A 57021-nucleotide genomic window follows, 5' to 3' on the forward strand; every position below is an offset into this window, starting at 1 on the left:
TTACGGCTTCAAAAAAATGAGGTCGACCAGAAATATCTGGTGACCTCATAATACGAACGGGACACGATAGCGTGGAGGTGTTTTAGATGAAGGTAAACCAGTTCGAACAATCCATCCTCATTCAAACTCCCATCGAAACAGTGTTTGCCTACTTAGTCGATTTTCAAAACCTGAAGCAACTCCAACCTTTTGTGACTCGGGTGAACACAACCCCTTCTGAACAAGAGAACGTTGTACGCCTGGAAGTGACAGAGCGAATCATGGTGTTTGGTTTCCTTCCTGTCAATACTACTTTTCCATCTATTGCTCATATCCTACCAAATGAATCTCGCATCCGCTTTGAAACAAAGGCTTTCCCCAAAATCCATATTCAAAACGAGTTTGTACTTCACAAAGACATTGGGCAAACACGGGTGGAGGAGAAGGCAACATTTATTTGTCCTTCCTATGTGGAGAAGTTTGCTTTTCAACAATTTACATTCGCTCACCACAAGATGTTCGCCCAGTTGAAGATGCAGTTGGAGAAGCGGTGAATTTCTACCGAATAATATATCGAGTGGATCTGCAGAAGTTTCTGGCTGAGCAATGAGCAGATCTCGTAAGGGGAATCCATGTCTTATTTGAAACTATGTAAAATAACAATCAACATCGAGCAGATGGCCGTGGCGATCTGCTCATTTTATTGAACTATTGGGCAGTAAAGTTACATAAGGAAATGAGGAAACAGGGTGAACATCGTTGATTAATGGGCTGTCTACTGGCAGAATTACACCGTTATTTAGCGCTTAAAATGACTCTGGAAGGAATATCCTTATTGTTAGGGAACTATAATAATTAGCTTACTTTGGACTTGTAGGAGGTGGTTCGGTGATTTGTCGTAAGCTCAAGGTTATTGAACGAATGTCCGAAGGAAATGGGCTACGAGTAGAGCATGAAGAAATTACGATTCAAGGAGTGTCCATTGATTCAAGAACAGTAAAGCCAGGTAACCTATTTGTCCCGATAATCAGACAATTAGATGGTCACGATTACGTTGAAGAAGCATTTTCAAAAGGGGCGGCAGGCTCGTTCTGGCAAAAGGATCATCCAAACCCGCCAGTTCATATCCCGTTAATCTACGTAGATGACTGTCTAAAAGCGCTGCAAACTCTTGCCGCTAATTATCGTAAGGAATTATCAGTCAAAGTAATCAGCGTTACTGGCAGTAATGGCAAGACTACAACAAAAGACATGATAAATTCAGTGTTGGGAACAACCTTCCGAGTGCATAAAACAATGGGGAATCTAAACAGCCAAATAGGAGTTCCCTTGACCATTTTAGAAATAGACAAGAGCGCTGAGGTCGCAGTTATAGAAATGGGGATGAGTGAGCGTGGTCAGATCGACCGCCTCTCCTGTATGGCTAAGCCAAACGTAGCCGTCATCACTATGATTGGTGTTTCCCATTTATCGACTCTTGGATCTCGTGAAGAAATCGCAGCCGCAAAGTTAGAAATTGTAAATGGTTTAGAGGATGATGGGGTGCTAATCTACAATGGAGATGAACCGCTCTTAACCGAAGGAATTAAAAGAATTAACATCGGGACACCGATAAATACCTGTAGCTTCGGCGAGTGCGAGACAAATGATTTTTATGTTGAGTCTATAGTAACGAACGATGAAGGGTCCTTTTTTACAGTCGGTGAAAATAAGTTTTACATGCCGCTTCTTGGTGCTCATAACGTTTTAAATGCACTTGCCACAATTGCCGTTGCATCAAAAATGGGCTTAGATCTATCTGAAGTGGATGAGGGTTTTCGTTCCTTGAAAGTAACTGGAATGAGGATGGAGAAGATTGCCTCTTCCTTGGGGTTTACTATCATTAATGATGCTTGGAATGCTAGTCCAGTATCGATGAACGCCGCAATAAAAACCTTTGAGGAATTGACAGGTTATTCTAAAAAGCATCTAGTCTTAGGAGACATGCTCGAACTTGGTGAACAAGAGCAAGAATTTCATCGAGACGTAGGACGTCGAATTGATCCGAGTAAGATTGATTTTGTTTATACAGTCGGCACTCTCAGTGAGCACATAGCACTTGAAGCAGAGAAGCGATTTCCGAATGGTAATGTCCTTGCGTTTCAAGACAAAAAGGAGTTAGCCCGTGTATTAAAAAATCAGGTGAAGCAACACGATATTATTTTGCTGAAGGGGTCAAGGGGCATTCAGTTGGAGGCACTTCTGCCGAGTTTGTTACAATAACAGAATGAAGCAGTCGACTATTGGCAGCGTGGATCAGATAATGGTACACGAGCACGGCGATGGAACTGATCCATCGCTTTTTCAATATACGCCGCGCTCAACTAACTGGCAGTAGTGTTGCACAAGAGGTGTTTTTACCGCATAAGTCGAACATGATTGAAACGAGTTGGTGGAGGTTTCCAAATGTGGCTTATAAAGAATTGATTCTCGATGTTGCAGGGGTGCTTGCTACCAATTTTTCTCCTCATTTTTGGCAAGAACTTTCGAAAGAGTCGAATATAGCTAATGAGATGCTTTTTCATTTTAGAAAGGAAATGCGTGAAGAGTTATGGACTGGAAAGATGCCAGAGGAGGAGTTCTGGAACCAGCTGTGCATGAAATTTCCTGTAATTAATATGGACAATGCAAAAGAAATCCTTATTTCAAATATTCGTCCATTACCAGCTATTGAGAAAGTACAGACATGGAGTAAATACGCAAACATCCATTTATTAAGCAACCATCGCATAGAGTGGATTCAGTCCATTCTAAAACCAATTGAACCCTATGTACGCAGTATAACAATATCCAGCCAAGTAGGTTATTGTAAGCCTAATCCTGAAATATACGCTCTTGTTCATGAACGATTAAGTCACCAGAGAGACATATGGTTTGTTGATGACCAAGATAAAAATTTTAATGAAGCAAAATTGCTCGGGTGGAATACCATTTTAGCCGACGAAAACGGGGGCTGGATTCACAAAATCACTTCACTATTGTCAACTGCTGAATCTTAATTCAATGCAATAATAGGTCGACCACTATTGAACTAACGAAGAACAATAGCTCAATGAACACCAGAAAACGGCAGCCGACTTAGTTGATCAGCTGCCGTTTTCTCACTAACAATACAGGTATAGCTCATAGTTTACCAAATATTTAAATTTTTGATGAGACATTATTTTCTATTCGTTACAATTTTCTGGTCTGTAGATCGAGCCAAAAATCAGTCTCGGGATGGTTAAAGAACATTTCTAGTCGAAGTAAGATGAGATATAACAATAAGTTAGAAAGGTGATGTGAAAATGTCTCATCCAATGATCTCTTCGAATGAAGCGAGTTTATTTACACAATCCACAGTAAGATCAAGTGATGGTACTCGGATTGGATACCAAAGTATCGGAACGGGACCTGGAATTATTATGGTTCATGGCGCCTTGAGGGATTCCAATGATTATACGCGCTTAGCAATTGCTCTTTCGCCTTCATTTACCGTTCACATAATAGATCGAAGGGGTCGTGGCATGAGTGGACCCCAAGGTCCGGACTATGATATCAGTAAAGAGTGTGAAGACGTTCGAGCTGTCCGGGAGGCAACGGGTGCCAATTATTTGTTCGGGCATAGTTATGGTGGACTTGTTTCGTTGGAAGCGGCTAGAAAGGAATCCCTCATCACAAAATTAGCACTGTACGAACCCGGGGTACTGATTCAGCCAATGGACGATTCTTGGATGATCGAATACGAGAAGGCCTTGCAGAGGAACGATTTCAGGGGGGCTTTTACCAATTTTGTGAGAGGAATGAGCGATACCCCATTAACACGTCTTCCCAATTGGTATGCGAAATTCATTTTGAGGATTATGGTACGCGGAGACCAATGGAACAAGATTGCCCAATTATTACCGCAAAACTTAATTGAACACCAGGAAGTGATGCGCCATGCTTCTTCCTATCCGAATTACAGAATAATTGATGCAGACGTTTTGTTGATCTCGGGAGACAAGAGTCCCAACTCCACAAAGGAAATGATTAAGGAATTGAACCTCACTATATTCCGTTCCAAAATAGAAATTCTCCCCAAACAGGACCATTTTGGTCCAGAGAATGAAGGCGGACCGGACAAAGTGGCGCAGGTTCTCAAAAGCTTTTTTCTCGATTCTTAAGAAACTGAATCATGCCACGATTATTAAATAAAACTTTAGATACGATAGTCCAAGAAAACCAGATTGCAGCCTGTTCCGTTAACACAGAACGATAGCATCATGACCATAGGCTGACGAAATCATCGTCGGCCTATTGAAGTAACGGGCAGTAGAGCGTGGTAATTCCAATTTGAAATTAAGGATTTAATAGGTCGTGTTACGAAATTTTCTGTAGTATGTTCAGCTAAGTAGAACGATTGCTACATAAAGACAGAACAAAAAAGCAGGCGTGAGGCGACCTGCTTTCTTAATCAAGATTGAATATAGTTGAGTAAGAGTAAGGAAATTTATAGTATGTATTTCCAAAGAATCCAAGAAATAAATGCTGATATCCAAGATATGAATCCGAATACCATCACTATTTTATTCTCGCTCCAGCCATACTTCAAACTAAAGTGATAATGAATAGGTGCCATTCGGAATATTCTCAATTTGGTTTTCTTGTAATACCAAACTTGCAAAATGACAGATAGTTGCTCTGCTAGATAAACAAAAAATAATATCGGAATCAAAATTTCAACCTTTTCAATTACAGCCAAGAAAGCAAGAGAACCACCTATTGCAAGAGACCCAGTATCACCCATAAACGCTTTTGCTGGATAAATATTATATATAAATAAACCTAACAAGCAACCAATCATTACTAATGAGAAAGTCTGTACTTCAATTTTTTCCGAAATCACAAAAAAGAAAAAGAATGTTGGTATTGCAACGTTTATTAGAAGTCCATCCAGGCCATCAGTAAAATTTATTGCATTGGCTGAACCCACAATAAATAACATCATTAATATCAGATATGCGAAAATTGGTAAGTGGAGGTTAAACCCTTTAAATAGGGTGATTTCTGAACTCAAATTGAACTGATAAAGTAACACAAATAACAATGCGATAGTAAAAGCGAATTGAAAAATCAGTTTTGTTTTTCCTGAGATTCCAGAGGGGTCTTGAAAAGCAGCCTTTTTAAAATCATCCATGAACCCCAATATGCCAAATAAAACAAAAGTTGCTCCAAGGAAAAGTACCAGTGGCTTAGGATGGAAGTATGCTGATGTAATTACCCCTATAAGTAGAATAATGCCTGCCATCAGCGGAGTACCACGTTTTACTTGATGGTCCGGTGGCAACTCTACCCTGATAGGTTGAGTTAGGTTTAAACTACGCAACGCCCATATTAAAATAGGTGTTAACATAGCAACAAGCAGAAACGAAATACTTATAGCACTAAATAATGAACTCTCCATTGGATTGGTTCTCCCCTAACGATATCTTTCAGTTTTATTATACGTCTAGTATGTTGACAAATATTCCTTTGCTTTATTTAAGGAGATAAACACCTTCTCTTAAATGGAACATTATTCCAATATTTTACTCGACATTAATTATATCAACAATCTGCACTTGGTGGAATATCTTATCAGGCCATTGCACTAACGGATACTTTAGCTCAATGAAGGCATGACGCAGCAGGACATTACGAACGATCCTTGCAAGCCTCCTCGGTTGCGAACAATTTCTGATACTGAATTAAACTCATCGGTTCTTGCTAAGCCATTCGAATCACATTCAGAACATTCGTTTGCGTCAAGAATACCAAACAAATGTTCTTGTTGGGAGTTGTTTCTGAGTTAACGGGATGATAAGATTTCAAATAGAGATGGAACAGTAGTATAAATCAACCCCCAAAGGGAGGGAAGCTAATGCAGCATCCTCTTCATGATTTTGTTAGTCATTGGATCAAGCGTACGTCTCGCGAGTTGGATCGGTTATGCGACCGGAGGCTGGAAGCGTATGGATTGACGGCATCCCAAGTTAATGTATTGGAACAGTTATGGAGTTACGGAGATGGAATGACGCAGAAGGAGTTGCACGAAAAGTTGGGCATACGTCCCGCGTCACTCACGAATTTGCTCGATGCGCTCGTTACAGGCGGTTGGGTCGTGCGAGTGCCTGATTCGCGAGATGCGCGCGTCAAAAGGATCATTCTCACGGAGGCGGGACAAGCCCAAAGAGATGTTTGCTTGGGCATTATGCAAGAGCTCGAAGACATGACTCGGCAACGTTTGACGGAGGAAGAAGTGTCTACGATGCTTGAGCTGCTAAGAAGAACGCATGGCCATTTGCCTACGGAGAAAAATAAGGGCGAATAGCCTTTTTTTTAATTATATATTTAGCTTGACTAAAATTATGTTTGGCTAAATAATAAGTGTAACAAATATTCTAAAAAGTGAGGATAATACTATGAAATTCAAGGAAATCATGAAAGATGTTTACTTGCTGCCATTAGGAAACGTGAATGCTTATTTAGTCAAAGAAGGAAACGAACTGATTCTCATCGATACCGGTGCGGTAGGCAATGCGTCCAACATCACGGCCGCGATAAAGTCAATCGGTTGTCAGCCCCGCGATCTGAAGGCGATTCTGCTCACGCATTGTCACCCCGATCATGCCGGTAGCGCGGCCGCCCTGAAGCGAGAAGCTCCTCAGGCGACGATCTACGCTGGAGTACAGGATGCTCCCATCTTAGAGCAAGGGCTCAATCAGAGAACGATGACGGCTTCTCCGGGTATCATGAACAAGCTGTTATTTCGCATATTCGTCTCGGACAATGCAGTCGAAGCGGTTGCTATCGATATCAAGCTGAGCGATCAAGACATCATTCAGTTGGCGGGCGGAATTAAGGCCGTTGCCATTCCGGGCCACTGCCAGGGCCAGCTTGCTTACTTGCTGCCATCGCACGGAGGTGTTTTGTTCGCTGCCGATGCCGCGTCGAACATAATGGGACTCGGTTTTAGTATCGGGCATGAAGACATTGAGGTGGCGAAACAAAGCCTTCGTAAACTAGGGGAGATGGAATATAACATCGCATGCTTCGGACATGGCAAGCCGATCATGAAGCATGCATCAAGGAAGTTTCGGAAGAAATGGGGAAGTCGGTAAGAGACGGGACAGGATCGTTAGCTCAAGGGGCTGTCCCACAAGGTCAGTACCACACGCTCTCAATAACGATTCACAGACCAAACATTGCATCATCGACGATCATATGATCAAGCGAGTCATCCAGCTCAAATAATCTAAAGGAGTGTCCAACTACACAAATGTTCCTACATTAATTGGTGAGTAAGAAGCTTGAGAAATCAGGCTTTTATTTTTTTATGTAGGAAAATTTGTGTCGCGGCAAAACGCACAAAAGTTCCTACATTGTCGTTGAACGACACAAATCTGCTTACATTGTAGCGAACCCAATATAATCGTAGAGCTTGATTGACCGATGAGTACGAGATAACCGGTTTCATTTTTATTAGATCACAAGCTTAGTACATTCAACACAATGAGGCTGCGGCTAATTGATCTGTAGCCTTGCTACGGGCAGTTTAGTATGGAAAAGCCTGCAGTATTTTTTTGTTGTAAATACAACAAAAATGATGTACTATTTTTTTACGGCGTTTGAAAAATACAGTATTAGTGGAGTTGCAATTATGAAGGAAATTCTACGTGAGGTTGGAATGATTGCTAGGGCACTGGATTCTATAAGTAATATAGAATTTAAAAAATATGACCTTACAAAAGGACAGTACTTGTACCTCGTGCGAATATGTGAAAATCCAGGAATTATTCAAGAAAAGTTAGCTGAAATGATAAAGGTAGATCGAACAACAGCTGCTCGTGCTATAAAGAAACTGGAGATTAATGGATTTATTGAAAAGAATGATGATCAATATAACCAAAAAATTAAAAAACTATTCCCTACAGAAAAAGGGAAATCTGTTTACCCTTTTATAAAAAGGGAAAACGATTATTCCAATATGGTCGCACTATCTGGATTTTCCGAAAGTGAAGTAGAAACGATTTTTAACCTGCTGCAAAGAGTCAGAAAAAATGTAGAAAAAGACTGGGAGTTTGTAAAAAAGGGAAACATGAGAAATTATTGATTTAGTAAAAGGAGGACAAATAAAATGACTATACATATAAAAAAGTGCACATTTGAAGATCTAGGATTACTTCAAGAGATTAGTGTTGAAACATTTAATGAGACATTTAAGAATCAAAATTCACCTGAAAATATGAAAGCCTACTTGGAAAAAGCATTTAACTTAAAGCAATTAGAAAAAGAATTATCAAATATCTCTTCGGAATTCTATTTTATTTATTCTAATGAGGAAATTGCCGGGTATTTAAAACTAAACACCAATGATGCTCAAACTGAAATAATGGGCAATGATTCGCTTGAAATCGAGAGGATTTATATAAGGAAAAAACTTCATAAACAGGGGCTTGGTAAATATCTAATAAATAAAGCCATAGAAATAGCGATAGAACGGAATAAAGAGAAGATCTGGCTAGGGGTTTGGGAAAAAAATGAGAGCGCAATTACCTTTTATAAAAAAATGGACTTTGTACAAACAGGAGCCCACTCTTTCTATATGGGTGATGAAGAACAAATAGATTTTATAATGACCAAAACACTCATATAAGAGCAAACAAGGAGGAGAAAAACCATGTATATTCCGTTAAGTCAAAACCATTCCGTACAAAGGCAAGAACTTGTCATTAATCAATTGGAACGGATTCAGAATGGAGACGAACAAAAGATTGCCTCTCTTATGAAAGCAAATTAGGATCTATATTTTTAGCTTTAGCTGACAGTATTTGGGGTGGTATGTACGTTGTTGTTAAAATCATAGTTTCGGTCATAAACGTGATTTCTTAATAATCATAGCTATTGGAGTCATTGGTAATACCATTTCGATTGTTACTCAGGAAATAGGTACATTCAGCCCGTGGTTGGGACATTACTTGGATGGCTTTTCCTAGGAGAGAACATTGGTGTAACGTTTTGGATGGGCTCCATCCTAATTGAACGGACGGAACACGATAGTGGAGGAGCTTGCTTCGGGCAGCTCCTCTATTGTTTTATTGAAGTAACGGACAGCATAGAATAATAAGAAGTGCCTAGGAACTAAAGGATTAAAGTAATCTTTGGAGGAATCGGAGTTTATGGTAATAGGTCGTTTTCCTGAGCGTATTGTAGTTATTGGGGCAGGGATGGCGGGCTTGGTATGCACTTTGGAGCTTATGAAACAAGGATATAACGTGCGTTTATTAGAGGCAAATAGTCAACCGGGTGGTCGCATATACACGATGCGGGATCAATTTGCCGATGGATTGTTTTGCGAAATCGGGGCTGCCTTCATTGGAGCGCATCATTTTCTCACATTGAGTTATGCTCAGCAAGCCGGGGTTCAATTAATAAATTTACCAGTCCCCAATAGAAGCTTGTCATATATCGACGGGAGATTAATAATAGATTCTCCGGCTGAACCTGCACTATGGCCTGTTTCACTTACAGCCGAGGAAAGAATTTTAGGATATGCGGGAATGTTGGAAAAGTATCTCAAGCCGGGGCTTAAAGCGACGGGAAATCCTTTTTTGCCGGGCTGGCCAACAAAACAAGCGGCACAGCTCGATTCAATGACAATGGAAGAATATCTTAAAGGTCAAGGAGCATCTTCGGGTGCGATTAAGCTGTTTGAAATCGGATATATGCAGATGCTAGGTGATGGTATTCGCAAAGTATCTGCATTACAGCGACTGCTTGACCTAAAAATGGCCAGTTCCGAAAGTAGTGCAAAGACTATAGTAGGTGGAATGGATCAACTACCGAAAAAGCTAGCCCTTACAATTGGCTCTAATATCAGTTATGGATGTGCTGTGACGCATATTGAACATAGTAATAAAGGAGTAACTATCCAATTTAATAATTCCGGCGAAGTTTTCACTATCTGCTGTGATCGGGTCATTGTGGCCATTCCCTCTACAGTCTTGCGTACAATTCATTTTTCTCCGCCACTTAGCAAAGAAAAAAATGATGTCATTCAAAATCAACTTTCAACTTCCGTTACGCGTACCGTCATACAAAGCAGAACTAGATTCTGGAACAACTTAAGTTCCTTTACTACAGTAAATACGGATCTGAAAATTGGATGGTTGCTTGATGCTACATTCACTCAAACGAAATCAAAGAGGGGGTTAATTTGTTCATACTCCTCCGGTGAATCGGCGCGAGAAATATCTAGAGCTGGTAATTTTAATTCAGCTGTATCAGAAATCAAACAGGTGCTTCCTGAATTGTCGTATCATTATGAAGGTGGGACGGTCTTTTCTTGGGATCATAATCCTTACTCTCGAGGTGCGTATGCTTGGTATAAGCCGAAACAGATGATTCGAATGCTCCCAACACTGTCTGCCGAACAAGGTAGAATTTACTTTGCTGGCGATCATACAAGTCTTTTTCCCGGTTGGATTGAAGGTGCGATTTCTTCTGCGTTACGAACTGTAAATCAAATTATTGCCGGAAACAGCATATAGTACGGTAATGTATGTATTAATAACTAGTACGAGACAATACCCTAAGCCATGAGGTTGCCGTGGGATATATTAGAGCTTCACAATAGTAAAAGAACGATCGGCAGCCTTGCTACGCAAACGGGCAGTTTAGTTCCAATATGTGGTAATACTGGCTGCATTGGTTTAATTCTTATAATCTCTACTATTATTACAAGCAGCGCACTGATATCAGGTGACCGCCAACGAGCTAATGATAATTCAGAAACCAACAATGATAAAAAACAAAGGGACAGTATCTCTATAGCATGTTTTCTTGCAGCTATCCCGATTTTACTTCTTTGGGGATATCTTAAATATTTCAAGTGAACAAACGATTGAGCTAACGGAGACTACAGTTTAAACATGACAAAGCTGCCAGCTCGATTGGCAGCCTTGTTGCACAACTGGCAGTATAGTTGAACGGAATAAGTAAGGTAAAGTTATCGAAACAAGAACGAATCTGTATGAATTATCGAACAGAATTATACTCTTTTCTTAAAAAAGCACTAATCTGTATGAATTTTCACACAGAATTATGGAATTTGCTGTTTAAAAGGTATTTATGTATGAATTATCGAACATATCCTTCGTTCAAACCATGATTCCGCTACGGATACGATAGTTTAATACTTTACGTCAGTTGGCCAAGACGATCGGAACTTCAAGGTCCTTTGTCCGTTAATACATAGACCTTTCTTCAGGCATCTTCCGTTTCGACAGGTTTAATCAATTCATGCTTCATTAAATTTAAACCGCACCGTATAAAGTTCCAGCAGCAATCCGCACGTCACCGCCACTCATTTCCTCCTCTGCATAATGGCATAGCCGTGTGCAGGCTCTTGCAATGCCAGCATTATGTAACTTATTGTTTCGGTTAATGGCAATAATTTATGTCTATTCATCTTATTCCACCTCACCATATCGTCAAACTGTATAGTTGTCGGGGCAACCGTGATGCTGCTATTTCTCCCAAAAAAACGCCCCGTGCCTTGACCGCATCATGCCGGTGTGATTCCGTCATGAACGCGTTCATAACACGGGGAAGCTTCAATAAAAGCGATGGTCAGAGTATCGGCAAGGTTAAAACTGCTACTTTCTAATTTCAAACGTAATCTCTTTTTTCAGCGGGATCGGGTTGAAGTCGCGCAGCATAGTAATTTCGTAAGAGTCTTGCTTGGACGTTCTAATGCCGGCTTCGAAATAGTCATCCTCCGGCCGCTCGGAACGCGTCACCCCGTCGATTACCGCAACGCCGGGACGCGGATCGTACAATTCCTTCAATTCCGGTGTATTGTTTATTTTCTCTTGATAAGCTTTCTTGAGGTCCTCAGGAATGCCGAACTGGATGCCCAAGCGGACGTCTTCCGGACGATCCTTCTTGATTTTGAGCCACAGGTAACCATTTTTATAAAAGCTATCGAGGATCGTAAATTGTTTATCCTTAAAGCGTACCGTTTTCGGAAGCTTTTCGCCGGACGAGAGCGTAAATGAGGCGCTCGGCGTCTTTTCCGTAAGATGGATGCCGTTTAGGTGCAAGGTTAGCCGTTTCACGGATGGGTCGAAATACGGCGAAGACATGAACTCCATTTTGTTGCCATCCCAATCGCCAGGCCGAGCAAGGCTATCATATTGTTTCTGCGGTTTATCCGCCAAAAGCGGGTATTTGTTCCCCTTGTCATCGGTAAGATATGGGTCAAACTCCTGCGAATTATTGCCAAACCAAGCAAAGTTCAAATAATGGGTTGCGCCCTGCCCAATTTTCACATCAAGGTGCGTATTCGTAGGCGTGATCTTGAGCTGATCCAAGGTAAACGATGGAAGATCGGGGTCTCCGGCCACCTCGACCTGTTGATGAAGCGGAACAATAAGGTCTTCGCGCCATTGCGACTTATCGAACGGCACACTGATATCGAACAAGAACTTTGAGCTTTTTCCAGGAGAATGCTCGTATACCTTAAACCGCAGTTCCTTCGGGTTCTTGTTTATAAAATCCTTGACTTGTTGCGGCGTCAGGAACAATTCGGAAGTTTCGACTTGGATTGGCTCCTGGGTTCCGTCATCGGACTCGACGGTGCCCCCGCCGCCTTGACCGATAGCTTCCTCGAAGTCATAGCTATTGATGTTATAATTCGTGATTTTTCTCTGGTCTACATCCAAAACGCCGTTTTCCCGTTTGAACGCGTTTTTCTTAATCTCGTCGGACTTGACGAACGTTTTGTAGGAAAGCTTATCGCCGGTCAAATAGACGTCGCTGATGCCGATGGTGACGTCGCCGAACTGCTTCACGACAGGAGCGGTCGGTTCATAGCCATAGGAGCGCGCATTGCGGACGCCGTCATAGCCCCGTACTTCATCCAGCCAGTTTAACACGCCGGAGAAGCCTGGAATGCCTTTTACCATATTGGCGAACGTCGGGGAAACCTGAGCGCCGCCGACCGAAGCGACTACGGCTAAAGCACAGGCCGCGGCAATGGTGAAGCGCGCCTTCCTGATGCGCCGCCGGATTGGCCTACGGGCCGGGATAGCAGGCATCGATTCTGCCATGTCCGGGACGTCCTTAGCGAATTGAAGCAGCGATGGCGGGGCTGGAAGCTCTTGAAGCGATTGCGCGAGCTCTTCTTTGACTTGTTTATCACGTACCGATTTCAACATTCCATCACCTGCTTTGGGTTAGGTTGCATCATTTTTTCGTTCAATTTCAAGCGGGCGGCGTGCAGCCGCGATTTGATCGTGCCCTTCTTCACGCTAAGCACATCGGCGATTTCATCCAGCGACAGCTCCTGGTAATAGTACAAAATGACGACTATCCGGTGGTTGACGTCCAGCGACATCACCGATCCCAGCAGCTCGTGGCCCGCTTCCTTGCGGATGAGCGCGTCGATCGGGGAGGCTTGCTCATCCGGCACTTCAATCTCCTCCAGATCGCCGGTCCGGCTGGCCAATTTCGAACGCTGTCTGGCCAGATCGAGCGCGCGGCAGGCGGTCAAATGATTGAACCAGTTCTTAAAATTGCGGATATTTTTGCCGTTCATTATGGCTTGATACGCTTCGAGCAACGCATTCTGCACCGCATCCTCCGCCAGATGCGAGGAACGCAGTATCGCGGCCGACGTGCTGTAGACGCGGCCTAGCAACGGCTCGACCAGCTTGAAAAAAGCTTCTTTATCTCCGTTCCTGCACTGCTTGATATATAGCTTCTCCTGATCCATTTACGTCACCTTCCTGACTTCCTCTACCTTATAGGCGAACGAAACGGGGCTCCGGTTCATTGATTCCGCAAAAAAATTTCTTCATGATACTTGCATATCGCCGCGATCAAGGCGTCGGCCGTCATGTACGGCTCGCCTGCATTGATCCGGTACACCAACCGGTCCGCAGCGGTATTGATGCCATCCCGGATCGTAAACAGCAGCCCGATGCCTGCGTCCTCCGCCGCTTGAAGCGTCTCTTCATTGTACGCCCTGTACGGAAAAGCAAGCAACCTCGAATGATTGCCAAGCTCGGCGCGGAGCCGCTCGTTCATAAATGTCAAGTCGCTGCGAATCCGCCTGCGGTACTCTTCGCCCGACTCGGTCCGCTTCCGCTGGGTCAGATAGGCGGGATGGGTCATCGCGTCCGCGATCGGCCCGAAGGTTGCACAAGTATTGAGAACGATTCAGCCTGTAGGCAAAGGACTGTAGCAAAAAAACAACCCGCGTGGAACGTAACTCCTCGCGAGTTGCTATCGTTATTGCGGAAGATGAACCTTCATCTCCAGCTCCTTCAGGAACGTCACAGGCGTCATGCGCTTGGTTAGCACCTTAAGCTGTGCTGTCGAGTCCACGGCCGGAAATTCAAGCTCGTATTGGTAGACGCCGTCCTCTATGCCAACCAGTTTCGTGCGGATCGCATCAAGCTGCTTCCCGTTGTGTACAAGCCAAGTGCCCGTCTTCTGAACGGATGCCGTTTCTCCGGCGATCGCCAGTTTCAGAACGGTTTTATCCTTGCCGAAGTCCACGCCGATTACCGACACGCTGCCGATTTTACCTTGATCGAGCGTCAGCGGATATTGACCGGTTAATGGCGCGGTCACATTTGCTTTATCCGAGAACATCGTGCTTGTATCGTCGTACCAGCCTCCTACATACGGCCTGATGGTCAGCTCCTTGGGCTTCCCCTGCAAAGGCTTCACATTTTCGGTATATTGGGGCACGAAAGAGCCATCCGGCTGCTCCTGTCCTTTCTCACTAGCCTTTTGGTATTCGTAAATCCATTCGTTGTCGTCCGTGACCAAATAACGCATTTTCATGAGCTGTTCATCGACATCTTTCGCAATCCCATCCGGGACGTGACGGGCCAAGACAAATTCGGTCGTCTCCGGAGAGGCAGTCAGCGACTTCAACGTGAATGTGGCCCCGCCGTACTGCTTTTGGATGTCCGGGTTCAAATTGAAGGTTTTTGTGTCATGAGTGACAACCGGCACTGCGGCGGTTTGGTTTGCGGTAACGGCGGTTGCATCGGCCCGAACGGCCAGCGGTGCAAGTCCTCCAAATAATACGGCTGCGCTTAATACGGCAATGGTAGTTTTTTTCATTGTGGTTTGCTCCTCCTCTTTTTGGGTCGTACACCTTATAGGCGAACGAAACGGCGACTCGGTTCATGGATGAACCGAATTCGATTTTAATTCGCCTTAAGATAAGGAGGTGTTTTCGTCCGGCCAAGCGGCGATGATTCGAGGCGAAAAATCAGCACCTCCACAATCCCTTATATGGAGAAAATGGAGGATATGATGATGTTGAACAAACGAAAATGGTTGTCCGCAGGACTAGGTTTTGCATTGCTTACCATGGCGCTGCCTCTTTATGGAGCGTCAGCTGCCCCGGCAGAAATCGGAGCCGGCGTACTAACCCTTGAACAGGTCGCCAAGGAAATCGAAGGGAAGCAGTCGCTCCCGTTTTACGTGGAGCGGAAGGAGACGACCACCTTTGAAAATGGAACGAGCAAAGTTGTGTCATTCAAGGAATGGCAGGATGTTCCGAATGCCCGGTACCGATCGGAGATCAACTATGACGGAAGCGGCAAAACGATGAGCACCTCGATCATCAACGGAGATGACGGAGTTTTCATCACGGAAGGGAAAACAAGCCGAATAAAGCTGAACGGGATGGAATGGTACAGCTATTCCAACATATCCAAGCAAAAGCTTAAGTTGCTGTTAGAAGATAACGAAGCTCCGGTTTTTAAAGGAGAAGAAACGCTCCTTGGCCGGGCCGCCTATCACCTGTCGGGTGCAAGCAAGCAATTGAATCGAAAATTCACGGATGCCGAAGGGATCGAGAGAGTGGAAAACGGGGGCGTCCCGGCCAGAGAGCAATGGTTCGACAAAGAAACCGGTATATTGCTGAAAGAAACCACAACCGATCCGCGTGGCGGCGGCAGCGAAAGTATCGTAACGTCGGTTGATTTCACGTTGGTCTTCGGCAGCGATACCTTCAGTTTCGAAGCGTCCAAAGGCGGCACCGACGCCATTAAGGTAACCATTGACGGTACCGCGCAAAGCTTCGAGCAGCCGCCGGTTATAATCGAAGGCAGCACGCTTGTGCCGCTAAGGGCTATTTTTGAGAAGCTGGGCGCCACGATCGACTGGAACGAAAAGGAACAATCCGTGACAGCCAAGAAAGGAACGACGATGGTGTATTTGAAAATCGGCGATAAAAATGTCACGGTCGGCGGTTCGGCCAAAACGCTAGAAGTGCCGGCGCAGATCGTGAACGGCCATACGATGGTCCCGGTCCGCTTCATCGGCGAGGCACTGGGGGCAGAAGTGAAGTGGGAGCCTTCGTCCCAAACGGTTATTATTACGAATAAATAACGGGATAAAATAAATTAAACCTTGGTTTGGGTCGCGGCTGGTCGTGCCCGAATTAAGGTTTTTTCACATCCGTTAGTTTCTTTCTGGGTCATTGGAGCGGCCAACGAGATAATCTAGACTAACGTCGAAATTATCTGCAAGAGCAAGAAGACCATCATAATCTGGCCGTCTGTTACCCGACCCATAGTGGCTGATTGAACGAACGGAAACCCCGAGGACTTGGGCGAGTTCCTCTCGTTTGACCTGATTTTGCTCGCGTAGCTCGTTTAATCGTTCGGCGATGGTAGGCATAAGGCTCACCGCGAATAAACTTAAATTAAGCGTATAAGAAAACGTTCGTCGGGAAAGAATCAAGTTCTTTAGTTGAGTAATGAAACAAGAACAGGCGCCGCGGCGACTTGCTCTTGTTCGTTGAAGTAACTGGCAGCATAGTTCAATAAGTGAACCTTTACAACCGAACATACATTCGATATTATGAATATGGGTTATTATTCCAGATGTATCTTATTGCCGAATATTCTCAATAAAATGGAGGCTTCAATATGATTAGCTTAGACGAAAGCACGATTCTTCGGTATAAAGGATTTATAGAGTGGACGGACACCTTACATGATGTGCACGAAAGCATTTGGTTACAACCGATTGATGAAGGAAAAGCATCAGTAGGAGAAATTATTTCGCATCTTAAAAATTGGGATACTTATCTTATCTCTACGATCATTCCAGCAATTAAAGATGGGGAAGGAATGACATTTCCAGATTTCGATTCGTTTAACAAAATCGCTTATGAATACGCCAGATCGGGAATTTCTAAAAATCGTCTGCTTGATGAATTTAAGAAAACCCGTCTTCAGTTAGTTGAAATACTATTAGCTGAGCATGACGTTGTTGCTAAGCATGTTACTGCGAACGGAGTAGAAACTTGCCCACACACTGGAACCCCCTATTCTCTGCTTTACATCATTCACGAATTTAACGATCACGACAATCATCATAAAAATCAAATCTTAACGGTAATATAACTCTTTCCGCTAACGGAAAACGAGAGCTCAGCGCGGTTCATCGCTTTTAATACGTTCTGCCATCCTCCAAACAAAGGATAATTGAATAGATTCAAGAAAGATGGGAGCTATTAATGGCTTCCAAATCCGCTTTACGGGATTCGAGGTCTTTGTAATGTTGCTTGATGACCTTGATTTTTTCAGCCTGTTCGGGCGTAATGAGTCCGTCAATCGCAAGCTCCAGTTCGGGAAGTTTGCTTCCTCGCTGTTAGCAATTAAATCACCTGTCAATACTGGAAATTAAAAGATCAGTAGATGAGAGGTGTTTTCATATGTTTGCAGTAAACAAATAGAAAGCACTCCTCAAGAGTGCGTAATAGATTATTTTATCACGTAAAAGATTTTAACTTCCCGTATTGAATTACCACGACAAAGCCCGCAATACCTAAGAAAGTAGCCGCCACTGCCAAGCAGAACGAGTTGCGGGAGCCGATCCATACATCATGAGCGGGGGCTTGAAGGAATCCGGCCGTAACGGCGGTGAACAAGGAAATTCCGACGTTTTGTGCAAGTCTTTGTACAGCACCAATTGTCGCTTGATGCGCGGTGCCGACAGTTTGCATGATAGCCACCATGTTGGACGGTTGGAACAGACCGGCGCCCGATCCATAAACAAAAAGCATGAAGCAAACTACGGATAGGTGCCAGTTCGGGGGCAGCAAAGCAAGAATCAGAAGTGGAACTAACATACAGCAAAGTCCGACTGTCATTAATCGGAAAGTGCCCCAGCTCCCCATCAGCCGGCCGGCTATATTGGAAGTCAATACAAGCCCCAAGGGCAGCAACAAATTCACCAAGCCGAGCTGCCAAGGGGCATACCCGCGTCCTTGCTCCAAATAATAGGGGACGACAACCATACAAAGACGTGTAACCCCCCCATAAGAAAAAATCGCATATAAAGAGACTGTGAAGAAACCGTTCCGAAATAACGATAATGCAACAATGGGATTGGCAGTCCTTTTTTCTCTTTGGATAAACAGGAGCATAAGGATTGCGAAAATCAGAATGTAGACGTAGGTGCCGGAATGATGAGCTCCTAGCTGAGAGCATCCATAAACAAGAGAAAATACTGAGGCCGATAGCAGCAGACTGCCTGAGAAATTTAACGGCTGGTGCTTGCTAATTGGGGCTTCTTTACCTTTTAAGACATATCGGCAGGCAAGTAAGCAAAGGAGGCAAATAGGGATATTTATTAAAAAGAGCCATTCCCAGCCTACCGTGGATAAAATGATTCCACCCGCCAACGGTCCGAGGACATGTCCTAAACCGAAGAAGGCGGCTAGAGCCCCAAGTGCCTCGCTCTTTTTGGCTGGGGATACTAGGGTTGTAATTAGGGCGGCTGAAGTCGCCTGAAGCATGGCGGCCCCAATCCCTTGTAAAATTCGAAATGCAATCAGCTGTATCACGGATTCCGAAAAACCGCAAAGCAGGGAGGCAAGCGCAAATAACGCCAATCCTACGGAGTAAATGGTGAGACGTCCATAGCGGTCGCCCAGCCTGCCGAAGACGACAATACAGCCGCATATGACAATCGTATAAAGGGAGATGGTCCAAGCTACCGTCGTTACAGTCGAATGAAACTTTTGAATAAGGGAAGAAATCGCAACGTTGAGCACTCCTGAGTCTAGAGTCGTAAGGAACATACCTATCCCGGCTACAAGTACGATGGAGAGATAGGCCTCATTAGTAACCGAGCGTTGATCAGCAGCAACCTTCATGCTTGTACCCCCAATCGAATGGATGCCAATAATGGATCTAACGTTACCTGTATTCTAAGACATAAGATGCTATTGTTCCAATATATAAATTGTATTATCATAATAGGCAGTAACTATAACTGGTTCTGTGTAACCTCAGAGTCTACAATGAAGAAGAAGTTGAATCATGAGGGGGAAATTAATTTGAAGTATGTGATGGATTGCGCTGAGGGACGGATACGATAGTTCAACAAAGCACCGTGGCAGCCGACCAAAACGATCGGCTGCCTTTTCCATGCTGAAGGGCAGTTTTGTTGAACGAGTTGTAAATATAACATTTTAAAGTAAGAGCATTTCTTTGTAATGAGAAATGCTTTTTATATTTGTCAAAATAAAAACGATATTTCAATAACAATAATAATATAATAAAAAACAATATTAATTTATTGTAAAACGATAAATCATATGATAAAATCATGTTGTCATTAATAAGTGAGGTGTTGTAAATGAATGCTAAACGAGGTTCAACCACTTTCTTAAAGGTAATTATTTTTCTGGCTGGAATCCCAGTTCTTGCATTTTGCATATTTTTGGTGCCTAAGATCGGGAATTTTGCTGGAGAATTGTATCCGGATATTGCTTCTATGAAATCTCTCGTTTTAATCGATATGTACGCGGCAGCGATACCTTTTTACTTTGCTCTGTATCAAGCTTTTAAACTTTTAAGCTATATTGATAAGAACCAAGCGTTCTCGGAATTATCGGTAAAGGCTTTAAAGAACATAAAATACTGTGCCATCACGATCAGTACCTTGTACCTGCTAGGTATGCCACTTTACTATCTCATGGCGAAAAGAGTTGACCCTCCAGGTATCATGCCAATCGGATTAGTCATTATTTTCGCCTCTATGGTGATCGCCGCTTTTGCTGCTGTTCTCCAAAGACTTTTACAAGAAGCTATTCATATAAAATCAGAAAATGATTTAACGATCTGAGGTGAACATCATGGCGATTATCATCAATGTTGATGTGATGTTGGCAAAAAGGAAAATGAGCGTAACCGAACTTTCGGAGAGGGTTGGAATTACTATGGCGAATCTTTCCATTCTGAAAAATGGGAAAGCAAAAGCGGTTCGTTTTTCAACATTAGAAGCGATATGTAAGACTTTGGATTGTCAGCCAGGTGATATTTTGGAGTACAAAAGCGACGAAGACACTCAATAAAAACAGACAACTAATTTATTTAACCAACGGAGACTGTAGCATCATAACAGACAAACAAAGCAGGCGCTGCGGCGACCTGCTTTGTTCATTGATGTAACGGGCAGTTTTGTTCAGGAGAAGGACAATAAACGCCAATATGAAATTTATTTACTTAGGATTTCGTACCAATAAGGAGTGAGTTCGTTATGAACAAAGATGAACTTGGAAAATTATATCCAATAACAGTTGTTCCTTACGATGGAAATTGGACTGTATTGTTTAAAAATGAAAAACAATTTTTAAACAATCTTCTTGGCTCAGAAATAGCGCTAAGAATAGAACATATCGGAAGCAGCGCTGTACCAAATTTATCATCCAAGCCAACAATTGATATTTTAGTGGAGATTCCAAATGAAAGTGGAATTTGTGAATTGATAATGAGCAAGATGAATGAAAATAACTATATACACTTGAAAGAGCAGAAAAATCATATGATGTTTATTAAAGGTTATTCCCCGACAGGATTAGAATAGGAATCCTTCCATATTCATATGGGGTCAAAAGATTTGGACTTACTATGGGATAGAGTGTATTTTAGGGACTACTTACGTGAGAACCCTACTGTTGCCAAACAGTATGAAGAACTAAAGCTTAAATTAGCGGAAACTTATAAGTATGATAGGGAAGCCTACACTGAAAATAAAACGGAATTCATTAGACTAATAACCAGATTAGCAAAAGAGAGGCAATAAATCTTGTATTCATTGAACTATCGGAGAACGGGTTGAATAACACGATTAATAGGCAGGTGCCGCGGTGCCTACTTGTTTTTTGAACTAATGGACAGTTTATCGCCGTGCCATCTGGATAATTGTGGTAAAATGAAAATGGCTATCTTACATAATTTTTAAGGAGCGATTATGAATAATAACGTTAGTAAAATTCTAGGTACGATCTTTATGTTAATGAGTGGCCTGTTTTATACTACTGAAAGAATAGTTGCCAAAATTGCAGCAGCAATTGTAGCAGCTGGGTACGCATCTACTGGTACAGGAACAGATAGCTCCGCAAGATACCCAGAGTTCTTTGAGAATTTTTTTGTTTGGTTTTTCCTCTTGATAGGATTTGTATTATTAGTTTATGGATTTCGGAAGATAAGTGAGTAATTTTTACCACAAATAAAATCATGAATCGTGAAAGACCTATTCTATACGTAACACATGACGAGGACGATGGAATGTGGCAATTTCTCGATGGTGGAGAAGTAAAAGAGGAAGACGTACGCATACTGTCGTTAAAGCAAATAGTTAACATTGACCCGAGCTTGATCCAATAATCCGATCTCCCACTAGGCTGGGTTGCATGGAGAGATAAAAGAGATAGCCAGTGGATCAGAGAAAAAAGATAGGCACTCATCATTAAAGGAAAACGATAGTGGAGGAGCCTGCATAACGGCAGCTCCTTTTTTTGTTCATTCAAGTAACGGGAGTTATGCAGGAAGTGGTATGGGCGAGTTTGGTATGAAAGGAAGAAGATATTTCCGAAAAGGCGGAGTTAATCGCACGCATCAAGTGCATGTGTTTCAAGGGGGATAATTTAAAAGAAAGCCTCGCCAAACAGTTCCCAAAGGATATTGAACCTTATATTGGCGGTAAAGATGCATTTGTTAAAGAGCTAGAAAGAAGAGCGCTAAGTTGGTACAAAATGGGCAAGAAACGATAGTTCAATCAATAAAGCATCACCGGAATTGAGAATGCTATATAATGACTCCCTTTCACTTACCGCCGTACTCCTTTGTAGTATCATTTTGGATACTTAGTATTAAATATTTGCGTACTTTTTGTGCGTTACTAATTATAATACAATGAAATGGCTGAGAACAATTCAAATAAAAAAGGATGATGAATATGAGTAAAAGTCAAAAAATGATGCGAGGTGTTGGGTATTATCAGTTTTATCCGATCAATCACCCTGAAAGTCTATCCTGCAGAATCGGATTGTCCGCTGGTTAGACATAAAAAGTAGCATATATATTTTTTTCTCGAATATTTCGATACTTGTAAAAATATAAAATCAATTTAGAATACTAGGAGGATAAAATATATGAATGAATCAATATCAGTGAACAAACTATCCAATCAGAATGTCAATACAACGGTTCGTATGACTGCTAGGCAGATCATGCTTATCATTATTCTTCTTGGTGCACAGTTCATGCTTGCGGTTGACTTTTCTATCGTTACCGTTGCCATTCCAAAAATCGGCGACGAGCTTGGCCTTAGCCTAAACAATTTACAGTTCCTGATTTCGGCTTTTGTTCTTCCGTCAGCTGGGTTCTTGCTGTTGTTCGGACGAATTGGAGATATATTCGGTCGAAAAAAACTTTTTCTTATTGGCATGGCGCTTCTGACGATCTCATCATTGATTGGGGGGCTAGCCAGCTTGTTTGAGACGATTCTCATCGCTCGTATTGTGCAGGGGCTTGCTACTGCGCTCGTTATTCCTTCTGGCATGTCATTGATTACTACAAGTTTTGAAGAAGGACCGTTACGGACTAAGGCTCTTAGTCTTAATGGTGCCATACTATCTCTGGGATTCACTTCTGGAGCGATCCTTGGGGGAATTCTAACAGATCTCCTGTCCTGGCGATGGGACTTCTTTATCAACGTTCCTGTTGGAGCAGTTATATTCTTTGGTGGTATTTTCTTCATTAAAGAATCGGTCGCTGATGTACGTCTGAAACTTGATACACTTGGTGGAATAACCGTTACCATTGGTTTACTGTCGTTTGTGTTAGGCATTACTAATTCTGAACATAGCGGTTGGAGTGCCCCTGAAACATGGGGTAGTATTCTTTTTTCTGCCATCTCGTTTGTAATATTTTACTTCGTTGAGCTTAGAGCAACTAATCCGCTTGCTCCAGTTCAGATTTTAAAATTAAATACGGTTAAATGGGGGAATTTAGGGGGCTTGTTCGTATTCTCTATGGAAAGCGCCATCGTATTTTTACTGACATTGTATCTCCAGGGTGTTCTGCACTTGACTCCATTTCAGACAGGACTGATGTTCGGATTCCTTGGCCTAGGTTGTTTTCTCGGAGGGATATTTGCCTCTAAAATCATTGCTCGAATTGGATCTAAAGCAGGTCTAGTCTGGGGCCTATTGATCCAAGGTGTTACGGCGTGTAGCCTGTTCTGGCTAGGAGAAAACAAAGTATTGGCTATTTCAGCCATTCTGATCATGACATTCATTGGGGGAATGGGACACGTTTTAGCCATCGTTTCATATACAGTAACCGCCACCTCAGGTATAAATAATACTGAGCAAGGTTTAGCAGCAGGATTGGCTACACTTACGCAGCAGATCGGAATTACCGTAGGAACTCCAATAATGTCAGTTATTGCTGCTTCGCATTATGGTGGCTCTACTTCAGAACTAAGTATTCTTCATGGTACTACTTTTGGCATATTAATAGACGGCGCGATTGCCTTGGGCGGTGCCTTCTTGATCGCTACATTTCTTCGCACTAGCAGGCGTACACTTACAAAAAGCAAAAATTATGGAGGTACAAACCAGTGAAAATAGCAAATGGCGTAGAAATGCTTGAATTGAGAATGGGAAGTATGATCATTCATCCAGTAGTGATCCGGGATGAGCATGAAGTGATTTTGGTGGACACTGGTTCACCTGGACAACTTCCAGCAATTAAAAAAGCGATGGAGAAAGCAGGTATCTCTTTTCATAAACTGAGCAAGGTGATTTTGACACATCAAGATTTGGATCACACTGGGAGTCTACCTCAAATACTAGATGCCATAGATCATCCGATCGAGGTGTTCGCGCATGAGATGGAAAAACCGCACATCGAAGGTGACAAGCCACTTCTTAAGATGGCACCAGACAGGTGGCTAAATGTGAAAGTCGATAAAACCATTGATGATGGGGAAGTGCTGCCATACTGCGGGGGAATCACTGTGATCTTTACACCTGGGCACACGCCAGGGCATATTAGTTTGTACTTGAATGAGAGTAAAACATTGATCACAGGCGACGCGCTTACAGGGACAAACGAGATGTTACAAGGCCCAATGGCTCCGCCGCTTTTTGCACTAGATATAGACATGGCGCTGAAATCGCTGAGGAAGTTCGCGAAGTATGATATTGAAACCGTAATTTGTTATCATGGCGGGATATTTAGAGACAAAGTGAGCGAGCAGTTGAGGGAATTGGCACAACAAGGTGAAAAATCTGTCAATAATAAATAATGAAATGAAAGGAAAACAGTCGCAGAGTACCGGCGGTCATGCCGGTGCCCTGCGACTGTTTGGCGTGCATCGGATCGAGAAACTTAGTTCATTAGGCTTTCTCGTCGGCAGAGGGACCGTAGATGCCCGGCACCGGAGTATCGAGAAGCCGCAAATATACCCCTAGCTGCGCCCGGTGGTGGACCATGTGGCTTAATCCGAAGGTGCGGAGCGCGATCGCCCGCGGCTCGCGGAGGATGATATGGTCGCCGTGACGCAGCGTCCATTCCTCGCCGAGCGTTTTCTCGTCGCATTCAGCGAGCAACTTTTCAAGCTTGCCGACGTTCGCGTCGAACTCTTCCAGAACGTCAGCGCGTTTTTCCAAGGACTCCCGCCGCAGGGGCACGGTCGAAAGATCGAACTCCGGGTGTTGAAAGATCGCGATTTGCCAGTTCAGCAGGTTGATCAGGTGCGTGGCCAGACCGCCAAGCGTCATCGATTTCTCGTGCGGCTTCCACGACATATGCTCCTCGGGCAAGCGTTCCAGAATGCGGCGCGTAGTGGCCAGTTCATGCGTTGCGTCGCCAATAATCAGTTGTTTGACCATAAATTCATCTCCTCCCATATGGTTTAGCATACTATAAATTCCAGTTGAGTGGAAATCTCTCTGGTTAACCGACTATGATTTTTCTGGCGATTTATATGAACCTACGACTCTTGCAATTGCCCTGATTCCCTTGCCTTCGGCTCATGAATACTATGGACAAGCCGATAGCAGCAAAATAAAGCACAAAAACAGAGCGATGATCTTAACGGATTTCAATCTGAATCATACCCGTCTATAAAGACACAAGAATATGGCCAAAGCGTGTCGCCGTCCGAATTGGCACCGTATTCGGATACGTTGCGGTTATATAGCTTTGTACCTTTTGTTTCGTGTCGGCTTGAATAGGGATACGAAAACCGGGCAGCAATTGCATGATGTATTCTAGCGCCTGCTCAGGCGCCATCGTATCCTCCCGCTTTTCTTCGAACACGCGAAAGTCGAATTGATATTGACGGGCATAGAGGAGATTCAACATGTAGACGATATCCAAACGCATGGCTGGCTGTTCCCCGCCGATCAAGAGCGGCCACAACTGGCGGATGAGGTTGTGCTCTCGTTTTCCGGCAAATGTGCTCAGAAAGCAATACTTTCGGGCGCACTGCAACGCTTTTTCGAGATATTGCCAGCTGCTTATGGCTGGGCACATGGAGGCGAATACAAGATCAAATGCTTGGTTCCAGCCTTCGTGATCGACATTGATGTCTTCCCATAATGCCTCGATGACCTCGATGGCAACGCCGTGACTTTGCGCATGCTGCTGCAGCAATCCGATCATGGAGGAAGACGGTTCAAGAGCCGTCACCTGTGCGGAACGCAGGGCAAATGGAATGGTAAAAGCTCCCGGACCGGAACCGATGTCCAGTACCGTGGCGCCCTCAAAACTTACGCCGAGCTGCTCCAGCCACCCAATGACATGCTCCGTCCGTCTTTTACCCGCGTTTCCGAGTGCATTCCCGGCAAAAGATTGCGCTCGAGTGTCCCACATGGAGATCGCTTGGTCCCCGTGCAGCTTTTGCGTTTGTTGCCAGGCTTGATCCCACGCGGAGCAATCCTTAATGTTGACTGTTGTCATTATTGCCGAACCTTTCCGTAGTTCAGTACCGCCGTCATATGCTCGATCGTGATCGCCCAATGCGAGGCGGTCCAGTACTTCTCTTTATTTGTGACGTAGATGACTTGCGGTGATTGGTGATTGACGCCAAGATCTTCGGCGATTTGGTTCGAGACAGGACGAGATTCGATTACCTTCACGAGTATGTAATCGACATCACAATTTGGAGTGTCTTGCAAATAATGATTATATTCTTTCAGTGCATTGGCACTAACCGGGCAAGCCGTGCTATGTTTCAGCACCACTTGTCCGCGTTCGGCGGAACGTTCCAATACGGATTTCCACTCTTCGATGGTTTCAATTTCTTTCCAATCCATTTAAATCAATCTCCTCTCAATTAAGCGTGAATAGGCTCCACGGCTTCAAGATATTTCTCGCAATCGAGCGCCGCCATACAGCCGCTGCCCGCTGCGGTAATCGCCTGACGGTATTTGCGATCCTGCACGTCACCGCAAGCGAATACACCAGGAATGCTCGTCTCGGACGTACCCGGTTTAACGATCAGGTAGCCGAGCTCGTCGGTTTCGAGCTGTCCGCCGAGGAAATCGGTGTTCGGCTTATGGCCGATCGCAACGAAAATGCCGTCGGTTTCGAGAATTTCTTCGACGCCCGTTGCGTTATCCTTGACTTTCAGGCCGGTTACGCCAATATTGCCGGCAACGACTTCAAGCGGAGTTTTGTTAAGACTCCATTTGATTTTTTCGTTGGCACGGACACGATTTTGCATGATCTTGGAGGCACGCAGCTCGCCCCTGCGATGCACAAGGCGCACTTCGGAGCCAAAACGCGTCAGGAAATTCGCTTCTTCCATCGCGGAGTCGCCGCCGCCAACTACAATGATCCTCTTGTTCCGGAAGAAGAAGCCGTCGCATGTCGCGCAAGCGCTGACGCCGCGTCCGAGGTTTTCCTTCTCGTGCGGGATGCCCATATATTTGGCCGAAGCGCCAGTCGAAATGATCAGCGTTTCCGCCGTCAATTCGCCGATGCCTTCTACGATCAGCTTGAACGGACGCTGCGACAGGTCAACGGAGTTGACCCAGCCGGTGCGGAATTCGGTGCCGAAACGCTCGGCCTGCTTTCTCATATTATCCATCAGTTCCGGGCCCATGATGCCTTCCGGAAACCCGGGAAAATTCTCTACGTCGGTTGTTGTCGTCAGTTGCCCGCCCGGTTCCGGCCCTTCGATAACGAGCGGCTCCAGATTCGCGCGCGCCAAGTAAATGGCAGCCGTCAGTCCGGCTGGCCCCGTGCCGATTACGATGGATTTGTATGTCTTCATTGTGCTTCCTCCTTAATTTTTTAACCTACGACTCTTGCAATTGCCCTGACTCCCGGCGCCTCCGGCTCATGAATACCAAGGACAATGCAATGACCGTGAGGATAATCCCAAGTATTCGAAATCCCCCGAAGCTAAACTTACCTCCCATTACAATGCCTATGAGCAATGAAGAGAGAATGGTCCCCAGGTATCTCGATGTCAAAAACAATCCGGATGCTACACCGATTATTTCTTTTGGAGAACTTTGAAACAAGGCCGCTTGCATACCGACATTATTGAACCCGTTGCTAATACCGAATGCAGCTAACGCCAAACATACGCTGATAACCGGTGAAGTTTGATTCAATGTCACGATCCATACTGCCCCAAGTGTCATCAGGATTCCGGATACTAGCAATGCTGGTCGAGGCCCTGATTTATCGATCCATCGTCCTGCCATTGGAGAAGCAACGAGCGAGCATAAGCCTAAGGTTAGCATGAGAATCCCTGTATGGAACTCACTGATATGACGTACCATTTGCAAGTAGGACGGAAGCCCGAAAAAGAGCGAGTAATAAAGTACGTTAACGAGTATGAATTCGACATTGACCCAAGTCATCGCAGGATATTTGGCGAATGTGCGCAAAGGAATAAAGGGTGACGTCGCTTTTAACTCATGTCGTATGAAAGTCCCCAGTGTCACGAGGCCTAGTAACCCGACAACGATGTACCAAAATGAGACATGTCCGGATGATTTTGCTGAAAGTAATCCAACGAGCAGGGCAACCAGACCCACAGTGAAGAGCAGGATCCCTGAAACATCAATCAAATCCAACCATTTACGAAAGGACATGCCCCGTTGGGCGGATGTTGGCGGTTCGTCCTTGGGAATTGTCCTCCAAGCTAGTAGAAAGCTAGTTACCACGAAAGGAATATTGACGAAAAAGATAGCATGCCAATCCCACCAGTGAATCAAGACCCCACCAATAAAAGGTCCAATTGCTGCCGCTCCTGATAGGAATATGGACAAAACGGACAGCGCAGTCGCTTGTTTCTCCGTAATATGAATTCGAATAATTGCCATTCCAACTGAAATCATCATGCTTGTTCCGATGGATTGCACAATGCGGAATACGATGAGCCAACCAAAGTTTGGCGATAGTGGGGCTAATACTGAGGCAACGAAGGCTACAACAAGCCCGGCAAGAAATATCTTCTTGCGACCGAATAAATCGCTGGCCTTTCCCACGACAGGGTTAGAGATCGCACTTGCAATGTAGAAGGTGAAAATAATCCAGGAAATTACGGTAAAGTCAAGTTGGAACGCATTTTGCAGCCTGGGAATAGCAACAGCAACCATCGAAGAATTTAATGGGTTGAGCAGCATCCCAAGTCCAACGGAAATCATCAACCACCAACTGCGAGCATTCATTTTTGAGTTCCCCCTAAAGTTTATTGATGTCATCTTACTTGAAATCAATTATTTATTCCAACGCATTTTATGTTATGATTTCATTGATTTGAGGGAATGAATGGAGGGTGCGAAATGGAACTTCTTCAACTGCAATATTTTCTCGCGGTAGCTCGATTGGAACATGTGACCGAAGCTGCACAAAGTCTGCACGTTACTCAATCGTCGCTAAGCAAAACGATTCAGCGTCTGGAGGAGGATCTAGGGGTCCCTCTATTCGATCGAACAGGGAGGAAGCTGCGACTGAATGAGTTCGGAAGCAGATTCCTTCGCCGAGCGGAAAGGGCATTGTTTGAATTGGAGCAGGGGAAGCAGGAGATTAGTGATTTGTCCAGCCCGGAACAGGGCACACTCGAGCTAGCGGTGACCACCGCAAGTACGTTACCAAATATCCTCCGGGAGTTTCGGAAAAAGCGGCCTAATATCCAATTTCATGTGCAAATGCTTAGCACGCAAAAAATGGTTACGCTTCTTCATAGAGGAGAGGTCGATTTTTGCTTATCTTCACCTCCTATACAAGAGGATGACATTGAATGTCAAATCGTGTTCATTGACCCAATCCTCGTAGCGGTTCCAAAGCGGCATCGACTGGCAAACCGAAGCAGCGTATCTTTGATAGAACTAAGAAATGAATGGTTTGTCGGTGTAAAGAAAGGCTACGGTGCTCGTGACTTCGTGGACTCTTTATGCCAAGCGGTTGGCTTTGTACCTAAGTATGTGTATGAGGGTGATGAACCTGCAAGGCTAAGTGATCTTGTAGAAGCCGAAATTGGAATAGCCTTCATACCAAGCACGGCAAGGAATTCGAGGGAACATATCCAATATCTCCAAGTAGAGAATCACGAATTGGCACGGGAGATCGCATTATTATGGAACAAGAATCGGTACATTTCACGGGCGGCTTTGGAATTCCGTGAAGTCGTTATAGAATATTTTCAGACGATATCCAAACAGTCAATTTAAGCATGCTGTACCTCTAATTGGGTATAAAAAAAGTAGTATGACAACTGTCTGTCATACTACTTCATAAAGTTTGAGTGTATTTTGAAGCTAATAATTTATTGCCCTTACATGCAACTTCTGCTAAGATGATCTATACTTATTAAAATGATTTAATAAGTGTCATCACTATTTTGATGAAAGGCTTTGATCTACATGACAAATGTGTTTAAAACGCCGAAAGAGATAAAGGAACCGTTAATTTATCGCATCCGCGCGGGACTCATCATGATGGGAAGCGCCACGAAAGCGGAGCTCAGTCAGCGATTGGGGATAAGCTTTCCGACGATTAGCAAGTTTATGGCCAAGATGGAGAAGGACGGAGAAATCAGCTATACAGGCGATGATGTTTCCAGTGGAGGTAGGAGGGCAAAGCGGTATACCTATGATCCGGAATACATGTTGGGATTAGCCATTTTTATCGAGAAGAGCGAGACAAATTATTCGATATTTAACTGTATTGGGGAGGTCAAAGAGCAGGGAACAATGCCAAGCGTATTACAGCAAGATGCGCAGCTACTGGCGGACCTTATTGAAACGCTCATCGAGAAATATCCACGGCTTCGCTCCATCGCTATCGGAGTGCCTGGAGCCGTTAACAATGGGAAAATCATCTTTATCCCACCATATCAGCAATTCCTGGACTATGATTTGAAAAGGGAATTTGAATCCCGATTCCAAATACCGGTCGTGGTCGAAAATGATATGAATGCATCGGTACTTGGATATGCGTCAAACTTCGAAATTGAGAATGAATCGCTGGTTTATCTGTATTTTGGTCAGAACGGGCCGGGTTCTGGAATTATGATCAATGGCGATGTCGTGCGAGGTAGCACGTTTTTCTCGGGTGAGATTTCTTTCGTACCTCAGTACGATAATCAATCTTTCCTGCAAGCGCTGCAGATGGAAGAAGGCAATCGTCGGATTGTATTGGCTAGAGACAGCCAGATTGATGCCGTCGCCCGTTTAATCGCCACATTCGCAGCCATCGTCAACCCTCGGGCACTCGTTTTTTCCGATGATGAAGTAGACGAAGCGCTTTTGGCTAGGATCGCAGCTAGAAGTTCGGTTTATATCCCGCAAGAACATTTGCCAATGCTCATAATGAGCAATTGGAGACAGGATTATTTGACCGGCTTGCAGCATTTAGCGCTTAATCTGATGATTACGGATTGTTGCTAGAAATTAGACTTATGCAAACAATAATAATCCTCTCTAGAAGGAGTGCATTATGGCTACCATGTTTTTAGTTATTATCTATCTGGCATTTATTAGCCTAGGAATTCCAGATTCTCTGCTTGGATCGGCATGGCCTGTGATACGGCCCGACATGGGTGCTTCATTTGGCTTCGCGGGAATCTTGTCCATGATTGTGGCTGGAGGAACTATTGTATCCAGTCTAGGAAGCGGGAGCTTGGTTAAGCGAGTGGGGACAGGTAAAATTACTCTGATCAGTTGTTGCCTTACTGCAGGGGCGTTGCTTGGATTCTCAATGGCACCCTCGATGATCTGGCTTGTCTTTTTGGCCGTTCCTCTTGGTCTAGGCGGAGGTGCCATTGATTCGGCACTAAATCATTATGTAGCTGAAAATTATAAGGCCCATCACATGAACTGGCTGCACTGTTTTTGGGGTGTAGGGGCAACTATGGGACCAATTATTATGTCTTTTTTTATTGCTGAACATAACTCATGGAGAGACGGTTATACAGCGGTATCAATGATACAGTTCGCACTTGCGATTATTTTGTTTGTCTCGCTCCCCTTATGGAAACGTATCACTGCGCTTAGGGAGGCTGAGCGTCTAAACAGTAAGATTCCACAAGACCAAATCGGATCTGACTTGATTCAACCTACAGGTAGTTCCAAGGCTAACGTGCTCCAAATAAAAGGTGTTAAACATACACTTATCGCTTTTTTGTTCTATTGTGGGGTTGAATCCACGGTAGGATTATGGGGAGCCAGCTATCTGACAGGTGCAAGCAATATGACGGCGGAGACAGCTGCCGGGTGGATATCTTTATACTATGCTGGAATAACTATTGGAAGGCTTATTACAGGATTTATTACTTTGAAAGTATCCAATCGTGTATTAATCCGATGCGGTCAGATCATTGCCATTGCGGGTGGGTTAATGCTGTTACTCCCTGACCCTTCGTTTATTCTTGTTGGACTTATTCTTATAGGACTTGGGCTTGCCCCTATCTACCCCGGACTACTTCATGAAACGCCTTCACGCTTTGGACGGGAAAATGCCGCAAAGCTAATGGGATATCAGATGGCAGTCGCGTATACGGGCACCACATTTCTCCCTCCGCTCTTTGGAATGCTCGCTGCACAAACCAGTATAGCCTTATTTCCTTTTATTGCGCTTGCTTTCATTTTATTGATGATGATGAGTGCAGAGAAACTAAACCATATTTTGAACAATCAAGCGGAATCTAAAGGTGTGTATTTATAAAACCGCTACTTTGCTATATTTAAGCTTCGGCATTATCATGCTGAGGCTCTTTTTATTATGTAGTCAGGGAGCTTAAAGTGTTGTTGACTGGACACTGAATGGTGTCATATAATATCTAATAAGACACTAAAAGGTGTCCAATTAGGAGGGGATAAAATGGGTAAGATAATCGGTACAGAAACAAACGCCAAGGCACAAACCCTGCTCAGAGGAAGAGTTATCACTTATTGGGTTATAACAGCACTGCTTGCATTTGTTGTAGGCGCAGGAGGGATAGGGGAGCTAACACATCAATGGGGGACACTCGAGACGGTGGAAATAGTGGGTTACCCAGTGTACTTTCTGACCATACTTGGGGTTTGGAAGGTGCTTGGGACGATCGCCATCCTCATGCCAGGCTTTCCACGGCTCAAAGAATGGGCGTACGCCGGTATTTTCTTCGGAATGACGGGAGCAGCGGCCTCACATGCATTCGTGGGTGATTACGGGGCTTATGCGTACCACCTATTCAGCCCCCTTAGTTTTGCAATTCTCGCCCTCGTTTCATGGGCGCTGCGTCCGAAGCGCCGTACGCTCAAAGAGGTGGTAAATTAGCGACGGCCCTTTCGTACACCAAAAGTTTTCTAATACGGAGAATGAAATTAGGAGAGGGTGTTGTGAGCGAGAACAACCAGTTGCGGGATGTGTTTGACGCGATTGCAGATCCAACCAGGCATCGATTGATTCGCCTTTTAGCAGAGGCAGGGGAGATGCCGCTTCATGAATTAACGGCACAGTTTCCAATGGGCCGTACAGCGGTTTCCAAGCATTTGACAATCCTTAAAGAGGCCGGACTAGTAATTGACCAAAAAGTTGGCAGGGAAACGCGATTTAGGCTGAATGCCGCTCCACTCAGAGAAATTCAAGATTGGGTGGCCTACTACAACAAGTTTTGGAGTACGAATATGCTGCGTTTGAAGCAACTATTAGAGGAGGAAGAAGAATGAGTTCAATAGTATCCCTGGATTTTCAGTACAAGAGATAATGCGCATTGTCATCAAATTCAATAATTGAACTGCGGCAATCAAGGACGTTACTTTCTCGTCCAAGGCTGTCAATATGTATTTCTTATCACCGGTGCATTGTTGCTGGTGAAAGCGGTATGGGTTTATTTTAACGTGTATAAAAAGCTCAGCATAAAGGAAAAGCTTACAATGTAAAAATTAGAAGAAATGGAGAGTAATAAATGATTAATAAAGTCGGTCAAATTATGTTATATGTGAATGACCAAGATGAGTCATTGAAATTTTGGACAGAAAAAGCAGGGTTTAGCTTAGTTGCTGAGGAAAATAACGGACATATGAGATGGATTGAAATTGCCCCAACAAACGAAGCACAAACAAGTATTGTGCTCCACAATAAGGAATTGATTGCTAAAATGCAGCCTGAATTAAATCTCAATACACCTTCGTTATTGTTTTTCTCGGAAGAACTCGATAGCTTATATAAAGACTTTAAGGATAAGAAGATCACAGTCGGAGAACTTGTAAATATGCCTTCTGGGAGAGTATTCAACTTTGCGGATGATGAAGGAAATTACTTTGCGGTTATGGAAAAAAAGTAATCACAAAATGAAACCTTAAAAAACTGAAGGCTGCCGGTTATCCCGGCAGCCTTTGCTGCGTTAATACTGAAATTCCCAGCAGTATTTTCATCCGGTCTTTAATTGGCCGAGCCACCATTTCGTTAGAGATAAAGACCTGTAGTGTAAAGAGATGTGATTGTATTAGCAATCTCTTCAACAGAACGCTGATGTTCGTTTCGAACAATTTCCCAAAGATACATTTCATTTGTGAAAAACCAACCTCGTGCTACAATCTCATGGTTTAAATGAGCTCTAGCTAGCCCATTTTGCTGTGAATAGGCAATGTCCATCGATATTCGCTGAATAAATTGTTCACGAATGGCTTTCCACTTATCCGAAATAACAGAGGATACCCCGATGGCCTGCTCGAAGATTTGCATCATATTACGTTCGGCCTCTGCCATTTTTAAAAAAGCATAGGTTTGTTTTTTAATGATATGCTCTGCTTCGTTTTTCGATTTGGGGAAGAAGGAGATCTCGGCAATTTCATAAAATTGCGCCATCACATTCTCCATTAACACGCAAAGCAGATCTTCTTTACCTTCAAAATGAACATAGGCTGTTCCGTATCCGATGTTTGCTTTTTTGATCATTTGAGAAATCGTTGCTTTTTGAAAACCTTCTTCCAGAAATACTTCCTTTGCAGCTTCCAATAACTTCTGACGTGTTACGGCTGAGCGCAAATGTCGTTTATCCCCTATTTTATCAGTTTTCATTCCAATTCCTCCCCTATTAATTATCTTCTAGGATATAAGGATTTCTATGAAAATGAAAGATTTGTTTAGATAGAATTGTCTGAACAATAATATTGACATCATGTCATATTCGTTGATATGATGTCCCTAGAAAGAGTAACTTTAATAAAAAAAGGGGTTGATACGGTGCTTTCAAATTTGTTCCAACCTACATTAGATTACGCAAAACAATTGGACCAAGAGGATAACCTTTCGCGGTTTCGGGAAGAATTTTATTTACAGCTTGATTCCATTTATATGGATGGGAATTCATTGGGGCTGCTTTCGAGAAGAGCTGAACGCACACTCTTGGAATCTTTAGCCGATTGGAAAGAACAAGGCATCGATGGATGGACACAAGGGAAACATCCGTGGTTTACCTTATCGGAGAAATTAGGTGAGATGAGCGCACCGTTAATAGGAGCATCTCCCGCTGAAGTTATTGTAACCGGTTCCACGACCGTTAATTTGCATCAGCTTGTAGCTACTTTTTATAAGCCCCAAGGGACACGCACCAAAATTTTGGCAGATGAACTAACGTTTCCATCAGATATTTATGCCCTTCAAAGCCAGCTTCGCACGCATGGATACGATCCGGATACTCATCTCATCCGTGTGAAAAGCCGGGATGGCCGTTTTCTAGAAGAAGATGATATTGTCGAGGCTATGACGGATGACATCGCTTTAATCATCTTGCCTACTGTTCTGTACCGCAGCGGTCAAATATTGGACATGAAGCGATTAACGGCGGAAGCTCATAGACGAGGCATTTTAATCGGATTTGACGGATGTCATTCGATCGGGGCGATCCCGCATTCGTTTAGCGAATGGGATGTTGACTTTGCGTATTGGTGCAACTACAAACATTTAAACGGCGGACCTGGCGGTGTTGGCGGTTTATTTGTGAATCGTAAGCATTTTGGAACGAACCCAGGATTGGCCGGATGGTTTGGCTCGAGAAAAGATAAACAATTCGACATGGAACATACGTTAACACCGGCCGAATCAGCGGGAGCCTATCAAATTGGCACGCCCCACGTATTAAGTCTTGCACCTTTAATTGGATCTTTAGAAATTTTTGCTGAAGCAGGCATTGAGAATATTCGCCAAAAGTCTCTTCAAATCAATCAATATTTAATGAACTTAATTGAACATGAGTTAGCGGATTTTGGGTTCTTCATTGGGAGTCCCAGAGAAGACGTACGCCGCGGAGGTCACGTGAGTCTTGAGCATGAGGAAGCTGCGCGCATTTGCAAAGCATTGAAAAATAACGGCGTGATTCCGGATTTTCGAGCGCCAAACATCATCCGTCTTGCTCCGGTAGCGCTGTATACTTCCTACGCAGAAGTTTGGGAAGTCATCCAGATTCTCAAAAAAATCATGGCGGAAGAACAATATAAAAAATTCCCGAATGAACGTGAAATCGTTGCATAGATAGCCTTTTGATGAAAAAAGGGGATGAAACATGATAAACAACAATACGCAATCGAATAATGGACATGAAACAGACAATGGGTTAAAGCGTGATTTAAAAACAAACCAGCTTACGATGATTGCCATGGGGTGTGCCATCGGGACGGGATTGTTCCTAGGCAGCGGTCTAGCCATTAAAACAGCAGGTCCCAGTGTATTGTTGAGTTATGGAATAGGTGCATTTATCGTATTGTTATTAATGGGATGTTTAGCGGAAATGACGGTTGCTCATCCGACTTCGGGATCCTTTGGAACGATTTCTGAAAAATACATCAATCCCATGGCGGGCTTTCTAGTTCGTTATTCGTATTGGATAGCCAATGTTCTTGCTATTGGAGTTGAAGTAAGTGCAGTAGCCGTGTATATGAAATATTGGTTTCCGACGGTGCCGGAAATCATATGGATTTTATTGTTTGCCGCTTTGCTCATTTATATAAATGCCAATAGTGTTCATATATTTGGTACAGTTGAGTATTGGTTCTCTATGATCAAAATAAGTGCAATTGTTGGTTTCATTCTTCTTGGATCTTATATTCTATTCGGAACCTCAGGACATTCTAATATCGGACCTGAAAACTTAGTGAATGACGGAGGGTTTTTACCTTTTGGCTGGTGGGGCATGTGGGTTGCTATTTTTATTTCTTTATTCAGCTTTTTGGGAACAGAGATGATAGCGGTTACAGCAGGGGAATCCAAAGACCCCGATGTAGCTGTACCTAAAGCGTTGAGATCAACGGTATTCCGTTTGTCTACTTTCTATGTTTTGACTATAGGCATCATGCTGATGATTGTTCCATGGAAATCGGCGGGGATTGATAAAAGCCCATTCGTAAAAGTAATGGAAATCTTGAATATTCCAGGAGCATCTGGAATTATGAATTTTATTATTTTGATGGCTGCTTTATCGGCCATGAACAGTCAACTTTATGCTTCAACACGCATGATGTTTTCATTATCCCGCGGCAAGCATGCCCCTGCCTTCTTAGGGAAAACGAATAACAAAGGGGTTCCTGTCAGTGCCCTTGCAGTATCTACACTTGGGATATTTATTGCCGCGGCAATTAATGCGGTACTCCCGGATTCATCCTATTCATTGATGATGGGAATTTCCATGTTCGGGGCTATATTCACTTGGTTTATGGTGTTCATTTCTCATTTATTTTTCAGAAGAAAATGGACGAAAATGGGAGGGCGTCAATTGCCGGTGAGAATGCCTGGGTTCCCCTATTTAACAGTTTTGGGAGCGGTTCTTCTGCTTAGTTTAATGATTTCAACATGGTTTACAGGATTTAAGATTATGCTTCAATTCGGGATTCCATGGTTACTGCTTTTGTCCGCTGCTTATTTCGTTTGGAAAAAGAGGAGAGGTGCGTCACAGGATGAATAACAACGAACCAAACATAAATATGGAACTAGAGAAAGAAATTCAAACAGATTTTCGAAAAGCGATGTCTTACGGGGATTATCTCCATCTTGATAAGATTTTATCTAGTCAACATCGCTGTTCGGATCATCATGATGAGATGCTTTTTATCATTATCCATCAAGCGAGTGAGCTGTGGATGAAACTTATTCTACATGAGATTAAGGCAGCAACGCAGTGTATTCGTCAGAACGATTTGGAACCGTCATTTAAAATGTTGTCGCGCGTTTCGAGAATTCAGCAGCAATTGATTCAGTCATGGAATGTCCTCTCCACGTTGACCCCGGCTGAATACATGGAATTTAGGGATAAATTGGGCCAATCTTCCGGGTTCCAATCTTATCAGAATCGCATGATTGAATTTGCGCTAGGAAACAAGAATGTCCATACGTTATCCGTTTATCAACATCAGAGCGATCTATATGAGCTTATGCAGCAGTCTCTTCACGAGCCAAGTATTTATGACGCGGCAATCAATGCTCTTGCGGTGCGTGGATTACCGATTGATCAAGAAGCGCTTCATAGAGATTGGTCGCAAAACTATCAACCAAATGCGAGTGTAGAAGAGGCATGGCTGACCGTTTACCGCAATGTCGATCAATATTGGGATTTATATGAGTTGGCTGAGAAACTTGTGGACATTGGAAGCCAGCAGCAATTATGGCGTTTTAATCACATGACTACAGTGGAAAGAATTATTGGTCATAAACAAGGAACAGGCGGCTCATCAGGCGTTACTTATTTAAAAAGAGCTCTGGACCAACACTTCTTTCCGGAACTGTGGAACCTAAGAACAAAGCTGTGAGATAAAATCGGAAGAAACGGAGGCAAGATGCTTGGGGACATGGATTGATATTTCGCAACCTTTAGACAACAAGGTCGCAGTCTGGCCTGGGGACACACCATTCTCATACAAAGTTAATTGGAGTAAAGAACAGAGCGGATCTGTCAATGTAGGCCAAATCACCATGAGTATACACACCGGTACTCATATTGATGCCCCTTTTCATTTCGATAATGAGGGAAAGAAAGTTATTGAACTGGACCTCGATTTATATATGGGAAGTGCCCGTCTCATCCATTTGCCAAACCATGCAAGTATCGGAGTCAATGATATATCCGGAATAGATCTAAAAGGGGTTACCCGTCTTTTAATTCGTACGGATGCTTGGAAGGATCGTCGTGTGTTTCCACAAACAATTCCTCACATCCAACCAGGATTAGCGACTTATCTTTCAGAACTCGGCGTTCGTCTTATTGGTCTTGATTTGCCGTCCGTAGATCCATTGGACAGCAAAGAACTATTAGCCCATCATGAACTTGCCAATCATGGAATTCACATCTTGGAAGGGCTTGTCTTAGACGATGTTTTACCAGGAGATTATGAATTGGCAGCACTTCCGCTGCCACTTGTTGAAGCGGATGGAAGTCCGGTACGTGCTGTGTTGAAAAGAAAATAACTAATACCAAAAGTGCCTCTCTCCATGTAATCACATGGGAGGGGCACTGATTTTTTATTAATAGTGTGAAATGGGGAGGAACTGCTCGACCAGTTTCTCGGCCCAACGTTGATTTGCTTGCACAGTTCGTCCAGCGTTATGTGGGGTATGAACGACATTGTGCCTTCCTAATAGTGAATCTGTCAATGGTAAGGGCTCAATATCAAATACATCCGCTGCAAGGCTAATCTCATCTTTAAGAACGCGCTCTCGAATCGCCTGCATATCACAAATATCTGCTCTCGTTACCAGCACCACTAAACATCCTTTAGGCAGTGAATGAATATGCTCCGCTGTAATTAGTCCTCTTGTTTTCTCTGTTAATGGTACCATGGGTACGAAAATCTCAGCATCTTGGATGAGTTGATCTAAGTGCCATTGTTTTCTAGCTCCTGAGCGGTGAAAGGAAGGTTCAGTAGCGAAGGGGTCCCATGCTGCAACGTCTGCCCCAAGCATGCTGACAAAGCTTGCATAACGAGAAGCTATATTGCCTGCCCCCACAATACGGACACGTTTTCCTTCAACGGTTCCATTCGTAAAGTTGGGATCGTCGCCAAACTGTTCTCCTCTTTTTCCCGGAGTGCCTACACCATTTTCAGGTCCGTAATTCCAAGGCTGCAAGTTTGTAATGATATCATGATGCGTTTGAGGAATTCTACGTAAACCACATAGGGTTAGCGCCAGACCGAATTCGGACACAGATTGTCCCCAGTAACCTTCGCTTGGATGAGTGTACACTTTCACTCCTGCATCTTTCAATATACCCATTTGTTCTTCCGCTAATGGACTCCCATAGGAGCTGGTTGTAAAAACGGCTTCTTTTAAGCTGCTGAAAGCACGTAAGCCATCAGATGTTACAGCTACATTTAAGGAAATCAAACGGGTAACGCTGCCGGGTTCGTGAACAAGCTCTCCAAGCGATTTTAACTCATCAGGAGCCAATCGAATAAAATCAGTTGATCCTTGGGCTTTCCAAAGTGTATGAAAGTGGTCCGCGGTCCATGGCCAGGTCGCATCGAAACTAGGATGGACGATAATAACACTTCTCATAATAGGATTCACTCCTTGTTCATTCAAGTCTATAGCCTGACTTTAGACTAAATAACCCAAGAAGTCGATGTGATTATTTACTTTTGAAAATGAGTTTTTTCACCTGTTATTCACGCCAATAAATGGCATAATATAAAATGTATGAATAGGGAAGGCGAAAAAGGGGGATTTGCTAATGAGTTTATTCACATCAGAATATAACGAATGTTTAACCATAACGACTCCACAGCAAAAGCAGGTCGCTCTATTAATTGAAACTTCGAATGGGTACGCTCGCGGACTTCTTAGCGGGATAAACGTCTATTTGCGTGAAAACCGCCCATGGTCGATATTTCTCAGTGAATATAGCCGAAATAATACCGATTTGACTTGGCTGCGTAAGTGGCAGGGGGATGGCATTATCGCACGTATAGAAAACGAGCAAACCGCTCGTTTTATTAAAGACGCGGGTCTTCCGACAGTAGACCTTAGTGCATCAAGAATGATTCCGAGCCTTCCTTGTGTAGAAACCAATGATCAATCCATCGCCCAAATGGCTGCTGAGCATTTTCTCGAGCGAGGCTTTAAACATATCGGATTTTACGGGGACGCTCGTTTTCATTGGTCTAAATTACGAAGTACCTATTTGGTCGCATATCTTGCGGAGAGAGGTTATCATTGCCATACTTTTGAACCCTCTACAAATTTATCAGATGAAACACCATGGAATACAGAAAGAGACAGGCTTGTCCAATGGTTGTATGACCTACCTAAGCCGGTAGGGATAATGGCGTGCTATGACATTTGCGGTCAACAGCTTCTCGAAGCTTGTCGGCTTGCCCGGATTGCCGTTCCAGATGAAGTGGCTGTCCTGGGCGTGGATAACGATGAGCTCTTGTGCGAATTATCCAATCCCTCTTTATCCAGCATCAAAACGAATGCAGTCAAGACAGGCTACCAAGCAGCGGAGTTACTCGAGCGTATGATGTCAGGCGAAGTAATCGGTGGACAAATGCATTTGGTTGAACCCATAAATATTCAGGTCCGATTGTCAACGGATGTTCTTGCTGTAGAGGACAAAATAGTATCCGATGCAGTACGTTTTATCCGTAATCATGTTTATGACGACATTCAAGTTCAAGATATTCTCGAACAACTTAAAGTTTCGCGTCGCATATTAGAAAACCGATTTCAGAAAGCATTAGGTCGCACACCACACGATGAAATCCTAAATGTAAAACTAAAGTTAGTGAAAAAACTGCTTCTCGAGACAAAACTTTCCTTGGCAGTCATCGCCGAACGCATCGGATTTAAGCATACCGAATATATGAGCGTGGTCTTTAAGAGAGCGACTGGGATCAGGCCAGGGCAGTTTCGGAAGCAGAATAAACATCGAATTGTAGATTTGTAGCGTACTTTTCACAATTCAAAACCCGCAGCCTAGATGTATTAGCCACTAATTGAGATTCATACGCCGGGTATAAAAAACATGATACTTTTTACAATACGGTGGCGAATAGATTTATGCCTGTCCCTGTAATAAGATTTATGTAGGAAGCTGATAAAATAAAGAATGGCGTCATAAGAAGAGGGAGTTCATTATTTGGAAGCGCTTTACAAAAAGGCTTGGGAGGTTGATCCATGATTAAAGTCAAAAACTTGGTTAAATCATTCGGTTCAGTGAATGTGTTAAAGGGCATTGATTTAACCGTCCAAGAGAAGGAGGTTGTCGTTTTACTGGGCGCAAGCGGCTCAGGCAAGAGCACGCTGTTAAGATGCCTCAATTTCCTGGAGATCTATGATGAAGGGACCATTTATATCCGTGGAGACCAATGCGAGCCTCATAAAACCAACTTGAATCAAATTCGGCAAGAGGTAGGCATGGTGTTTCAACACTTTAATTTATTTCCCCATAAAACGGTTTTGGAGAATATTATTGAAGCCCCGGTGCATGTAAAGAAAATGAAGAAGAAAGACGCGATCGAAATTGCTTACGATCTACTCGATAAGGTGGGGTTAAAGGATAAAGCGCATGTGTACCCGGGCATGTTATCGGGCGGGCAAAAACAGCGTGTGGCGATTGCCAGGGCATTAGCGATGGCGCCGAAAATCATGCTATTCGATGAGCCGACTTCCTCGCTGGATCCCGAGCTTGTCGGAGAGGTTCTGCAGGTCATGAAACGTTTGGCTAGTGAAGGAATGACGATGATTGTCGTCACGCATGAGATGGGTTTTGCGCGCGAGGTGGCAGACCGGGTTGTTTTCATGAGCGATGGCAAGATATTGGAGGACGCGCATCCTGACCAATTTTTTGTTAATCCGACAACGGAAAGAGCACAGCAATTTTTAAGCAATCAACTATAATCAAAATTGGAGGCGTTTACATGAAGAAATGGTCCGTTGCTTTGCTTTCTGTGGTTGTAGGGGCTGTTTTACTGGCCGGATGTGGTTCTACCGATACGAAGAAGACTGCCGTTACTGGTGACAGCAGCAATAAAACAGCGCCAAAAAAAGAATTTCATTTTGCCATGAGCGGGTTGTACAAGCCTTTCAACTTTAAGGAAAATGGGGAACTTGTAGGCTTTGACGTTGAAATCGGAACTGCTTTAGCAATGAAAATGGATATGAAGCCGGTTCCTGTTACAAATCCCTGGGAAACGATCATTCAAGGCCTGCTCTCAAGCAAGTACGATGCGATATTGGGAAGTATGGCCATAACACCGGAACGGGAGAAGACGGTCAGCTTCACTAAGCCGTACTACAATTCCGGCGCGCAAGTGTTTATAGCCGCTAAAAATAATGAAATTAAATCGGCTCAGGAATTAAAAGGGAAAAAAATCGGTGTTCTTAAGGCAAGTCTATTCAAAGGATTGGCGACAAATCTGACGGACAGCAGTAAACTTACCGAATATGATAGCGATTTAACGGCGCTAATGGATCTTCCGACAGGCCGGGTGGATGCTGTGATTACAGATGATCTAGTGGGTTTGCGAATGATGAAGGAGAATGCCGCTGAGATTAAATTGGTAGGCGAGCCTCTTACTTCATCGAAAGCGGGAATTGCAGTCCGAAAAGAGGACAAGGAGCTGCTGGATAAGCTCAATGCCGCATTGGACGAAATCATTAAGGATGGCACTTACGGGAAGATTAGCGAGAAATGGTTCGGAACAAACATTCTTAAATAAATGCTGCAAACAAATAAAAGGATGTGAACACAGCATCCTTTTATTTGCAGCTATAACCTATTATGAGGTGACATCATGCTAGATATTTTTGCAGCAAGTTACGGGATTTTTCTGAAAGCATCACTGCTTACAATAAAAATCACCCTATTTTCTCTACTTATAGGAAGTGCAATCGGTCTTGTTTTTGCCTTTTTCCGTCTTTCCAAAAGTAAAATATTGCGTTTTATTGCTACTGTATATATTACTGTCGTTCGCGGCACGCCGCTCATTGTCCAAATCGCCGTTCTTTATTTTGGGATATCCAATTTCGTTTTGCTATCGCAGTTCTGGGCGGGGGTATTGGCGCTGGCTGTTCATGGCGGCGCTTATATCGCGGAAATTTTCCGCGGTTCGATCCAATCTATTGATCGCGGTCAGATGGAGGCTGCTCGTTCTTTGGGAATGACGTATCCGCTTGCAATGAGACGGATCATTTTGCCTCAGGCATTCAAAAGCGCCCTTCCTCCGCTTGGAAATCAATTTATCAATGGGCTGAAGGAGTCTTCGCTAGTCGCTTATATCGGCATGTCGGACCTGTGGGGATCGGCTTTAAGCGAGGCAGCTTCGAATTTTAAACAATTGCAAACTTACCTGGTGGTCGGGGTGTACTATCTTGTTCTTGTGATGATCTTTACTTATCTTGTAAACAAATTGGAAGTGAAGCTTGATGTTCATTCCAAAAGTACGCAAATATTAAAATCCGGGAGGAAAAATAAATGAGTACGAATAAATTTCTGTTTGCCGAAATGACTTGGCCAGAGATCAAACAAGTGATTCAAGAAGATCGGGTAGCTGTTGTGCCGGTAGCGATGATTGAGGAACATGGGCATCATTTGCCTGTGGACACGGATCTGGTTTTGGCGAATGAAGTGTGCGTTCGGGCAGGCGCAAAGATTCCGGATCAGATGGTGGTCATTCCGCCGATCAATCATGGCTACGCTCCGCATCAGATGGATTTCCCCGGCGTGATATCGATAAGCGCTGAAACCTTTATCCGATACGTTGTCGATGTTTGTTCAAGTCTTGCGCATCAAGGATTCAAAAGAATTCTTCTCATGAACGGACATGGAAGCAACGTATCCTTGCTGCAGGTCGCAGCCCGCCAAACGATTCTGGCCTATCCGGACGTCATGTGCGCTTCTATCTCTCATTGGGATTTGGAACCATTGATCGAGTGTGTAGGAAAGGTAAGGGAATCGGAAAGTCCCGGGGGGATGAACCACGCTTGCGAATTGGAAACTTCGATGTATCTTGCCATTAAAGAGGATTTGGTTCAAATGGATAAAGCTGTGCGGGATTTGGACAAATTCACCGCATCCAAATACTTTTGGTTGGATCTTATCGGGCCGGGCGAAGGAAAGCCGGTGATTATGATGCCTTATTGGAGCGCGATATCCGAGACGGGAACACTCGGCGACCCCACTAAAGCGACGAAAGAAAAAGGAGAGCTCTTGCTGGAAGCGGCAGTAGACGGGCTAGTGGAATTTATACATCTATTCAAAAATAGGGAGCATCACCCCAGAGTCAGCCATTTGTAAATCGGGCAGTGAAAGCAAGTCATGCCGATCTTCCAGCCTTCCGAAGAAGGCTGGCTTGCCGGACATCAGCTATTGTTCCGCGATCAGTTTATAGGCCATAATGGCCAAAAGCAAATGAAAACGATGCTCTGGAGACTGCAGATTGTATCCGGTTTTTTTTTCAATCTGGTTTAGCCGATACTTCAACGTATGGCGATGAATATACAAGTCCGACGCTGTATGATGAATGTTCTGGTTATTATGCAAGTAAGCTTCCAAGGTAAGAATCATGTCAGCACTTTGCCGTTTATTATGAATTAATGCGCCCAAATGGGTTTCCGAGTACTCCCGGAAATTCATGCCTAAATCCTGCATTTGGATCAGGAAATGATAAAGGCCCAAATCATCATAATGGGTTACCGTTGTAGGCTTATATAGCAACTTGGAGAATGTCAGAGCATAATTAGCTTCTTGCGCGCTTTTGGGTAAACGTGAAAGGTCATTGTAGCTTCTGCCGATACCAATCCGAAGCGGGAATTTGGGATAAATAGGCTTCCAGGCTTCTTCAATTTGCCGCAATACGGCCAATGCGCATTCTTTTGAAGAGAATTGAGCGCTTTCATTCGTTTCCATGAGGACCATGCATCCGTCTAACCGGTTGCGTAAAAAAAACGGGCAATTTTTGTTTTTCATCATCTGGCGCACAAGTTGATAAAGTTGCTCCAACATCTCATTTAAGGCAGCACGTTCGAAATGAGGCGGCATGTTTTCGATTTTAATTTGTAAAATGGCCGGGTTCATAGTCAGGTCGAATCCGAGTTTTTTACCGCGCTCCATCATTTCTGCAGGGTTAGTAAAATTAGTGTGGATGATCTGATCCAGAAAGTCGCCCTGCAGGCGATTCTCGGTATCTTCTATCGCTTTATGTCTCAGAAACTCGATGGCATAGACCGTTGCCGCATGTTCAATCGCTATTTGATCAATCTCTTGCCAAGTATGCTTCTCTTTAACGGTTACAATCCATCCGTAATTAATATGATTGGCGATTACGGGATAAAGAGACAAGGCGAAGGGATTATTTGTGCTGACCGATTGGATTGTCTCGTGAGCCGAAGGCAAGTGGATTCGTTCGGAATGAATGAAGAGCGTATCATTGTCTGTTATTTTTATATCTTCATGTATCAAATGATCGCTGAGAAGCAACCTGTTTGGATTGAATAAAATTACACTTCCACCGATAAGCCGGGAAAGAGTTTTGGTAATCGCTTGTATGCCTTGATTCCCCAGTACAAGTTGGGTGAATTCCTTATGGATATTAATAGAATGTTCGAACATGCGGAATTGTTTATTTACGATTTGCTCCAAAATTGCTTTCGTAATCATGGAAAAGTTAATATTAGTCGGGATTTCGATCAACGGAAGCGCGGAAGCGTTAGCCACATCAATAAATGATTGCGGAATCTCGCTGATATAAAATCCGGTATACAGCGCTACTCCCGATAATTTCTTATCTGCCAGTAGCAGAAGGAATTGCTTCCGCTTTTCTTCGCTTTCCATCAGTCCGAAGCCTGTTGTAATCAGGAACTCGCCTTCCTGCAGCCGGTCGATATCTTCAATCACTTCGACAATCGTAACCCATTTAATCATATTGTTCATACCGTCCAATCCCGCCACCATTTTCGTTTGCGACATGACGGGAAGCTGAAGGGCTTCATAAATGCTAATACCCATAGATGTGTTCTCCTTTGGATACGTAGTTGTTTGTGTCATTTATAACATGGAAAACTGCTTAGAGCAATATTGGATTTTATACATGATGTACAAATATAATCTTATTTTTTGGATGCATCCGGCGAATGGTTGAGAGATGGCAACTGCATTAAGATAGAGGTGTAGACGCTTTCAATACGAGCACTTTTTCCATAGCCGCTTGAATCCGCAAAAGCTGGAGGGTCAAACAAGATGGTGACAAAAACCGTGGAGAGAAAATCAGAGAATATGAATGTTTTTGATCGGACTCAGCAAGTCATTAAAAAGGCGTTAGAACACATGGGATATGAAGAACCATTTTACGAGCTTTTGAAGGAACCGCTTCGTTTATTAACGGTTCGGATTCCGCTCAGGATGGACGATGGGTCAATTAAGATTTATACCGGTTATCGCGCGCACCACAATGACGCAGTAGGACCGACCAAAGGCGGTATTCGGTTTCATCCGGAAGTCACCGAGGAAGAAGTAAAAGCATTGTCGATGTGGATGAGTATCAAATGCGGCTTGACCGATCTGCCATACGGCGGAGGCAAGGGAGGCATTCGGTGCGATCCGCGAGCCATGTCCGAAAGGGAATTAGAGCGCTTAAGCCGCGGATATGTGCGGGCGATTAGCCAAGTTGTAGGTCCGACTAAAGACATTCCGGCTCCGGATGTATATACCAATACGCAAATTATGGCATGGATGATGGATGAATATAGTCAAATCCGCGAGTTTGATTCACCGGGATTTATTACAGGCAAGCCGCTTGTATTAGGAGGGTCAGTAGGCAGGGATTCCTCTACGGCCAAAGGTGTCACCATCGTCCTGCGCGAAGCGCTGCGAGTGGCAAAAATACAGTTGGCCGGTGCCAAGGTGATTATTCAAGGGTTTGGCAATGCGGGCAGCTTCCTTGCCAAATTCCTGCATGACGCGGGTGCTAAAGTGGTGGGCATTTCCGATGCAAATGGGGCCTTGTACCAGCCGGATGGTTTGGATATCGATTATTTGCTGGACAAAAGGGATTCGTTCGGTACGGTAACTCACTTGTTTGGAAGCATGATCTCCAATCAGGAACTCCTAATTCAAGACTGTGACATTCTGATTCCCGCAGCGATTGAAAATCAAATTACTCAAGAGAACGCCGGGCAGATTAAAGCGAAAATATTAATAGAGGCCGCGAATGGGCCGACTACGATGAAGGCAACGGAAATTTTAACGGAAAAAGGCTTGCTGATTGTTCCGGATGTTCTGGCCAGTGCGGGTGGAGTCGTAGTTTCTTACTTTGAATGGGTTCAAAACAATCAAGGCTATTATTGGTCCGAAGAAGAGGTCAATGAAAAACTGGAAAAAATCCTTAGCAAATCTTTTCGCAATGTCTATCAAATCTCTCAGGATACAAAGGTGGATATGAGACTGGCTGCTTATATGGCGGGGCTGAGAAAATTAACGGAAGCGGCAAGATGGAGAGGCTGGGTTTAATTCAATTGTAAAGAGAGGGACTGAAATGGAGCGCACACATCTTATTAAACCTGTTCTGTCTGCAAACTATCCCGCGGTTGCCTACGGGAAGGGGATTTACCTCTACGATACGGACGGAAAGGAATACATCGACGGTTCTTCCGGCGCCGTTACTGCAAGCATCGGCCATGGTGTTCCGGAAATTGCCGAAGCGATGATGGCCCAGGCGAGTAAGGTTTCTTTTGTCTATCGATCACAGTTCACCAATGAGCCTGCAGAACAACTGGCCATGAAATTAAGTGAATTGTCGCCGGGAGATTTGAATTGGTCGTTTTTTGTCAGCAGCGGTTCGGAAGCTACGGAAACTGCTATGAAAGTCGCCATCCAATATTGGCAGGAGAAAGGCGAGGCGCGTAAAAATCGCTTTATCTCCCGCTGGATGAGCTATCACGGCATAACCATGGGCGCTTTATCTATGTCCGGCAATGTACAGCGCCGAAAACGATTTGTCCCGCTGCTGGAAGATTATCCTTCCGTCTCTGCGCCTTATTGCTATCGTTGTCCTTTAAAAGACACGTACCCGGGATGCAATCTGATGTGTGCCAAAGAGCTCGAAACCTCGATCCAACGTATCGGTCCGGAGCACGTTGCCGGGTTTATCGCCGAACCGGTTATCGGCGCTTCCGGAGGAGCGGTCACTCCGCCGGACGGGTACTATCAGGAAATTAAACGTATATGCGATAAGTATGACATCCTGTTCATAGCGGACGAAGTCATGACGGGTATTGGAAGAACCGGAAAGATGTTTGCGATGGAGCATTGGGGAGTTGTGCCCGATATCATCGCACTCGGCAAAGGCATGAGTGCAGGTTATACGCCAATGGCGGCCACCTTGGTAAGCGAGAGGGTGATGGAGCCGATTATGAACGGCTCCAGATCCATTATGGCTGGGCACACGTACAGCGCCAACCCGCAATCTGCAGCAGTGTGCCTTGCTGTTCTGGCATATTTGGAAGAACATCAGTTGGTCCGTGCTGCCGAGGAGAATGGGAAATACCTCATGGAGCAATTACGGATGCTTGCCGACCGCTCTGACATCGTCGGAGATGTTCGGGGGAAAGGACTTTTGCTTGGTCTTGAGTTTGTTTCGCACAAACAAACAAAGGGGTTATTTCCTTTATCGCTAGGTGTGACGGCAAGCGTCATTAAACGTGCTATGGAGAAGGGGCTGCTGGTTTATTCGGCGTCTGGCGGCATTGAAGGAGTGGCAGGAGATGCGATTATTGTATCTCCGCCGTTGATTATAACGAGAGAGCAGATTGATTGCTTGGTGCAACTGCTGGAAAGCGCCATTATTGAAATTCAAAACGAGCTGCAGACAGAAGGCCATTTGGAAAACAGGCAGACCCCATAGGAGGAAGGATTCCGGTATGGAGACAGTGGTAAAACAACGAAGTAAAATAGCTGCGCTGGATGACGCGCTTCAGCATATCCATGATGGCTGCGTCCTCATGTACGGGGGATTCGGCGGGGTTGGCAGCCCGCCCTCGCTCATTCAGGGAATCCTAGATAAAGGTGTTCGCAATTTGGTGCTGATCGGCAATGATTGCGGGTTTCCGGATATCGGAATCGGCCGGTTGGTAACGGCGGGCCGGGCAAAGAAGGTCATCGTTTCCCATATCGGTTCCAATCCTAACGCCGGCATGTTGATGAACGAGGGCCTGCTGGAAGTGGAGTTCTGTCCGCAGGGCACTTTAGCCGAACGTATCCGGGCAGGCGGCGTAGGATTAGGCGGCATTTTCGTGGATGTCGGAATGGGCACGATTGCGGAGAAGGGGAAAGACCAGATCCTCATCGGCGGCAAAGCGTATCTGGTCGAAACGGCTTTAACAGCGGATGTAAGCATCATTCAGGCCAAAAAAGCCGATCCCTACGGAAATCTGATCTATGACAAAAGCACCCGTAATTTCAATCCATTGGCGGCCATGGCCGGCTCTTACACCATTGCAGAGGTTGATGAAATCGTCCCGCTGGGTGAACTAGATCCGGAATGTATCGCTACTCCGGGAATTTTTGTCGATATGGTCGTCCAGAGTCAGGGGGTGAACTGGAAATGGGCATGGGAGTAGACAGTCGTTATCGAATCGCCAAAAGGGCGGCTGAGGAGATTGAAGATGGCATGATCGTGAACTTAGGGATCGGTATTCCAACGTTGGTCGCCGATTATATTCCGGATCACATCAACGTCCTGTTTCATGCGGAAAATGGTGTGTTAGGCACAAGCAGCAGCCCTTATCGGGGAAAGGAAGACCCGGCACTTTGCAACGCCGGCGGATTTCCGGTAACCGTAGTGCCCGGAGCTTCCTATTTCGACAGTGCAACCGCGTTCGGCATGATTCGCCGTGGCTATGTGGATATCACCATCCTGGGGACGCTTGAGGTGAGCGAAAGCGGGGATTTGGCTAACTGGATCATTCCGGGTAAACGGGTCCCCGGGATGGGCGGAGCGATGGAATTGGCGCAAAAAGCGAAAAAAGTGATTGTCCTGATGAATCACATTAATAAGCAAGGCGAATCGAAAATATTGAAGCAATGTTCGCTTCCGCTAACGGCCAAAGGCTGCGTAGATCTTATCATTACGGAAATGGCGGTTATGGAAGTGAACGAAGAAGGTTTGATTTTGCGGGAAGTCATGGCGCCCCACACGGTTGAAGACGTAATCAGGCATACAAACGCGAAGTTAATTGTACCTGACGTAGTTACAAGTATTGAATAAGGGAGGGGCATTGATGATGCTGAATGAGGTAGTGATTGTTGCGGGAGTCCGAACAGCGGTGGGAGCTTTCGGGAAATCATTGCGGGATATGCCCGCTGCGGAAATGGGACGTCAACTTCTGACAGGGATAATGGAACGAACCTCCCTGTCTAGACAAGAGATCGATGAAGTCATCTTCGGACATGGTTACGTACATGGCGGGGGATTGAATTCGGCAAGAATCAGCTCGCAGCTCGCAGGCTTCCCCAGTACAGTTCCGGCCTATATCGTCATCAAGGCATGCGGTTCCGGCCTGAAAGCAATCACCAATGCAGCTCTAGCTATTGCCGCCGGTCAGCAGGATATCATCGTTGCCGGCGGTGTGGAAAGCATGAGCAACGTCCCTTATTTGGTGAAGAACCGCTGGGGCAATCATTTCGGACATATCCAGATGGAGGATGCCTTGCTCGCAGATGGATTAACTTGTTCCTTGGGGCATGAACATATGGGTATGACGGGCGAGCGTTTGGCCGAGCAGTATGGAATCACCAGGGAAGAGCAGGATCAATTCGCCTTCGAAAGCCACTGTAAGGCTATCGAAGCGGTTCGCAACGGCAAGTTTGCCCAGGAGATCGTACCCCTGGAAGTTAAAGAACGTAAGGGAACCCACATTTTCGCTCAGGATGAGTCGATTCGTCAGGATATTTCGCTGGAGAGGCTTGGAACGCTTCCGGCGGCTTTTAAGCAAGTTGGAACGATTACGGCAGGCAATGCGTGTCCGATGAACGACGGGGCTGCCGCACTGATCCTCATGTCAGATACAAAAGCGCAGCAGCATGGAATGAAGCCGTTATTGAAAGTGAAAGCTTTTGCCAGCGTTGGTGTGGACGCGAACGTGATGGGCATCGGACCGGTGCCGGCGATACGCAAGGCTCTGAACAAAGCCGGGCTCACATTGGAAGATATAGGACTAATCGAACTCAATGAGGCGTTTGCCGCTCAAGCTCTGGCGGTTATAAGGGAATTGGACTTGAATCCGGCAAGGGTGAACGTCAACGGGGGCGCAATCGCGCTTGGCCATCCCGTAGGAGCGACGGGGGCCAAGCTGACGGTTACTCTGATGCACGAGATGCTGCGTTCCGGAGTCAAGTACGGAATGGTTTCGCTGTGTATGGCAGGCGGAATGGGAATCGCCGTGATCTATGAGAATGTAAGCACGATGTAAGAGTCGGAAATTCAGGACAAGGGCGTGAAGAAAATGTCAGAACTCAAACGACGGATACGGCAATGGATGCTGGACCATAAAGACGAGGGCATTGCCTTCCTGGGGCATCTGGTTCAATCGCCAAGCACGCAAGGCAATGAAGCCGATGTTCAGGATTTGGTTGCCCGTAAACTGCATCAGTTGGGACTGCAAGTCGACTCTTGGGAATTGGACGGGGACCAATTAAGATCACATCCCTACTTTTGCTCTTCACGTGACAATTTTCAGGGAAGCCCAAACGTGGTGGGACTTTTGAAAGGAACCGGAGGAGGCAGATCCATCATCTTGAACGGGCATGTGGACGTTGTGCCGGAAGGCGACAGGGTGCAGTGGATGGACGACCCCTACAGCGGTGTCATCCGTGACGGCAAAATGTACGGTCGCGGAGTAACGGACATGAAAGGAGGTAATGTCGCTCTTCTTCTTGCTATTCAAGCGATTCAGGAGTTAGGGCTTCAGTTGAAAGGCGACGTCATCTTTCAGAGCGTCGTCGAAGAGGAAAGCGGTGGTGCGGGAACGTTGGCAGCCGCTCTGAAAGGGTACAAAGCGGATGCGGCATTAATTCCCGAGCCGACCGGCATGCGAATATTCCCGAAACAGCAGGGCTCCATGTGGTTTCGTATTCATGTCAAGGGCAGATCCGCACATGGGGGGACCCGGTATGAGGGAGTCAGCGCGATAGAAAAAAGCATGCTTGTCCTCACCCATATACGTGAACTGGAAGAACGTCGTAACGCCAGAATTACCGATCCTCTATATCGCAATACCCCAATTCCCATTCCGATTAACGTGGGGGTCATTCAGGGAGGAAACTGGCCTTCCTCTGTACCCGACCATGTTACGCTGGAAGGACGGATGGGTGTTGCTCCCGATGAAACCATCGAGGAAGCTAAAAACGAAATGGAGCAATCGCTGAAGCAATTATCGGAGCGGGATCCGTGGATGAAAGAACACCCCCCGGTATTGGAATGGTACGGCGCCCGCTGGATTCCCGGAACCATAGATCCGGGGCATGAGCTTATGAACATATTGGTCGATCAATACCGCAACGTAACCGAAGCGGAACCTGTCATTGAAGCCTCTCCATGGGGAACGGATGGCGGCTTGCTCTCTCGAGTGGGACAGACACCGACGATCGTTTTCGGACCGGGGGTTACTGAGGTCGCGCACTATCCTAATGAATATATCGTCTTGGATACTATGATAGAAGCTGCCGAAATTATCGCATTAACGTTAATTCATTGGTGTGGTGCGGCGGACACAGTCCATTAGATGGAATCGTGATAACAATATTAAAGAAGCGATTTAATAACCGACTCTAAGTCAAATGGTTCCGTTGTTGTTTCGTATCTTCCGAAAACATTGCCGTTTCGATCGATCACAAACTTTGAGAAATTCCACTTGATCCCGTCACCGGCGTATAGGTCCGGGTACTTTTCCTGCAGAAAATCCTGCATCCGTTGACCGTCTGAGGTCTGAGTATCGAAACCTTGAAATGGCGCTTGGTACGTTAAATATTGAAATAAAGGGTGAGCAGACGGTCCCCTAACCTCCATTTTCTCAAATAACGGAAACGTCACTCCAAAGTTGCTCTCACAATATTCGTGTACTTCCGAGTTGCTCCCTGGCTCTTTCTCGTTGAATTGGTTGCAAGGAAAACCGAGTATTTCAAACCCTTGCTCACGGTGACTTTCGTAAAGCTTTTGAAGCCCGGTGAATTGGCTGGAATAGCCGCACCTACTGGCAGTGTTGACAATAAGGAGAACTTTGCCACGGTAAATTGACAATTCAACTCCTTTACCGTTAATTGAGTTTACCTGAAAATCATAAATAGACATCAGAACCTTCCTCCTCGTTATGATTATAAATACATACTATGGCAACAAACGGCTATTGGTCTAATATATAATTAGGATAATTTTAATAGGTAAAACCAATATAGCAAAAAGTCCCACTATTCCGATCCCGGAGCTGCAGCCGATCAAGGAGTACTGCCGAAATTTTGCCCGACTGCAACATTTTCAGCTTTCGTTCAGCGGATTTTAAGCTCATTTTAAAGTTAAAATCATCCAATTTTCAGGGCGGCTTCATGTCAATTTCAGGAAACGACTCTATACTTCCATTTGTAAGCAACAACTGACAAAGAGATCGAAGTGGAAGGATGGAGATTGGGATGAGAAAGCAATTAGTGGTACTGATGGGAGCGGCGTTACTGGTAACAGGGGCGGGCGGTGCGGCGCTTCCGGTACATTCGGCGTATGCGGCGGAAATAGGAACGGGAACCGGAGCGGCAACTGCGACGGGAACGTCTGCTGCAGGCGCGGCGGTGTCAACGTCAGATGCGCAGGCTGGTACACAGACAGCGGGATCAGCAAAAGACTATAGCAGCTTGCTGCTGAACGATTGGCTGAACAAGCTGGACATTCACACCGAGGGGGCAGCGAACAAAAAATCCGACGATTTCGCAGATGCGCTCGCATCGGGTGCGACTTTGACGGCAGCATCGCAGCTAGATGCATCGGATTTGATTGGGAAGCTGAAGACGATGTTCGCCGAGGATATGGCTAACGAGGTGCAGGCAGGCAACTTGACGGCGAAAGAGGCTTCGGCTTTGGAAGATGCGGCTGGCCCGCGCATTGCCGACCTCGTCAGCAGCAAGTGGACTGCGGGAAGCCATACGGCGGCTATTCAATCGGACGGATCCGCCATCCTACATAACCGGTTAGCCACACTTGCAGATGACGCTTCCGTACCCTCGGGGGTTAGTAGTATTGATCTGCGCAAGGCGCTGCGGGACGGCAAAAGTCTGGTAGAAGCTTCGGGGCTTGACGCGTCCGCCTTGAACGATGTATTGACAGCGCTGCTGAATCAGGATCTGGAGGCGGCTGTCAAAGCCGGATCGCTCCCTGCGGACCAATTGGAAAAAGCAGAGAAAGACGGGGCTTCGGCATTATGGGACGCGGCGAATACCAAAGGCTACGATCCCGCAACTACGCCGTGGATGGAACAATTCGGGCAGCGGCTGCTGGCGGATAAACTCGATCCGGCTTCCATCATCCAAGAGGCAGCTGTCTTCGCGGGCAAAGACGCAGGCGATGTCCAGTCCGCTCTTGCTGCCGGTCAAAATCTGACTACAGCATCCGGGATGGCCGAATCGGATCTGACTTCTCAGTTGACGGCTGACGTTGATCAGGCGCTGGAGAACGAATGGGAAGCAGGCAATTTGTCGGTGAAACTTCTGACAAAATTAGAAAAAAACGCTGCGGATGCGCTCCAAAAAGCGATAAACACGAACGGGTACGGAACGCAGGCGGCAGCAGGAACAAGCCGCACGGCGCTCGCAGCCGAGAGCATCCGCTCCATTGTTGCTGACAGTGCAGGTTACGCAGGCGTCGCTGTTTCGGATCTGCGTGGCAAGCTGGCTGCCGGACAGACGCTTGTCGAAGCAACGGCCGTGGATCAAGCCGAATTGACCGGTGCCCTTCAGTCGCATATCGACACGTTCCTGGATGCCGCTGTTCAGAAGGGCTGGCTTGCGCAGGAGGACGAACAAGCGACCAAGACCGAAGCTTACAGACTGCTCAATGACGCCGTCACGACTGGGAACTACAAAGCCCCTGTTGACGCTAAGCAGTACTTGACCGACCGGCTGGACCGAATCGTCGACGATGCCGCCCAAGTGACGGACACCAAGAGCGACGAAGTCCTGAAAAGCTTGGCGGGAGGGAAGAGCTTGGCGCAAGCCGTAGGTGTTGACGCCGATTCGCTGCTGCTCAAGCTGCTCCGGCATGCGAATGAAGAGATCAACGGCTTCGTGACCGCCGGCGGGCTGTCGGAACAAGGCGCCGCAGCGCTTAAAGCGGATTATGCTTCGGCAGTGACCAAACTGCTCACCACTAACTGATACGATCGCGTCGTACAAAAGAACACTAGTAGTCATTGGATTTCATACAGTAGGAAAGAAACATTGGAGAGATTTCCAGGGTATTGGTTGGAAAACATCCAATGGATTCAGCCCAAAAGAAGGCGATTGCCTTTCCACCCAGTAAAATGGCTGGATGAAATCCAATGGATGTTCGCCAAAAGTTCCAAGGAACGATTTTCGTTGGATAAATTCCAATACCCAATCCATTTGGATTGAGAAGTTATAAAGGGGCTATCCCTCAGGTCGATTCAGACCTTCTGGGACAGCCCCTTCGTGCTACTAGGTCAGGTCAACCATTGTATACTGGTTGGCCTCTTATTCATGGTCGTTTTCTCACATGACGGAACATGTTACAAATTCAATTGTAGTTTACGCGTATTCAACATACCCTCAAGACCCGTCGGATCGTTCTGCACTTTAAAGCGGACAAAAGCTTCGGCGGCTTCGGACGTACGGATGCGCAAAGGTTTTGTTTCCATCTGAAGCAGGTCCCAAACCACGTCCGCCACAGAGTCTGAAGTTTGCGGGACGGAGTTTCGGCTCCGGAACGTTTCCAGATACTTATTGAGCATTGGTTTGTATTCATCATTGAGGATGCCGCCGGTTTGTTCGACTTGGCTCATAACCGTGCTGTTAAAGTTCGTGGCAATAGCGCCAGGCTCAAGCAAAGTAACGTCAATATTAAAAGCAGGCTTGTAATAAGTCGCCAAGCTTTCGAGCAATCCCTCGATCGCGAATTTGCTGGCACAGTAAATTTCGTTGAATGGTTGTCCAACTAGCCCGCCAACACTTGTCGTA

56 protein-coding genes and 5 pseudogenes (1 of these 61 only partly in view) are annotated in these 57021 nt (G+C 45.0%); 43 read left to right on the top strand and 18 right to left on the bottom strand.

Annotation, left to right across the window (positions count from 1 at the left end):
- The first annotated feature begins 86 nt into the window (after positions 1-86).
- The 4 genes from ACFQZT_RS06935 (at position 87) to ACFQZT_RS06950 (ending at position 4163) form a co-directional block, all read left to right on the top strand.
- Complete coding sequence (locus ACFQZT_RS06935) at positions 87-533, top strand: SRPBCC family protein (protein ID WP_379298023.1); 447 nt, start codon at positions 87-89, stop codon at positions 531-533.
- A 334-nt stretch (positions 534-867) separates the two neighbouring features.
- Positions 868-2241 carry a UDP-N-acetylmuramoyl-tripeptide--D-alanyl-D-alanine ligase gene (locus tag ACFQZT_RS06940; protein WP_379298025.1) on the top strand — a complete coding sequence of 458 codons (1374 nt, stop codon included), beginning with the start codon at positions 868-870 and terminating at the stop codon, positions 2239-2241.
- 59 nt (positions 2242-2300) lie between these two features.
- Positions 2301-3017 (top strand): HAD-IA family hydrolase, encoded by a 717-nt coding sequence (locus ACFQZT_RS06945; protein ID WP_379298027.1) that lies wholly within the window; start codon positions 2301-2303, stop codon positions 3015-3017.
- Positions 3018-3422: 405 nt separating this feature from the next.
- A complete protein-coding gene (locus tag ACFQZT_RS06950; protein WP_379298346.1) occupies positions 3423-4163 on the top strand; it encodes an alpha/beta fold hydrolase in 741 nt (246 codons plus the stop codon).
- A 326-nt stretch (positions 4164-4489) separates the two neighbouring features.
- On the opposite strand, the gene mraY is transcribed toward ACFQZT_RS06950, so the two are convergent.
- A complete protein-coding gene (mraY, locus tag ACFQZT_RS06955; RefSeq protein ID WP_379298029.1) occupies positions 4490-5443 on the bottom strand; it encodes a phospho-N-acetylmuramoyl-pentapeptide-transferase in 954 nt (317 codons plus the stop codon).
- Between the two features lie 456 nt (positions 5444-5899).
- Between mraY and ACFQZT_RS06960 the strand changes: the two genes are divergently transcribed.
- From ACFQZT_RS06960 to ACFQZT_RS06995, 8 genes and pseudogenes are all read left to right on the top strand, one after another.
- Positions 5900-6349, top strand: a complete 450-nt coding sequence (locus tag ACFQZT_RS06960; RefSeq protein ID WP_379298031.1) for a MarR family winged helix-turn-helix transcriptional regulator — start codon at positions 5900-5902, stop codon at positions 6347-6349.
- Between the two features lie 91 nt (positions 6350-6440).
- Entirely contained in the window at positions 6441-7139 is a 699-nt protein-coding gene (locus ACFQZT_RS06965; RefSeq protein ID WP_379298033.1) for an MBL fold metallo-hydrolase, read from the top strand.
- 539 nt (positions 7140-7678) lie between these two features.
- Positions 7679-8131 carry a MarR family winged helix-turn-helix transcriptional regulator gene (locus ACFQZT_RS06970; RefSeq protein ID WP_379298035.1) on the top strand — a complete coding sequence of 151 codons (453 nt, stop codon included), beginning with the start codon at positions 7679-7681 and terminating at the stop codon, positions 8129-8131.
- 24 nt (positions 8132-8155) lie between these two features.
- On the top strand, positions 8156-8674 hold the full coding sequence (gene paiA, locus ACFQZT_RS06975; RefSeq protein WP_379298037.1) for a spermidine/spermine N(1)-acetyltransferase: 519 nt from the start codon (positions 8156-8158) through the stop codon (positions 8672-8674).
- 36 nt (positions 8675-8710) lie between these two features.
- Positions 8711-8818: pseudogene (locus tag ACFQZT_RS06980) on the top strand (FMN-binding negative transcriptional regulator); the annotation flags it as partial.
- A 5-nt stretch (positions 8819-8823) separates the two neighbouring features.
- Positions 8824-8972: pseudogene (locus ACFQZT_RS06985) on the top strand (DMT family transporter); the annotation flags it as partial.
- 225 nt (positions 8973-9197) lie between these two features.
- Positions 9198-10568, top strand: coding sequence for a flavin monoamine oxidase family protein (locus tag ACFQZT_RS06990; protein ID WP_379298039.1), 1371 nt, complete (start codon positions 9198-9200; stop codon positions 10566-10568).
- Between the two features lie 48 nt (positions 10569-10616).
- The gene (locus tag ACFQZT_RS06995) at positions 10617-10913 is read left to right on the top strand and encodes a DUF5316 family protein (protein WP_379298041.1); all 297 of its coding nucleotides are present in this window, start codon (positions 10617-10619) and stop codon (positions 10911-10913) included.
- Positions 10914-11286: 373 nt separating this feature from the next.
- Here the strand turns inward: ACFQZT_RS06995 and ACFQZT_RS07000 are convergent.
- From ACFQZT_RS07000 to ACFQZT_RS07020, 5 genes and pseudogenes are all read right to left on the bottom strand, one after another.
- A pseudogene (locus ACFQZT_RS07000) lies at positions 11287-11488 on the bottom strand (PadR family transcriptional regulator); the annotation flags it as partial.
- A gap of 187 nt (positions 11489-11675) precedes the next feature.
- On the bottom strand, positions 11676-13238 hold the full coding sequence (locus ACFQZT_RS07005; RefSeq protein ID WP_379298043.1) for a hypothetical protein: 1563 nt from the start codon (positions 13236-13238) through the stop codon (positions 11676-11678).
- Positions 13232-13795, bottom strand: coding sequence for an RNA polymerase sigma factor (locus ACFQZT_RS07010; RefSeq protein ID WP_379298045.1), 564 nt, complete (start codon positions 13793-13795; stop codon positions 13232-13234). The genes ACFQZT_RS07005 and ACFQZT_RS07010 overlap by 7 nt, the downstream gene beginning before the upstream one ends.
- Positions 13796-13851: 56 nt before the next feature.
- Positions 13852-14196, bottom strand: coding sequence for a polysaccharide deacetylase family protein (locus ACFQZT_RS07015; protein WP_379298047.1), 345 nt, complete (start codon positions 14194-14196; stop codon positions 13852-13854).
- Between the two features lie 117 nt (positions 14197-14313).
- Positions 14314-15159 (bottom strand): DUF5643 domain-containing protein, encoded by an 846-nt coding sequence (locus ACFQZT_RS07020; protein ID WP_379298049.1) that lies wholly within the window; start codon positions 15157-15159, stop codon positions 14314-14316.
- A gap of 192 nt (positions 15160-15351) precedes the next feature.
- Between ACFQZT_RS07020 and ACFQZT_RS07025 the strand changes: the two genes are divergently transcribed.
- Positions 15352-16437, top strand: coding sequence for a copper amine oxidase N-terminal domain-containing protein (locus ACFQZT_RS07025; RefSeq protein WP_379298051.1), 1086 nt, complete (start codon positions 15352-15354; stop codon positions 16435-16437).
- Positions 16438-16509: 72 nt separating this feature from the next.
- On the opposite strand, the gene ACFQZT_RS07030 is transcribed toward ACFQZT_RS07025, so the two are convergent.
- Positions 16510-16899: a helix-turn-helix domain-containing protein gene (locus ACFQZT_RS07030; protein ID WP_379298053.1), complete on the bottom strand. Its 390-nt coding sequence runs from the start codon at positions 16897-16899 to the stop codon at positions 16510-16512.
- A gap of 80 nt (positions 16900-16979) precedes the next feature.
- On the opposite strand from ACFQZT_RS07030, the gene ACFQZT_RS07035 reads away from it, so the two are divergent.
- Complete coding sequence (locus ACFQZT_RS07035) at positions 16980-17459, top strand: DinB family protein (protein WP_379298055.1); 480 nt, start codon at positions 16980-16982, stop codon at positions 17457-17459.
- Between the two features lie 368 nt (positions 17460-17827).
- On the opposite strand, the gene ACFQZT_RS07040 is transcribed toward ACFQZT_RS07035, so the two are convergent.
- Entirely contained in the window at positions 17828-19216 is a 1389-nt protein-coding gene (locus ACFQZT_RS07040) for an MFS transporter (RefSeq protein ID WP_379298057.1), read from the bottom strand.
- A gap of 485 nt (positions 19217-19701) precedes the next feature.
- Between ACFQZT_RS07040 and ACFQZT_RS07045 the strand changes: the two genes are divergently transcribed.
- From ACFQZT_RS07045 to ACFQZT_RS07075, 7 genes and pseudogenes are all read left to right on the top strand, one after another.
- Entirely contained in the window at positions 19702-20190 is a 489-nt protein-coding gene (locus ACFQZT_RS07045) for a DUF2975 domain-containing protein (protein ID WP_379298059.1), read from the top strand.
- Between the two features lie 10 nt (positions 20191-20200).
- Complete coding sequence (locus ACFQZT_RS07050) at positions 20201-20419, top strand: helix-turn-helix domain-containing protein (RefSeq protein WP_028776701.1); 219 nt, start codon at positions 20201-20203, stop codon at positions 20417-20419.
- Between the two features lie 185 nt (positions 20420-20604).
- Positions 20605-21150 (top strand): annotated as a pseudogene (locus ACFQZT_RS07055) (GrpB family protein).
- Between the two features lie 168 nt (positions 21151-21318).
- Positions 21319-21564 (top strand): hypothetical protein, encoded by a 246-nt coding sequence (locus tag ACFQZT_RS07060; RefSeq protein WP_379298062.1) that lies wholly within the window; start codon positions 21319-21321, stop codon positions 21562-21564.
- Between the two features lie 339 nt (positions 21565-21903).
- Positions 21904-22120, top strand: a pseudogene (locus ACFQZT_RS07065) (GrpB family protein); the annotation flags it as partial.
- 381 nt (positions 22121-22501) lie between these two features.
- Positions 22502-23977, top strand: a complete 1476-nt coding sequence (locus tag ACFQZT_RS07070; RefSeq protein ID WP_379298064.1) for an MFS transporter — start codon at positions 22502-22504, stop codon at positions 23975-23977.
- Positions 23974-24663 (top strand): MBL fold metallo-hydrolase, encoded by a 690-nt coding sequence (locus tag ACFQZT_RS07075; RefSeq protein ID WP_379298066.1) that lies wholly within the window; start codon positions 23974-23976, stop codon positions 24661-24663. Before ACFQZT_RS07070 ends, ACFQZT_RS07075 begins: the two co-directional genes overlap by 4 nt.
- A gap of 91 nt (positions 24664-24754) precedes the next feature.
- Here ACFQZT_RS07075 and ACFQZT_RS07080 read toward each other — a convergent pair whose 3' ends face one another.
- From ACFQZT_RS07080 to ACFQZT_RS07100, 5 genes are all read right to left on the bottom strand, one after another.
- Positions 24755-25249: a DinB family protein gene (locus ACFQZT_RS07080; protein ID WP_379298068.1), complete on the bottom strand. Its 495-nt coding sequence runs from the start codon at positions 25247-25249 to the stop codon at positions 24755-24757.
- Between the two features lie 232 nt (positions 25250-25481).
- Positions 25482-26321 carry a class I SAM-dependent methyltransferase gene (locus ACFQZT_RS07085; protein WP_379298070.1) on the bottom strand — a complete coding sequence of 280 codons (840 nt, stop codon included), beginning with the start codon at positions 26319-26321 and terminating at the stop codon, positions 25482-25484.
- Complete coding sequence (gene ytxJ, locus ACFQZT_RS07090) at positions 26321-26677, bottom strand: bacillithiol system redox-active protein YtxJ (protein ID WP_379298072.1); 357 nt, start codon at positions 26675-26677, stop codon at positions 26321-26323. Before ytxJ ends, ACFQZT_RS07085 begins: the two co-directional genes overlap by 1 nt.
- 20 nt (positions 26678-26697) lie before the next feature.
- Positions 26698-27639 (bottom strand): thioredoxin-disulfide reductase, encoded by a 942-nt coding sequence (trxB, locus tag ACFQZT_RS07095; RefSeq protein ID WP_379298074.1) that lies wholly within the window; start codon positions 27637-27639, stop codon positions 26698-26700.
- A 25-nt stretch (positions 27640-27664) separates the two neighbouring features.
- Positions 27665-29050: an MFS transporter gene (locus tag ACFQZT_RS07100; RefSeq protein WP_379298076.1), complete on the bottom strand. Its 1386-nt coding sequence runs from the start codon at positions 29048-29050 to the stop codon at positions 27665-27667.
- Between the two features lie 114 nt (positions 29051-29164).
- On the opposite strand from ACFQZT_RS07100, the gene ACFQZT_RS07105 reads away from it, so the two are divergent.
- The 6 genes from ACFQZT_RS07105 to ACFQZT_RS07130 all read left to right on the top strand — a co-directional run bounded on the left by ACFQZT_RS07105 (position 29165) and on the right by ACFQZT_RS07130 (position 34149).
- Positions 29165-30052 carry a LysR family transcriptional regulator gene (locus ACFQZT_RS07105; protein WP_379298078.1) on the top strand — a complete coding sequence of 296 codons (888 nt, stop codon included), beginning with the start codon at positions 29165-29167 and terminating at the stop codon, positions 30050-30052.
- 192 nt (positions 30053-30244) lie between these two features.
- On the top strand, positions 30245-31270 hold the full coding sequence (locus ACFQZT_RS07110) for an ROK family transcriptional regulator (protein ID WP_379298080.1): 1026 nt from the start codon (positions 30245-30247) through the stop codon (positions 31268-31270).
- A 49-nt stretch (positions 31271-31319) separates the two neighbouring features.
- Positions 31320-32546, top strand: a complete 1227-nt coding sequence (locus ACFQZT_RS07115; protein ID WP_379298082.1) for an MFS transporter — start codon at positions 31320-31322, stop codon at positions 32544-32546.
- A 156-nt stretch (positions 32547-32702) separates the two neighbouring features.
- Positions 32703-33140 carry a DoxX family protein gene (locus ACFQZT_RS07120; protein ID WP_379298084.1) on the top strand — a complete coding sequence of 146 codons (438 nt, stop codon included), beginning with the start codon at positions 32703-32705 and terminating at the stop codon, positions 33138-33140.
- Between the two features lie 62 nt (positions 33141-33202).
- On the top strand, positions 33203-33532 hold the full coding sequence (locus ACFQZT_RS07125) for an ArsR/SmtB family transcription factor (protein WP_379298086.1): 330 nt from the start codon (positions 33203-33205) through the stop codon (positions 33530-33532).
- Positions 33533-33771: 239 nt separating this feature from the next.
- Positions 33772-34149, top strand: a complete 378-nt coding sequence (locus ACFQZT_RS07130; RefSeq protein ID WP_379298088.1) for a VOC family protein — start codon at positions 33772-33774, stop codon at positions 34147-34149.
- 122 nt (positions 34150-34271) lie between these two features.
- Here ACFQZT_RS07130 and ACFQZT_RS07135 read toward each other — a convergent pair whose 3' ends face one another.
- On the bottom strand, positions 34272-34886 hold the full coding sequence (locus ACFQZT_RS07135; protein WP_379298090.1) for a TetR/AcrR family transcriptional regulator: 615 nt from the start codon (positions 34884-34886) through the stop codon (positions 34272-34274).
- A gap of 177 nt (positions 34887-35063) precedes the next feature.
- Here ACFQZT_RS07135 and kynU point away from each other — a divergent pair, with 177 nt between their 5' ends.
- The 4 genes from kynU to kynB are packed head-to-tail and all read left to right on the top strand — an operon-like array spanning position 35064 to position 39260.
- Complete coding sequence (kynU, locus tag ACFQZT_RS07140; protein WP_379298348.1) at positions 35064-36338, top strand: kynureninase; 1275 nt, start codon at positions 35064-35066, stop codon at positions 36336-36338.
- A gap of 31 nt (positions 36339-36369) precedes the next feature.
- Positions 36370-37764, top strand: a complete 1395-nt coding sequence (locus ACFQZT_RS07145) for an amino acid permease (protein WP_379298092.1) — start codon at positions 36370-36372, stop codon at positions 37762-37764.
- Positions 37757-38605 (top strand): tryptophan 2,3-dioxygenase, encoded by an 849-nt coding sequence (kynA, locus tag ACFQZT_RS07150; protein ID WP_379298094.1) that lies wholly within the window; start codon positions 37757-37759, stop codon positions 38603-38605. The genes ACFQZT_RS07145 and kynA overlap by 8 nt, the downstream gene beginning before the upstream one ends.
- Positions 38606-38636: 31 nt before the next feature.
- On the top strand, positions 38637-39260 hold the full coding sequence (gene kynB / locus ACFQZT_RS07155; protein ID WP_379298096.1) for an arylformamidase: 624 nt from the start codon (positions 38637-38639) through the stop codon (positions 39258-39260).
- A 57-nt stretch (positions 39261-39317) separates the two neighbouring features.
- On the opposite strand, the gene ACFQZT_RS07160 is transcribed toward kynB, so the two are convergent.
- Positions 39318-40349: an NAD(P)-dependent oxidoreductase gene (locus ACFQZT_RS07160; RefSeq protein WP_379298098.1), complete on the bottom strand. Its 1032-nt coding sequence runs from the start codon at positions 40347-40349 to the stop codon at positions 39318-39320.
- 175 nt (positions 40350-40524) lie between these two features.
- Between ACFQZT_RS07160 and ACFQZT_RS07165 the strand changes: the two genes are divergently transcribed.
- The 5 genes from ACFQZT_RS07165 (at position 40525) to ACFQZT_RS07185 (ending at position 45090) form a co-directional block, all read left to right on the top strand.
- Positions 40525-41739, top strand: coding sequence for a substrate-binding domain-containing protein (locus ACFQZT_RS07165; RefSeq protein ID WP_379298100.1), 1215 nt, complete (start codon positions 40525-40527; stop codon positions 41737-41739).
- A gap of 230 nt (positions 41740-41969) precedes the next feature.
- Positions 41970-42692, top strand: coding sequence for an amino acid ABC transporter ATP-binding protein (locus tag ACFQZT_RS07170; RefSeq protein WP_379298102.1), 723 nt, complete (start codon positions 41970-41972; stop codon positions 42690-42692).
- 20 nt (positions 42693-42712) lie between these two features.
- Positions 42713-43513 (top strand): transporter substrate-binding domain-containing protein, encoded by an 801-nt coding sequence (locus ACFQZT_RS07175; protein ID WP_379298105.1) that lies wholly within the window; start codon positions 42713-42715, stop codon positions 43511-43513.
- Between the two features lie 75 nt (positions 43514-43588).
- Entirely contained in the window at positions 43589-44272 is a 684-nt protein-coding gene (locus tag ACFQZT_RS07180) for an amino acid ABC transporter permease (RefSeq protein WP_379298107.1), read from the top strand.
- Complete coding sequence (locus tag ACFQZT_RS07185; RefSeq protein WP_379298109.1) at positions 44269-45090, top strand: creatininase family protein; 822 nt, start codon at positions 44269-44271, stop codon at positions 45088-45090. The genes ACFQZT_RS07180 and ACFQZT_RS07185 overlap by 4 nt, the downstream gene beginning before the upstream one ends.
- A 69-nt stretch (positions 45091-45159) precedes the next feature.
- Here the strand turns inward: ACFQZT_RS07185 and ACFQZT_RS07190 are convergent, their stop codons facing one another.
- Positions 45160-46800 carry a PucR family transcriptional regulator gene (locus tag ACFQZT_RS07190; protein ID WP_379298111.1) on the bottom strand — a complete coding sequence of 547 codons (1641 nt, stop codon included), beginning with the start codon at positions 46798-46800 and terminating at the stop codon, positions 45160-45162.
- A 231-nt stretch (positions 46801-47031) separates the two neighbouring features.
- Here ACFQZT_RS07190 and ACFQZT_RS07195 point away from each other — a divergent pair, with 231 nt between their 5' ends.
- From ACFQZT_RS07195 to ACFQZT_RS07220, 6 genes are read left to right on the top strand one after another with little or no spacing between them, the layout of a single operon-like run.
- Entirely contained in the window at positions 47032-48300 is a 1269-nt protein-coding gene (locus ACFQZT_RS07195; protein ID WP_379298113.1) for a Glu/Leu/Phe/Val family dehydrogenase, read from the top strand.
- A gap of 25 nt (positions 48301-48325) precedes the next feature.
- Complete coding sequence (locus ACFQZT_RS07200; protein ID WP_379298115.1) at positions 48326-49693, top strand: aspartate aminotransferase family protein; 1368 nt, start codon at positions 48326-48328, stop codon at positions 49691-49693.
- A 16-nt stretch (positions 49694-49709) separates the two neighbouring features.
- The gene (locus ACFQZT_RS07205; RefSeq protein WP_379298117.1) at positions 49710-50408 is read left to right on the top strand and encodes a CoA transferase subunit A; all 699 of its coding nucleotides are present in this window, start codon (positions 49710-49712) and stop codon (positions 50406-50408) included.
- On the top strand, positions 50393-51055 hold the full coding sequence (locus ACFQZT_RS07210) for a 3-oxoacid CoA-transferase subunit B (RefSeq protein WP_379298119.1): 663 nt from the start codon (positions 50393-50395) through the stop codon (positions 51053-51055). Before ACFQZT_RS07205 ends, ACFQZT_RS07210 begins: the two co-directional genes overlap by 16 nt.
- Positions 51056-51074: 19 nt before the next feature.
- Complete coding sequence (locus ACFQZT_RS07215) at positions 51075-52259, top strand: thiolase family protein (protein ID WP_379298350.1); 1185 nt, start codon at positions 51075-51077, stop codon at positions 52257-52259.
- Between the two features lie 33 nt (positions 52260-52292).
- Entirely contained in the window at positions 52293-53570 is a 1278-nt protein-coding gene (locus tag ACFQZT_RS07220; RefSeq protein WP_379298121.1) for a peptidase, read from the top strand.
- 20 nt (positions 53571-53590) lie between these two features.
- Here ACFQZT_RS07220 and ACFQZT_RS07225 read toward each other — a convergent pair whose 3' ends face one another.
- The gene (locus tag ACFQZT_RS07225; RefSeq protein WP_379298123.1) at positions 53591-54136 is read right to left on the bottom strand and encodes a glutathione peroxidase; all 546 of its coding nucleotides are present in this window, start codon (positions 54134-54136) and stop codon (positions 53591-53593) included.
- Positions 54137-54471: 335 nt separating this feature from the next.
- On the opposite strand from ACFQZT_RS07225, the gene ACFQZT_RS07230 reads away from it, so the two are divergent.
- Positions 54472-56202, top strand: coding sequence for a hypothetical protein (locus ACFQZT_RS07230; protein ID WP_379298125.1), 1731 nt, complete (start codon positions 54472-54474; stop codon positions 56200-56202).
- Positions 56203-56573: 371 nt separating this feature from the next.
- On the opposite strand, the gene ACFQZT_RS07235 is transcribed toward ACFQZT_RS07230, so the two are convergent.
- A protein-coding gene (locus tag ACFQZT_RS07235) for an SDR family oxidoreductase (protein WP_379298127.1) crosses the window boundary here: on the bottom strand, positions 56574-57021 show its 3' portion. It continues 392 nt past the right edge of the window; only the last 448 of its 840 coding nucleotides appear in the window; the start codon falls outside the window, past its right edge — the gene reads right to left on this strand; it ends in the stop codon at positions 56574-56576.

The organism is Paenibacillus sp. GCM10027628 (assembly GCF_042676385.1).
Lineage (GTDB): Bacteria > Bacillota > Bacilli > Paenibacillales > NBRC-103111 > Paenibacillus_E.

What these genes read in the sequence shown, in the direction of transcription:
- ACFQZT_RS06935 (WP_379298023.1), top strand. Translation starts at nt 87, where the DNA reads ATGAAGGTAAACCAGTTCGAACAATCCATCCTCATTCAAACTCCCATC.
- ACFQZT_RS06945 (WP_379298027.1), top strand. Translation starts at nt 2,301, where the DNA reads ATGGAACTGATCCATCGCTTTTTCAATATACGCCGCGCTCAACTAACT.
- ACFQZT_RS06950 (WP_379298346.1), top strand. Translation starts at nt 3,423, where the DNA reads ATGGTTCATGGCGCCTTGAGGGATTCCAATGATTATACGCGCTTAGCA.
- mraY (WP_379298029.1), bottom strand. Translation starts at nt 5,443, where the DNA reads ATGGAGAGTTCATTATTTAGTGCTATAAGTATTTCGTTTCTGCTTGTT.
- ACFQZT_RS06960 (WP_379298031.1), top strand. Translation starts at nt 5,900, where the DNA reads ATGCAGCATCCTCTTCATGATTTTGTTAGTCATTGGATCAAGCGTACG.
- ACFQZT_RS06965 (WP_379298033.1), top strand. Translation starts at nt 6,441, where the DNA reads ATGAAATTCAAGGAAATCATGAAAGATGTTTACTTGCTGCCATTAGGA.
- ACFQZT_RS06970 (WP_379298035.1), top strand. Translation starts at nt 7,679, where the DNA reads ATGAAGGAAATTCTACGTGAGGTTGGAATGATTGCTAGGGCACTGGAT.
- paiA (WP_379298037.1), top strand. Translation starts at nt 8,156, where the DNA reads ATGACTATACATATAAAAAAGTGCACATTTGAAGATCTAGGATTACTT.
- ACFQZT_RS06990 (WP_379298039.1), top strand. Translation starts at nt 9,198, where the DNA reads ATGGTAATAGGTCGTTTTCCTGAGCGTATTGTAGTTATTGGGGCAGGG.
- ACFQZT_RS06995 (WP_379298041.1), top strand. Translation starts at nt 10,617, where the DNA reads ATGAGGTTGCCGTGGGATATATTAGAGCTTCACAATAGTAAAAGAACG.
- ACFQZT_RS07005 (WP_379298043.1), bottom strand. Translation starts at nt 13,238, where the DNA reads ATGTTGAAATCGGTACGTGATAAACAAGTCAAAGAAGAGCTCGCGCAA.
- ACFQZT_RS07010 (WP_379298045.1), bottom strand. Translation starts at nt 13,795, where the DNA reads ATGGATCAGGAGAAGCTATATATCAAGCAGTGCAGGAACGGAGATAAA.
- ACFQZT_RS07015 (WP_379298047.1), bottom strand. Translation starts at nt 14,196, where the DNA reads ATGACCCATCCCGCCTATCTGACCCAGCGGAAGCGGACCGAGTCGGGC.
- ACFQZT_RS07020 (WP_379298049.1), bottom strand. Translation starts at nt 15,159, where the DNA reads ATGAAAAAAACTACCATTGCCGTATTAAGCGCAGCCGTATTATTTGGA.
- ACFQZT_RS07025 (WP_379298051.1), top strand. Translation starts at nt 15,352, where the DNA reads ATGATGATGTTGAACAAACGAAAATGGTTGTCCGCAGGACTAGGTTTT.
- ACFQZT_RS07030 (WP_379298053.1), bottom strand. Translation starts at nt 16,899, where the DNA reads ATGTTCGGTTGTAAAGGTTCACTTATTGAACTATGCTGCCAGTTACTT.
- ACFQZT_RS07035 (WP_379298055.1), top strand. Translation starts at nt 16,980, where the DNA reads ATGATTAGCTTAGACGAAAGCACGATTCTTCGGTATAAAGGATTTATA.
- ACFQZT_RS07040 (WP_379298057.1), bottom strand. Translation starts at nt 19,216, where the DNA reads ATGAAGGTTGCTGCTGATCAACGCTCGGTTACTAATGAGGCCTATCTC.
- ACFQZT_RS07045 (WP_379298059.1), top strand. Translation starts at nt 19,702, where the DNA reads ATGAATGCTAAACGAGGTTCAACCACTTTCTTAAAGGTAATTATTTTT.
- ACFQZT_RS07050 (WP_028776701.1), top strand. Translation starts at nt 20,201, where the DNA reads ATGGCGATTATCATCAATGTTGATGTGATGTTGGCAAAAAGGAAAATG.
- ACFQZT_RS07060 (WP_379298062.1), top strand. Translation starts at nt 21,319, where the DNA reads ATGAATAATAACGTTAGTAAAATTCTAGGTACGATCTTTATGTTAATG.
- ACFQZT_RS07070 (WP_379298064.1), top strand. Translation starts at nt 22,502, where the DNA reads ATGAATGAATCAATATCAGTGAACAAACTATCCAATCAGAATGTCAAT.
- ACFQZT_RS07080 (WP_379298068.1), bottom strand. Translation starts at nt 25,249, where the DNA reads ATGGTCAAACAACTGATTATTGGCGACGCAACGCATGAACTGGCCACT.
- ACFQZT_RS07085 (WP_379298070.1), bottom strand. Translation starts at nt 26,321, where the DNA reads ATGACAACAGTCAACATTAAGGATTGCTCCGCGTGGGATCAAGCCTGG.
- ytxJ (WP_379298072.1), bottom strand. Translation starts at nt 26,677, where the DNA reads ATGGATTGGAAAGAAATTGAAACCATCGAAGAGTGGAAATCCGTATTG.
- trxB (WP_379298074.1), bottom strand. Translation starts at nt 27,639, where the DNA reads ATGAAGACATACAAATCCATCGTAATCGGCACGGGGCCAGCCGGACTG.
- ACFQZT_RS07100 (WP_379298076.1), bottom strand. Translation starts at nt 29,050, where the DNA reads ATGAATGCTCGCAGTTGGTGGTTGATGATTTCCGTTGGACTTGGGATG.
- ACFQZT_RS07105 (WP_379298078.1), top strand. Translation starts at nt 29,165, where the DNA reads ATGGAACTTCTTCAACTGCAATATTTTCTCGCGGTAGCTCGATTGGAA.
- ACFQZT_RS07110 (WP_379298080.1), top strand. Translation starts at nt 30,245, where the DNA reads ATGACAAATGTGTTTAAAACGCCGAAAGAGATAAAGGAACCGTTAATT.
- ACFQZT_RS07115 (WP_379298082.1), top strand. Translation starts at nt 31,320, where the DNA reads ATGGCTACCATGTTTTTAGTTATTATCTATCTGGCATTTATTAGCCTA.
- ACFQZT_RS07120 (WP_379298084.1), top strand. Translation starts at nt 32,703, where the DNA reads ATGGGTAAGATAATCGGTACAGAAACAAACGCCAAGGCACAAACCCTG.
- ACFQZT_RS07130 (WP_379298088.1), top strand. Translation starts at nt 33,772, where the DNA reads ATGATTAATAAAGTCGGTCAAATTATGTTATATGTGAATGACCAAGAT.
- ACFQZT_RS07135 (WP_379298090.1), bottom strand. Translation starts at nt 34,886, where the DNA reads ATGAAAACTGATAAAATAGGGGATAAACGACATTTGCGCTCAGCCGTA.
- ACFQZT_RS07145 (WP_379298092.1), top strand. Translation starts at nt 36,370, where the DNA reads ATGATAAACAACAATACGCAATCGAATAATGGACATGAAACAGACAAT.
- kynA (WP_379298094.1), top strand. Translation starts at nt 37,757, where the DNA reads ATGAATAACAACGAACCAAACATAAATATGGAACTAGAGAAAGAAATT.
- ACFQZT_RS07160 (WP_379298098.1), bottom strand. Translation starts at nt 40,349, where the DNA reads ATGAGAAGTGTTATTATCGTCCATCCTAGTTTCGATGCGACCTGGCCA.
- ACFQZT_RS07165 (WP_379298100.1), top strand. Translation starts at nt 40,525, where the DNA reads ATGAGTTTATTCACATCAGAATATAACGAATGTTTAACCATAACGACT.
- ACFQZT_RS07170 (WP_379298102.1), top strand. Translation starts at nt 41,970, where the DNA reads ATGATTAAAGTCAAAAACTTGGTTAAATCATTCGGTTCAGTGAATGTG.
- ACFQZT_RS07175 (WP_379298105.1), top strand. Translation starts at nt 42,713, where the DNA reads ATGAAGAAATGGTCCGTTGCTTTGCTTTCTGTGGTTGTAGGGGCTGTT.
- ACFQZT_RS07180 (WP_379298107.1), top strand. Translation starts at nt 43,589, where the DNA reads ATGCTAGATATTTTTGCAGCAAGTTACGGGATTTTTCTGAAAGCATCA.
- ACFQZT_RS07185 (WP_379298109.1), top strand. Translation starts at nt 44,269, where the DNA reads ATGAGTACGAATAAATTTCTGTTTGCCGAAATGACTTGGCCAGAGATC.
- ACFQZT_RS07190 (WP_379298111.1), bottom strand. Translation starts at nt 46,800, where the DNA reads ATGGGTATTAGCATTTATGAAGCCCTTCAGCTTCCCGTCATGTCGCAA.
- ACFQZT_RS07195 (WP_379298113.1), top strand. Translation starts at nt 47,032, where the DNA reads ATGGTGACAAAAACCGTGGAGAGAAAATCAGAGAATATGAATGTTTTT.
- ACFQZT_RS07200 (WP_379298115.1), top strand. Translation starts at nt 48,326, where the DNA reads ATGGAGCGCACACATCTTATTAAACCTGTTCTGTCTGCAAACTATCCC.
- ACFQZT_RS07205 (WP_379298117.1), top strand. Translation starts at nt 49,710, where the DNA reads ATGGAGACAGTGGTAAAACAACGAAGTAAAATAGCTGCGCTGGATGAC.
- ACFQZT_RS07210 (WP_379298119.1), top strand. Translation starts at nt 50,393, where the DNA reads ATGGGCATGGGAGTAGACAGTCGTTATCGAATCGCCAAAAGGGCGGCT.
- ACFQZT_RS07220 (WP_379298121.1), top strand. Translation starts at nt 52,293, where the DNA reads ATGTCAGAACTCAAACGACGGATACGGCAATGGATGCTGGACCATAAA.
- ACFQZT_RS07225 (WP_379298123.1), bottom strand. Translation starts at nt 54,136, where the DNA reads ATGTCTATTTATGATTTTCAGGTAAACTCAATTAACGGTAAAGGAGTT.
- ACFQZT_RS07230 (WP_379298125.1), top strand. Translation starts at nt 54,472, where the DNA reads ATGAGAAAGCAATTAGTGGTACTGATGGGAGCGGCGTTACTGGTAACA.